Annotated in this window: 53 protein-coding genes (2 of these 53 cut by a window edge); 19 read left to right on the forward strand and 34 right to left on the reverse strand. The window is 62.4% G+C overall.

Annotation, left to right across the window (positions count from 1 at the left end):
* The 3 genes in view from LB556_RS01780 to iolE are tightly spaced (at most 27 nt apart) and all read right to left on the reverse strand, a layout consistent with a single transcriptional unit that may run on beyond the window.
* Positions 1 to 980: the 5' portion of an extracellular solute-binding protein gene (locus tag LB556_RS01780; RefSeq protein WP_224562482.1), read on the reverse strand. Its footprint begins 340 nt before the window's first position; 980 of the gene's 1320 nt are visible here — the first part of the coding sequence; the start codon lies at positions 978 to 980; the stop codon falls past the left edge of the window.
* A 1-nt stretch (position 981) separates the two neighbouring features.
* Positions 982 to 2073 (reverse strand): ABC transporter ATP-binding protein, encoded by a 1092-nt coding sequence (locus LB556_RS01785; protein WP_224562485.1) that lies wholly within the window; start codon positions 2071 to 2073, stop codon positions 982 to 984.
* Positions 2074 to 2100: 27 nt separating this feature from the next.
* Entirely contained in the window at positions 2101 to 3009 is a 909-nt protein-coding gene (gene iolE / locus LB556_RS01790; RefSeq protein ID WP_224563835.1) for a myo-inosose-2 dehydratase, read from the reverse strand.
* 239 nt (positions 3010 to 3248) lie between these two features.
* On the opposite strand from iolE, the gene LB556_RS01795 reads away from it, so the two are divergent.
* Positions 3249 to 4721, forward strand: coding sequence for a PLP-dependent aminotransferase family protein (locus tag LB556_RS01795; protein ID WP_224562489.1), 1473 nt, complete (start codon positions 3249 to 3251; stop codon positions 4719 to 4721).
* 97 nt (positions 4722 to 4818) lie between these two features.
* Here the strand turns inward: LB556_RS01795 and LB556_RS01800 are convergent, their stop codons facing one another.
* Positions 4819 to 5520: a DUF4336 domain-containing protein gene (locus LB556_RS01800; protein WP_224563838.1), complete on the reverse strand. Its 702-nt coding sequence runs from the start codon at positions 5518 to 5520 to the stop codon at positions 4819 to 4821.
* A gap of 189 nt (positions 5521 to 5709) precedes the next feature.
* Positions 5710 to 6012: a DUF982 domain-containing protein gene (locus LB556_RS01805; RefSeq protein WP_224562492.1), complete on the reverse strand. Its 303-nt coding sequence runs from the start codon at positions 6010 to 6012 to the stop codon at positions 5710 to 5712.
* A 442-nt stretch (positions 6013 to 6454) separates the two neighbouring features.
* Here LB556_RS01805 and LB556_RS01810 point away from each other — a divergent pair, with 442 nt between their 5' ends.
* A complete protein-coding gene (locus tag LB556_RS01810) occupies positions 6455 to 7912 on the forward strand; it encodes an NCS1 family nucleobase:cation symporter-1 (protein WP_224562494.1) in 1458 nt (485 codons plus the stop codon).
* 36 nt (positions 7913 to 7948) lie between these two features.
* Here the strand turns inward: LB556_RS01810 and LB556_RS01815 are convergent, their stop codons facing one another.
* The 5 genes from LB556_RS01815 to tpiA all read right to left on the reverse strand — a co-directional run bounded on the left by LB556_RS01815 (position 7949) and on the right by tpiA (position 13177).
* Positions 7949 to 8488 carry a DUF1697 domain-containing protein gene (locus tag LB556_RS01815; RefSeq protein WP_224562506.1) on the reverse strand — a complete coding sequence of 180 codons (540 nt, stop codon included), beginning with the start codon at positions 8486 to 8488 and terminating at the stop codon, positions 7949 to 7951.
* A gap of 8 nt (positions 8489 to 8496) precedes the next feature.
* On the reverse strand, positions 8497 to 10134 hold the full coding sequence (locus LB556_RS01820; RefSeq protein WP_137931184.1) for a CTP synthase: 1638 nt from the start codon (positions 10132 to 10134) through the stop codon (positions 8497 to 8499).
* A gap of 298 nt (positions 10135 to 10432) precedes the next feature.
* A complete protein-coding gene (locus LB556_RS01825) occupies positions 10433 to 11554 on the reverse strand; it encodes a L,D-transpeptidase (protein ID WP_224562509.1) in 1122 nt (373 codons plus the stop codon).
* A 210-nt stretch (positions 11555 to 11764) separates the two neighbouring features.
* Positions 11765 to 12241: a preprotein translocase subunit SecG gene (gene secG / locus LB556_RS01830; RefSeq protein WP_224562525.1), complete on the reverse strand. Its 477-nt coding sequence runs from the start codon at positions 12239 to 12241 to the stop codon at positions 11765 to 11767.
* A 165-nt stretch (positions 12242 to 12406) separates the two neighbouring features.
* Positions 12407 to 13177 (reverse strand): triose-phosphate isomerase, encoded by a 771-nt coding sequence (tpiA, locus tag LB556_RS01835; protein WP_224562527.1) that lies wholly within the window; start codon positions 13175 to 13177, stop codon positions 12407 to 12409.
* Between the two features lie 143 nt (positions 13178 to 13320).
* Between tpiA and LB556_RS01840 the strand changes: the two genes are divergently transcribed.
* From LB556_RS01840 to glp, 5 genes are read left to right on the forward strand one after another with little or no spacing between them, the layout of a single operon-like run.
* The gene (locus LB556_RS01840) at positions 13321 to 15213 is read left to right on the forward strand and encodes a peptidyl-prolyl cis-trans isomerase (protein WP_224562529.1); all 1893 of its coding nucleotides are present in this window, start codon (positions 13321 to 13323) and stop codon (positions 15211 to 15213) included.
* Positions 15210 to 16220, forward strand: coding sequence for an anthranilate phosphoribosyltransferase (gene trpD / locus LB556_RS01845; RefSeq protein WP_224562531.1), 1011 nt, complete (start codon positions 15210 to 15212; stop codon positions 16218 to 16220). Before LB556_RS01840 ends, trpD begins: the two co-directional genes overlap by 4 nt.
* A 3-nt stretch (positions 16221 to 16223) precedes the next feature.
* Positions 16224 to 17036 carry an indole-3-glycerol phosphate synthase TrpC gene (gene trpC / locus LB556_RS01850; protein ID WP_224562533.1) on the forward strand — a complete coding sequence of 271 codons (813 nt, stop codon included), beginning with the start codon at positions 16224 to 16226 and terminating at the stop codon, positions 17034 to 17036.
* A gap of 2 nt (positions 17037 to 17038) precedes the next feature.
* Entirely contained in the window at positions 17039 to 17521 is a 483-nt protein-coding gene (moaC, locus tag LB556_RS01855) for a cyclic pyranopterin monophosphate synthase MoaC (protein WP_224562536.1), read from the forward strand.
* On the forward strand, positions 17521 to 18726 hold the full coding sequence (gene glp, locus LB556_RS01860; protein WP_224562538.1) for a gephyrin-like molybdotransferase Glp: 1206 nt from the start codon (positions 17521 to 17523) through the stop codon (positions 18724 to 18726). Before moaC ends, glp begins: the two co-directional genes overlap by 1 nt.
* Positions 18727 to 18772: 46 nt before the next feature.
* Here the strand turns inward: glp and LB556_RS01865 are convergent, their stop codons facing one another.
* On the reverse strand, positions 18773 to 19603 hold the full coding sequence (locus LB556_RS01865) for an alpha/beta hydrolase (RefSeq protein ID WP_224562541.1): 831 nt from the start codon (positions 19601 to 19603) through the stop codon (positions 18773 to 18775).
* A gap of 310 nt (positions 19604 to 19913) precedes the next feature.
* On the opposite strand from LB556_RS01865, the gene LB556_RS01870 reads away from it, so the two are divergent.
* Positions 19914 to 21539, forward strand: coding sequence for an AMP-binding protein (locus tag LB556_RS01870; protein ID WP_224562544.1), 1626 nt, complete (start codon positions 19914 to 19916; stop codon positions 21537 to 21539).
* Entirely contained in the window at positions 21536 to 22372 is an 837-nt protein-coding gene (gene kynA, locus LB556_RS01875) for a tryptophan 2,3-dioxygenase (protein WP_263485054.1), read from the forward strand. The genes LB556_RS01870 and kynA overlap by 4 nt, the downstream gene beginning before the upstream one ends.
* Before the next feature lie 4 nt (positions 22373 to 22376).
* On the opposite strand, the gene kynU is transcribed toward kynA, so the two are convergent.
* From kynU to LB556_RS01895, 4 genes are read right to left on the reverse strand one after another with little or no spacing between them, the layout of a single operon-like run.
* The gene (gene kynU / locus LB556_RS01880; RefSeq protein WP_224562547.1) at positions 22377 to 23624 is read right to left on the reverse strand and encodes a kynureninase; all 1248 of its coding nucleotides are present in this window, start codon (positions 23622 to 23624) and stop codon (positions 22377 to 22379) included.
* A gap of 18 nt (positions 23625 to 23642) precedes the next feature.
* Positions 23643 to 24566, reverse strand: coding sequence for an ABC transporter permease (locus LB556_RS01885; protein WP_224562550.1), 924 nt, complete (start codon positions 24564 to 24566; stop codon positions 23643 to 23645).
* A 5-nt stretch (positions 24567 to 24571) separates the two neighbouring features.
* Complete coding sequence (locus LB556_RS01890; RefSeq protein WP_224562553.1) at positions 24572 to 25351, reverse strand: ABC transporter ATP-binding protein; 780 nt, start codon at positions 25349 to 25351, stop codon at positions 24572 to 24574.
* 57 nt (positions 25352 to 25408) lie between these two features.
* Positions 25409 to 26392, reverse strand: coding sequence for an ABC transporter substrate-binding protein (locus LB556_RS01895; protein ID WP_224563844.1), 984 nt, complete (start codon positions 26390 to 26392; stop codon positions 25409 to 25411).
* A 151-nt stretch (positions 26393 to 26543) separates the two neighbouring features.
* On the opposite strand from LB556_RS01895, the gene LB556_RS01900 reads away from it, so the two are divergent.
* Positions 26544 to 27314: a GntR family transcriptional regulator gene (locus tag LB556_RS01900; RefSeq protein WP_224562571.1), complete on the forward strand. Its 771-nt coding sequence runs from the start codon at positions 26544 to 26546 to the stop codon at positions 27312 to 27314.
* Between the two features lie 331 nt (positions 27315 to 27645).
* A complete protein-coding gene (lexA, locus tag LB556_RS01905; protein WP_224562574.1) occupies positions 27646 to 28389 on the forward strand; it encodes a transcriptional repressor LexA in 744 nt (247 codons plus the stop codon).
* Here the strand turns inward: lexA and LB556_RS01910 are convergent.
* Entirely contained in the window at positions 28383 to 30827 is a 2445-nt protein-coding gene (locus LB556_RS01910; RefSeq protein WP_224562577.1) for a ComEC/Rec2 family competence protein, read from the reverse strand. The two genes, lexA and LB556_RS01910, sit on opposite strands and share 7 nt — an antisense overlap.
* 102 nt (positions 30828 to 30929) lie before the next feature.
* On the opposite strand from LB556_RS01910, the gene gltX reads away from it, so the two are divergent.
* The gene (gene gltX, locus LB556_RS01915; protein WP_224562580.1) at positions 30930 to 32354 is read left to right on the forward strand and encodes a glutamate--tRNA ligase; all 1425 of its coding nucleotides are present in this window, start codon (positions 30930 to 30932) and stop codon (positions 32352 to 32354) included.
* A 182-nt stretch (positions 32355 to 32536) separates the two neighbouring features.
* Positions 32537 to 33865 carry a citrate synthase gene (gltA, locus tag LB556_RS01920; protein WP_224562584.1) on the forward strand — a complete coding sequence of 443 codons (1329 nt, stop codon included), beginning with the start codon at positions 32537 to 32539 and terminating at the stop codon, positions 33863 to 33865.
* 67 nt (positions 33866 to 33932) lie between these two features.
* Here gltA and lpxB read toward each other — a convergent pair whose 3' ends face one another.
* The 15 genes from lpxB to LB556_RS01995 form a co-directional block, all read right to left on the reverse strand.
* Positions 33933 to 35111, reverse strand: coding sequence for a lipid-A-disaccharide synthase (gene lpxB, locus LB556_RS01925; protein ID WP_224562587.1), 1179 nt, complete (start codon positions 35109 to 35111; stop codon positions 33933 to 33935).
* The gene (locus LB556_RS01930; RefSeq protein WP_411908555.1) at positions 35104 to 36018 is read right to left on the reverse strand and encodes an LpxI family protein; all 915 of its coding nucleotides are present in this window, start codon (positions 36016 to 36018) and stop codon (positions 35104 to 35106) included. The genes lpxB and LB556_RS01930 overlap by 8 nt, the downstream gene beginning before the upstream one ends.
* Complete coding sequence (gene lpxA, locus LB556_RS01935; RefSeq protein ID WP_224562590.1) at positions 35990 to 36823, reverse strand: acyl-ACP--UDP-N-acetylglucosamine O-acyltransferase; 834 nt, start codon at positions 36821 to 36823, stop codon at positions 35990 to 35992. The genes LB556_RS01930 and lpxA overlap by 29 nt, the downstream gene beginning before the upstream one ends.
* A 13-nt stretch (positions 36824 to 36836) precedes the next feature.
* A complete protein-coding gene (gene fabZ, locus LB556_RS01940) occupies positions 36837 to 37304 on the reverse strand; it encodes a 3-hydroxyacyl-ACP dehydratase FabZ (protein WP_224562591.1) in 468 nt (155 codons plus the stop codon).
* On the reverse strand, positions 37297 to 38352 hold the full coding sequence (gene lpxD, locus LB556_RS01945; protein ID WP_224562592.1) for a UDP-3-O-(3-hydroxymyristoyl)glucosamine N-acyltransferase: 1056 nt from the start codon (positions 38350 to 38352) through the stop codon (positions 37297 to 37299). Before lpxD ends, fabZ begins: the two co-directional genes overlap by 8 nt.
* A 75-nt stretch (positions 38353 to 38427) precedes the next feature.
* A complete protein-coding gene (gene bamA / locus LB556_RS01950; RefSeq protein WP_224562593.1) occupies positions 38428 to 40800 on the reverse strand; it encodes an outer membrane protein assembly factor BamA in 2373 nt (790 codons plus the stop codon).
* A 217-nt stretch (positions 40801 to 41017) separates the two neighbouring features.
* The gene (rseP, locus tag LB556_RS01955; protein ID WP_224562594.1) at positions 41018 to 42160 is read right to left on the reverse strand and encodes an RIP metalloprotease RseP; all 1143 of its coding nucleotides are present in this window, start codon (positions 42158 to 42160) and stop codon (positions 41018 to 41020) included.
* Positions 42161 to 42258: 98 nt separating this feature from the next.
* Entirely contained in the window at positions 42259 to 43074 is an 816-nt protein-coding gene (locus LB556_RS01960) for a phosphatidate cytidylyltransferase (protein ID WP_224562595.1), read from the reverse strand.
* Positions 43071 to 43805, reverse strand: coding sequence for an isoprenyl transferase (locus LB556_RS01965; RefSeq protein WP_224562596.1), 735 nt, complete (start codon positions 43803 to 43805; stop codon positions 43071 to 43073). The genes LB556_RS01960 and LB556_RS01965 overlap by 4 nt, the downstream gene beginning before the upstream one ends.
* 32 nt (positions 43806 to 43837) lie before the next feature.
* Positions 43838 to 44392, reverse strand: a complete 555-nt coding sequence (gene frr / locus LB556_RS01970) for a ribosome recycling factor (RefSeq protein ID WP_224562603.1) — start codon at positions 44390 to 44392, stop codon at positions 43838 to 43840.
* Positions 44393 to 44449: 57 nt separating this feature from the next.
* Positions 44450 to 45172, reverse strand: coding sequence for a UMP kinase (pyrH, locus tag LB556_RS01975; protein WP_224562605.1), 723 nt, complete (start codon positions 45170 to 45172; stop codon positions 44450 to 44452).
* Between the two features lie 309 nt (positions 45173 to 45481).
* A complete protein-coding gene (tsf, locus tag LB556_RS01980; RefSeq protein ID WP_224562607.1) occupies positions 45482 to 46402 on the reverse strand; it encodes a translation elongation factor Ts in 921 nt (306 codons plus the stop codon).
* A gap of 110 nt (positions 46403 to 46512) precedes the next feature.
* Entirely contained in the window at positions 46513 to 47295 is a 783-nt protein-coding gene (gene rpsB, locus LB556_RS01985) for a 30S ribosomal protein S2 (RefSeq protein ID WP_023777441.1), read from the reverse strand.
* A 204-nt stretch (positions 47296 to 47499) separates the two neighbouring features.
* Complete coding sequence (locus LB556_RS01990) at positions 47500 to 47778, reverse strand: DUF4031 domain-containing protein (protein WP_224562610.1); 279 nt, start codon at positions 47776 to 47778, stop codon at positions 47500 to 47502.
* 36 nt (positions 47779 to 47814) lie between these two features.
* The gene (locus LB556_RS01995; protein WP_224562613.1) at positions 47815 to 48645 is read right to left on the reverse strand and encodes a cell envelope integrity EipB family protein; all 831 of its coding nucleotides are present in this window, start codon (positions 48643 to 48645) and stop codon (positions 47815 to 47817) included.
* A 137-nt stretch (positions 48646 to 48782) separates the two neighbouring features.
* Here LB556_RS01995 and LB556_RS02000 point away from each other — a divergent pair, with 137 nt between their 5' ends.
* From LB556_RS02000 to LB556_RS02020, 5 genes are all read left to right on the forward strand, one after another.
* The gene (locus LB556_RS02000; protein ID WP_224562616.1) at positions 48783 to 49247 is read left to right on the forward strand and encodes a RidA family protein; all 465 of its coding nucleotides are present in this window, start codon (positions 48783 to 48785) and stop codon (positions 49245 to 49247) included.
* 14 nt (positions 49248 to 49261) lie between these two features.
* Positions 49262 to 49990: a glycerophosphodiester phosphodiesterase gene (locus LB556_RS02005; RefSeq protein ID WP_224562619.1), complete on the forward strand. Its 729-nt coding sequence runs from the start codon at positions 49262 to 49264 to the stop codon at positions 49988 to 49990.
* A gap of 54 nt (positions 49991 to 50044) precedes the next feature.
* Positions 50045 to 51259 carry a GNAT family N-acetyltransferase gene (locus tag LB556_RS02010; protein WP_224562622.1) on the forward strand — a complete coding sequence of 405 codons (1215 nt, stop codon included), beginning with the start codon at positions 50045 to 50047 and terminating at the stop codon, positions 51257 to 51259.
* 151 nt (positions 51260 to 51410) lie between these two features.
* On the forward strand, positions 51411 to 51848 hold the full coding sequence (locus LB556_RS02015) for an HIT family protein (RefSeq protein WP_224562625.1): 438 nt from the start codon (positions 51411 to 51413) through the stop codon (positions 51846 to 51848).
* Positions 51849 to 51957: 109 nt separating this feature from the next.
* Positions 51958 to 53091 (forward strand): phosphatase PAP2 family protein, encoded by a 1134-nt coding sequence (locus LB556_RS02020; RefSeq protein WP_224562628.1) that lies wholly within the window; start codon positions 51958 to 51960, stop codon positions 53089 to 53091.
* Between the two features lie 125 nt (positions 53092 to 53216).
* Here the strand turns inward: LB556_RS02020 and clpA are convergent, their stop codons facing one another.
* The 3 genes from clpA to LB556_RS02035 form a co-directional block, all read right to left on the reverse strand.
* Positions 53217 to 55685 carry an ATP-dependent Clp protease ATP-binding subunit ClpA gene (clpA, locus tag LB556_RS02025; protein WP_224562638.1) on the reverse strand — a complete coding sequence of 823 codons (2469 nt, stop codon included), beginning with the start codon at positions 55683 to 55685 and terminating at the stop codon, positions 53217 to 53219.
* 6 nt (positions 55686 to 55691) lie between these two features.
* Positions 55692 to 56021, reverse strand: a complete 330-nt coding sequence (gene clpS / locus LB556_RS02030) for an ATP-dependent Clp protease adapter ClpS (RefSeq protein ID WP_010909565.1) — start codon at positions 56019 to 56021, stop codon at positions 55692 to 55694.
* Positions 56022 to 56297: 276 nt separating this feature from the next.
* The gene (locus tag LB556_RS02035) at positions 56298 to 56627 is read right to left on the reverse strand and encodes a phasin family protein (RefSeq protein WP_140891046.1); all 330 of its coding nucleotides are present in this window, start codon (positions 56625 to 56627) and stop codon (positions 56298 to 56300) included.
* Between the two features lie 298 nt (positions 56628 to 56925).
* Between LB556_RS02035 and LB556_RS02040 the strand changes: the two genes are divergently transcribed.
* Positions 56926 to 57061, forward strand: the 5' end (the start) of a protein-coding gene (locus LB556_RS02040) for an SPOR domain-containing protein (RefSeq protein ID WP_224562641.1). Its footprint extends 1289 nt past the window's final position; the window shows 136 of its 1425 coding nt (coding positions 1-136); it begins with the start codon at positions 56926 to 56928; its stop codon lies off the right edge, out of view.

Below are 57061 nucleotides of genomic sequence, written 5' to 3' on the forward strand. Positions count from 1 at the left end.
CCGGCGATGAAGATGCCCATCTGGGCGATCGCCGATGTCTGCTTCGGCACGACGCCGAAATCCAACTTGCCCGCCACCTTGGTCTGCGTCGGATCGTCGGCCTTCAGCGCATTGCCCGAATACTGGATGATCGCGCCGGCATCGCCGCCGAGGATCGCCGCACCTTCCTGATCCGAGTCGAACTCGACAACGCCGCTCGGCGCGTTCTGCTTCATGGTGCCGACGAAGAAATCGGCCGAAGCCTTGCCTTCGGCGGAATTGAAGATCGGGTTCCATTTGTCGTCGAAGAAGGAGCCGCCAAACGACAGGAAGACCGGATACCAGCTGGTCACGATCGGATTTCCGGAAACGCCGCGGAACACGACCGGATATTTGATCTTGCCGGCCGCAACGCCTTCCTTGCCCTTGGCGATGACCTCGTCCCAGGTCTTGGGCGCGCCGCTCGTGTAGACATCGTTGCGGTAGGTCAGGGTCTGCAGATCGCCGACGAACGGCACGCAGATCAGCGTCGGCGTGGCGGTTTCGAAGCCTTTCACGCGTGCGCCCTTCTGCGGCGGCCAGTAGCCCATATCGATCATGGAGCCGATCCAGTCCTTGTCGCTGCCGTCAATACCGGCCGCGCCGAGATCCTCGAGCACATTGGCGGCGCCGAACTGCGGCACCCATGGATCGTCGAGAAGGTAGAGGTCGTACTGGCCGGCACTGTTCTTGGCGTCGGCGAACCACTTCTCCAGCGTCACCCCGTATTCATCCTCGAGGAATTCGATATCGAAGCCGGCATCCTTGGCGAGCGGTATGATCTTCTGCTTGAACGGCGTCAGGCCGCCATCGGCGAAAGCGCCGATGATCACCTTCTTGCCGGCCGCCCTGGCCGGGACAGGCAGGCCGATTGCGGTAAGGGCCGTGGTTGCAAGCGCCAGGCCAAGTCCTCCCTTGAGTACGGAGCGGCGAGTAAGTCTGCTTCTGCTGGACTGCGTCATTTCACTCTCCATCACTGTTGACCCTGTGGACGGCCGTCAGGCCGGCCGAATTGAAGAAGCATGCGTTCGACACATCAAAAGTGACCGCGATGTTGGCGCCGACCTCGCCCTTGAAGTCGCGGCCCGCGCGGACCGAGACATTGCCGCCGCCAAGTCGAACGTTGACCAGTGTCTCGTTGCCCATCGGTTCGACCACATAGATCTCGCCAGGCAGCGCGTTGGGCGCGCCCGGCGCTGACACGCTCATGTCTTCCGGCCGCAGGCCGATCTCGACCACTTGCGCCGCGCGGCACGCCGCGAGCCGGACGGCGGGAATCGCAACCGGCGTTCCGCCGATCGCGATGCCTTGTTCGGCCAGTATGGTTGGAAGGATGTTCATCGGCGGATTGCCGACGAAGGTGGCGACGAAACGGTTGGCCGGGCGGTCGTAGATGTCGGCCGGCGGCGCCATCTGCTGCAACTCCCCGCCGTGCATCACCGCGACGAAGTCCGCCATGGTCAAGGCCTCGACTTGGTCGTGGGTGACATAGAGGGTGGTTGCTCCGAGCCGCTGGCAAAGCCGCTTGATCTCGCCGCGCATGGTCAGGCGCAACCTTGCGTCCAGGTTCGACAGCGGCTCGTCCATGAGGAAGGCCGCCGGATCGCGAACGATCGCGCGCGCAAGCGCCACGCGCTGCCTCTGGCCACCGGAGAGCTGGCGCGGACGGCGATCAAGCAGGTGGCCGATCTCGAGAACCGCTGCGACCTCGTCTATCTTGGCGCGACGCTCGGCATCCGGCATACCGCGAATCCACAAGGGATAGCCGATGTTCTCGCCAACCGTCATCTGCGGATAGAGCGCGTAACTCTGAAAGACCATGGCGATGTCGCGGTCGCGCGGCTGCAGCCGGGTGACGTCGCGCTCGCCGATGAAAAGCTTGCCGGCGCTCGGCATGTCGAGGCCTGCCAGGATGCGCAGCGCCGTCGTCTTGCCGCAGCCCGAAGGACCGAGCAGAGCCAGGAACATGTGGTCGGGAACGGCAAGGTCGAGCGACCGCAGGACGTTCAGCGCGCCGTAGTTCTTGACCACACCTTGGTACAGGACAGAACTCATTGCCGCTCCCCAGCGCCCCCAAAGGTATCAGCTCTGCCGCTCCTTGACCTCGAAACCGGCTTTGCGGGCTAGGTCGCGCAGGTTGCGATAGCCCATCGTCGCATAGGTAAGCGGGTGGGCCTTGGCCGGATCCTGTTCGGCCTCGACCACCAGCCAGCCGGCATAGCCATTGTCGGCCAGCACCCGCAAAAGCGTCAGATAGTCGATGGAGCCATCTCCGGGCACGGTGAAGATGCCTTCCATCACCGCCTCCATGAAGCTCATATCCAGGGCGCGAGCGCGTTTAAGCACATCCGGGCGTACATCCTTGCAGTGCACGTGGACGACGCGGCCGACATGCCGCCGCAGCAGCGCCTCGGGATCACCGCCGGAAAACAGGCAATGGCCGGTGTCGTAGAGGAGGCCAACGGCTTCGCCCGAACCGGCCATGAGCCTGCCGATCTCGTCATCCGTCTCGACGATGGTTCCCATGTGATGGTGAAAGGCCATGCCCACGCCGAAATCCGAGAACCGTTCGGCCAGTCGCGTTATCTTGTTGCCGTAGGATTTCCACTCGCCCTCGGCAAGTCTGGGACGCTGCGAGATCGGATCGTGAATGGCGCCATGACGGCCGCGCGACGTATCGGCGTAGACGACGTGCCTGGCGCCAAGGTCGCGTAGCAGCGTCAGATGCGGCAGGATGGCGTCGAATTCCTCCTCGACCTCCTTTTCGCAGATCCGGCCATCGTACCAGCCGGAGACCAGTTCAAGGCCATGCGTCGCGAGGACCGCGGCCAGATCCTTGCTCCTGCGCGGGAACTTGCCGCCGAGTTCGGTGCCCGCGTAGCCGGCCTCGGCCGTTTCGGAAAGACAGACCTCGAGTGGCGTATCGCCGCCCAGCTCGGGCACGTCGTCGTTGCTCCAAGTGATCGGATTTATGCCTATCCGGACCGCCATCATCGCTCCTCACCGAACCAGACCATTGGTCGCGACGCTTCATCCCGACCATCCGGTCGGCGAAGGCGTTTCACTTGCAATCTCTCTGGCCCGTCGTTCCCCTTTTTCTTTTCATCTAAGCGCCAATCTGTCTCCATCGCGAGAGCCAGTTTGCACGGAAGTGAAGGTGCCAGTTTCAATCGGCGCGGCGCTCGGCTAAGCTCTGCCTGTCGTCATGCGGCCGAGGATTTTCGATGCGGATGTCAAGGCGAAGGCGTCAGGCCTTTCCGATGGATGCGCTGGTCATCGACCGGAACATCGACGAACCGATCCATCGCCAGCTTTATCGGCAGATTGCATCGATGATCCGCGACCGCCGCTTGGCGCCAGGCTCGGAACTGCCGTCGACACGCGCGCTCGCGGAGGATCTGGGTCTCGCGCGCAACACGATCGTCGGTGCGTATGACCAGTTGGCGACGGAAGGCTATCTTGCAAGCCGGCAAGGCGCGCGCCCGGTGGTTGTCGACCTGCCCGTGCACTCGACAGATCGAGGCGACAAACCCGCGGCCACGGCACTTCGACGCCCGCTTTCCAGGCGCGGCGAGAGCCTGATGCAGCAGCCCTTCCATCATGGGTCCCCTGGTCGCTTCGCCTTTCATCCGGGCATGCCAGACTGCCAGAACTTCCCCTTCGGGGTCTGGGGCAGGCTGGTCGCGCGCCGGGCTACCTTTGGCGCCAACATGTTGTTCGGCACCTATCATGTGACGGGCCTGCCGGCGCTCAAGGAGGCGATAGCCGGCTACCTGATCTCGGCAAGGGGTGTGCGATGTTCTCCCGAACAGATCGTGGTGACGACGGGAGCGCAGGCGGCGTTCGATCTGCTGGCACGCCTGCTGCTCGATCCGGGCGACGCGGTCTGGCTAGAGGAACCGGGCTATTACGCGGCGAAGGCGGCCTTCACCGTCGCTGGCGCCAATATTCTGCCGCTTGTCGTCGACCGCGACGGATGGCAGATGAGCCAGCCCGAGGTTTCACCGCGCCTGATCTACGTGACGCCGGCCTGCCAGCATCCCCTGGGGATCACGATGCGAATGGACCAGCGGCTGCGCCTGTTTGAAATCGCCGAGCGCAACAATTCGTGGATCATCGAAGATGATTTCGACGGAGAATACAGGTTTCAGGGAAGGCCGGTCCCCGCCATACAGAGCATGGATTATGCCGACCGGGTCATCTATGTCGGCACCTTCGCGAAATTGCTGTTTCCGGCGCTCAGGCTGGGGTTCATGGTCTTGCCCGCCGCTCTGTGCGAGGGCATTCCGCATGCGCTGAGCACCACCGGGCAGTTCGCACCGCTGGTGCTTCAGGCAGCGCTTGCCGATTTCATCAATGAAGGCCACATGAGCCGACACCTCAAGCGCATGCGCCGCATCTATGCCGAGCGACGCAAGTTTTTTTACGAATTGTGCGAGACCGAACTGACCGATCACCTGACCCTTTCAGCGGCGGAAGCCGGAATCCAGGTCGTTGGCTCGCTTCACGAACGTTGCGACGACCGGGCGGTCGTGCATTGCGCCGACAAGCTCGGCGTCAATGCCTCGCCGCTGTCGAAATATTACTGGTCATCCTCCGGCAATGGCCTGGTGCTTGGCTATGCTGCCTGCAACAAGGCCGAGAGCGAAGCGGGAATCCGACGTCTGCGCCAGGCCATCGAGCACGTGCGGACTTTGTCATGAGCCCGTCTCACGGGGGGACTGGAAGACGACCGTCGACTATTGTGTAAGAGCAGCGGATAATTGCCATTCGGCGACCGGCCAATTGCCGACGTTGGAACTACTTGAGCAGCCATGAAAAGGCACGCCTCAAAAAGGCTTCGCCACCCGTCCTGACAACCTCGCCATGCGCCACGACGACGTGCTCGGGATGTTGTTCGATCAACTCACGAATCTTTGGACGCGCGGTAGCGCGTTTGCGGAAACTGATCCGATAGTCGATTGGCGGATACCCCCATCCTTCGACCATTTTCGAAAGTCTTGCGATCGGCCGCATCCACCACGGCCAATGGCGTTTCAAGAACGTCTCGCTGAAGGTCTGTGAGAGGTCGGCGATGATGGCGGTGCGCGATGCTTGGTGAAAGAAGATCAGTTCGTCCATGAATGGTGAATTGGTGAAATAGAACTGCTCGATCTGTCCTTTCCATTCGGCTGGTGGCTCGTCGGTCAGAGCTCCGGAAAAATGAAGTTCCTTGCACTTGGCGATTGTCGCCACCGTCGCCCATAAACTCGCCCCCGGGAATGCGGCTTGCCACTCGCCTAGAAACAGATAGTGCAGCTTATTGGGGCTGACTATATGCCGAACAGGCCCCAGTGCTCGAATCTCAGCCTCGATCGCAGCCGTCCTTTCGACCGGCGACCACAACCACAGCCCGCCATCGGCAAGGCGCACGACGGCCATGCGTGTCGGATAATCGAATCCTTTGAACGAGACGATTCCGCCGTCCGCAATCCACAGGTTCGATCCCAGCGGTTCCAGCATCGTCGCCAAGTCTAATCCGGCAGATGGGCGCTTTCCACCCAATAAGGGCAGTCGCAGCGCGATTGCAGCGATATCGATCGACACAGTGTCGATGGTGATTGATGGGTGAGACGGCCTGCCAGAAGCCAAAACACTGGGTCATCGCGCCCACAACGAGCGCGACCTAGAATCGGCAAAGTGGCGCTGCGTCTATCGCCGCAGCGCGTGTATGCCAGCCATGCTGTTGTCGCCTACCGGCATTGCCATGTCATCGTCGAGAAGCCGTGTGATCCGGGCAAACCCGGTGAACGCCTTTCTGGCTTCCTCCGCCGACATCTGTCCCGACAGGGCGGCCGAACAGCAATTCAGCGCACACTGGTACACAGGCCCGCGCCGTCCAGTCGGCCATTTACGCAAGAAAACCATCGCCTCGGCGACACTATCCACTTCTTCTACAGGGTGCCCCTGCCCGCGCGATATCCGCACGGGCGAAAAGAAATGCAGGTAGTCCATTGTTTCCTCCCGGTCGACCGAAATGCGCTCGATCGAACCTTATGGAACGCGCCGTCCGGTGATTGGTTCCAAGCGAAAAACAGAATCTTCAAAAACCTGGCAGCCGGATGCGATCACCAGTTCCCGCTATATCGTGGGGAAGTGGCAAGCCGCCTTGCGGCCAGGCCGGTACTCTCTCAGTTCCGGCCGCTGCGAGCGCTCAACCGCGGCATCGGGGATGGAACGGCAGCCGGATGGCGGCTTCAGCGGCTCGATACGTCGCCTGCCAGGATGATACGCTTCAAACGCGGCTCACCATAGCGGCCCGTCGATAATCGCGATTCGCATTGAATATCTTTAAGGCCAAAGCCGGCAAATCGGTTGCTTGTCGGTTCCCCTGCGTCAGGCGTAACCTTAGCGGTCAATGCGTGAGGGCGCGTTGCTGCAAGAAGGGGACATTGCAATGACCATACAAGGCGCATCGCCTGATCTGTATAATGAGGATCTCGCTCCGGCCAAGGTTCGAAACTGGGGACCATTTTCGATCTTCAACGTCTGGACGTCGGACGTCCACAGCCTGTGGGGCTACTACCTCGCCGCCAGCCTGTTTCTGTTCTGTGGCGGCTTCGTCAATTTCATCATCGCCATCGGCATCGGTTCGCTGATCATCTACGCGCTGATGAACATGGTTGGCTACGCCGGTGTGAAGACCGGTGTGCCCTACCCCGTGCTTGCCCGCGCCTCCTTCGGTATCTGGGGCGCCAACATTCCCGCACTGGTGCGCGCCGTCGTCGCCTGCTTCTGGTACGGTGCGCAGACCGCCGCCGCTTCGGGCGCCATCGTCGCATTGCTCATTCGCTCGCAATGGTTCGCCGATTTCAACGCCAACACCCATTTCCTCGGCCATTCCGGCCTGGAGGTGATCTGTTTCGTCATCATATGGGCCCTGCAACTGCTGATCATCCAGAAAGGCATGGAAACGGTGCGCCGGTTCCAGGACTGGGCAGGCCCTGCCGTCTGGGTGATGATGCTGCTCCTTGCCATCTATCTCTGCGTCAAATCCGGAACCTTCGCCTTCACCAGCGATATCCCGATGGACGTGCTTCTGGAAAAGACCAAGGATGCCGGCGTGCCTGGAACTCCGGGTTCGTGGACATCGCTGTTCGCGGTCGCCGCGATCTGGGTGACGTACTTCTCGGCGCTCTATCTCAATTTCTGCGATTTCGCCCGCTATGCGCCCGATCAGGCGGCGTTGCGCAAGGGCAACATTTGGGGCCTGCCGGTCAACCTGATCCTCTTCTCCCTGGTCGCCGGCGTTACCACCATCGCCGCCTACGACGTCTACCACGAGGTGCTGCTGCATCCCGACCAGATCTCGGCCAAGTTCGATAGCTGGTTCCTGGCTGCCCTTGCGGCCTTGACCTTCGCGGTGGCGACCTTGGGCATCAACGTGGTGGCCAACTTCGTCTCACCAGCGTTCGACTTCTCCAACGTCTTTCCGCGCCAGATCGACTTCAAGAAGGGTGGCTACATCGCCGCTGTCATCGCACTCGTGCTCTATCCCTTCGCGCCGTGGGAAGGCAGCGCCGCCTCCTTCGTCAACGTCATCGGCGCGACGATGGGACCGATCTTCGGCGTCATGATGGTTGACTACTATCTGATCCGGAAGAGCGAGGTGGACGTCGAGGCGCTGTACCGCGAGGACGGCGAGTTCCGCTTCCAGGGCGGCTGGCATGTCAATGCCTTCATCGCCGCCGGCATCGGCGCCATCTTCTCCTCGATCCTGCCGAACTTCACCAACTGGCTGCCGTCCTGGTGGGGCGTTTATGGCTGGTTCTTCGGTGTGGCGATTGCCGGAGCCATCTACTACGTGCTGCGCACCGCCGCCCTGGGTGCAGGCGCCAAGACAGCAAAAGCCTGACAAGTATCTCCGGGGCGGCGCGACGCCGCCCCGGATTCACGCTCCTGTCATCTCGGCAAGTTTGCGCACCGTGTTCCAGTTGCGCGAGGTGCCGATGCCAAGGCGCTTGTGATTGGCGGCGGCGAGCAGCCGGGAGCTTGGCCTCTCCCGCGAAAAGGCGACCCAGATGTCGCCGCCGACCAGCAGCACCTGCTCGTCCGCGGCGGCACAAGCCCGAAGACCCGATATGGTATCCACGGCCACGGGTTCGCGCATCACACGGACGGCGACCTGGTCGCCGGTTTCCGCCGATTGAGCCGGGAATGGATTGCTCGCTGCGAGTTTGCCCCAATCGCTGGCGCTACGCACAATGATGTCGACGTGGCGGTCGAAGGCCCGTTCGAAGGCTGCCTCCAAGCGCCTTTCAAGGACGGCGATGGAGGTTCTTTCACTCTCCAGGACGAGATTACCGGTCGCCCCCAAGGTGCGGACATTCTTCAGGCCGAGGCCTTCCGCCATCGCCTTGAGGTCGGACATGAGGACCCGACGCCCCCCGCCCAGGATGATGCTGTAGAGGAGCGCCACATAGGTCCGCATGGAAGCGGTCAGACCAGTCGGCTTTGCTCCACCGCCGCCTCGATGAAGCTGGCGAACAGCGGATGCGGATCGAGCGGCCGGCTCTTCAGTTCAGGGTGATATTGCACGCCGATGAACCAGGGATGGTCGGGATATTCGACCGTTTCCGGCAGCACACCGTCGGGCGACATGCCTGCAAACACCAGCCCGCAATCCTCCAGGCGCTGCTTGTAGTCGATATTGACCTCGTAGCGGTGCCGGTGACGTTCGGAAATCTGGGTGTCGCCATAGATATCGGCGATCTTCGAGCCCTTGGCGAGTTCTGCCTGATAGGCGCCGAGCCGCATGGTGCCGCCGAGATCGCCGCTCGCCCTGCGCTTTTCCAGCATGTTGCCCTTCAGCCACTCGGTCATCAGGCCGACAACCGGCTCCTTGGTCGGGCCGAACTCGGTCGAGGAGGCATGTTCGACACCGGCCAGCGAGCGTGCCGCCTCGATGCAGGCCATCTGCATGCCGAAGCAGATGCCGAAATACGGCACCTTGCGCTCGCGCGCGAATTTCGCCGCCAGGATCTTGCCTTCGGAGCCGCGTTCGCCGAAGCCGCCGGGCACCAGGATGCCGTGAACCTTCTCCAGCCACGGCGTCGGATCCTCCTTTTCGAAGATCTCCGATTCGATCCAGTCGAGCTTGACCTTGACGTGGTTGGCCAGCCCGCCATGCGAGAGCGCTTCGATCAGCGATTTGTAGGCGTCCTTGAGGCCGGTATACTTGCCGACGATGGCGATAGTGACCTCGCCCTCGGGATTGTGGATGCGGTTCGAGACAGCCTGCCACGGCTCCATTCGGGGCTTGGGCGCCGGATCGATGCCGAAGGCCGCCAGCACTTCCGAATCGAGACCTTCCTTGTGATAGGCCATCGGCACGTCATAGATGTGCGGCACGTCGAGCGCCTGGATCACGGCGCTTTCCCTGACATTGCAGAACAGCGACAGTTTGCGGCGCTCTTCCTTGGGAATGGCGCGGTCGGCGCGCACCAGAAGAATATCCGGCGCAATACCGATGCCGCGCAATTCCTTGACCGAATGCTGGGTCGGCTTGGTCTTCAGCTCACCCGCCGTCGGGATATAGGGCATCAGCGTCAAATGGACATAGACGGCGTTGTTGCGCGGCAGATCGTTGCCGAGTTGGCGGATCGCCTCGAGGAACGGCATCGCCTCGATGTCGCCGACCGTGCCACCGATCTCGCACAGCACGAAATCATAGTCGTCATTGCCGTCGAGCACGAAATTCTTGATCTCGTCGGTGACGTGCGGGATGACCTGCACCGTCGCGCCGAGGTAGTCGCCGCGCCGCTCGCGCTCGATGATGTTCTTGTAGATACGCCCGGTCGTGATGTTGTCCTGCTGATTGGCGGAACGTCCGGTGAAGCGCTCGTAGTGGCCAAGATCGAGATCGGTCTCGGCACCGTCATCGGTCACGAACACCTCGCCATGCTGGTACGGCGACATCGTGCCGGGATCGACATTAAGGTAGGGGTCGAGCTTTTTGATGCGTGCGCGATAGCCTCGCGCCTGCAGGAGAGCCCCAAGGGCCGCTGCGGCAATGCCTTTTCCGAGTGAGGAAACCACGCCGCCTGTGATGAATACATATCGCGCCATGGGAGTCATCGCTTAACGCGGCCGGATTGATTCCGCCAGAGAAAAAACCGCCGCGAAGGCTTTTTCCCAAGAAGGCGCTCGGACCATGATCCCCAATAATGGAATCCGGTTTTCGAATGGGTCACGACCAAACAGGTTTGACCGGGACCTTAGAAGCAATTCCAGGAAAAGCACGTAGCGGCCTTCCGTCCGGAACCGGTGTAAAAACAGAGGCTTAGAGCGGGTCGGCGATTCCATCAACATTGAGCCGCCCAGGCAAAACAAAAGGGCCGGCTGAGCCGGCCCTTTCGGCATGATCATGGAAACGTCAGATGATGACGACTTTGGTGCCGATCCGGACGCGGCTGTAGAGATCCATGACGTGCTCGTTCATCATACGGAAGCAGCCATTGGAGGCGCTGGTGCCGATCGACTGCGGCGCGATGGTGCCATGGATACGCAGATGCGTGTCCTTCTTGCCGTCATAGAGATAGATGGCGCGCGCTCCGAGCGGGTTCTGGCCGCCGCCGGGCATGCCGTCCTTGTACTGGCCGTAGTGCTTCGGCTCGCGCTTCTGCATGTCGAGCGTCGGAATCCAGCGCGGCCATTCCTGCTTGTCGCCGACCGCGACCGTGCCCTTGTACTGCAGGCCTTCACGGCCGACCGCGATGGCGTAGCGACGCGCGGTCGTGGACGATTCGACGAGATAGAGCCGGCGAGCGCTGGTGTCGATGACGATCGTGCCGGCATCATAGCCGGTGAACTGCACGTCTTGAGGCACGAATTCCGACTTCACCTTGAACGGCTTCCTGGCGTTCTTCTGGGCAAGTGCCGAGTCGAGCGCGCGTGTCTCGGGCAGATAGCTGATCGAGCCGGATGAGGCGCCACCGAACAAACCGGCGAACAGGCCACCACTTGACTGCTTCTGGCCGCCGACGACCTCGCTGCGCAGTTCGCCATTGTTACCGGTCAACGCGACATTCATCGCCTCGGCTGGGATGGGCTCGGCCGACTGGATTGGCATGACTGGTTCAATCGGCTCGATGACCTTGATGGTCTTCTTGGCAGGCTTGGCATCGGCCATTTCGGTTGCCGGCGCCTTCTGGCCCTTGCTGGTCAGGAACGCCTGGCGGTCCGCTTCAGCCCTGGCCTTGGCCGCCTCGCGCATTGCCAGCTTCCTGGCTTCAAGCGCCTTGGCTTTGGCCTCTTCCTTGTCGGCGGCAATCTTGGCCTCGATCTTCTCGATTCGGGCGAGATCGTCCGGCGTCGGACTTTTCTTCTTCTTGAGAAGCCTCAGCTGCGCCGCATCGCTCTTGGCCGCGACAGGAATGGCGTCGGTTCTATCGACCGACTGATTGGCGGCCAGATTGGCCGGCATGCCGGCGAAAGCTGGGGAACTCAGGCCGAGTGCGGCGCAAAGTCCCAGGAAAATGAAGCTGCGAAGCTGCATGGCGAAGATCCGATCGTTCAATGCTTGTTGCCCACGGCGTCGCCCGGCACCCCCAAGGACGCCGAAAATGCCGCGTGCAATCTATAGTCGAATAAGCGCGAATGCCTCAAGCGCGGGATCGCGCCGCGGCCCGTCGAATCTTCGTGATCGCGCAGCATTTGCCGCGACTGTGTTCAAACGATCACAGATCGCGGTTCGGGAAAGCGGCGCTTACTGGTTGGGAACCTGGGGGGCCACTGGCCCCGTGTTGGTGGTTCCATTGGTCGCTGGCGGCGTCGAGCCGGCGGCGGGCGCGGTAGCGGGAGCCGTTGCCGGAGGCTTCGCGGCAGCGTCATTTCCAGACGGCGGCGTCGGTGTGCCGTTGCCTGCGGGAGCTGGGGTTGTGGTGCCAGGCAATTGGTTGAGCACACCCTTGCCGGCGCCGTCCGAGGTCGTGGGAACTCGATCGAGAATGTCGATCGGCTTCTCACCGTAGCGGGCGATGATCGACAAGGTCAGCGACGTCACGAAGAACGCGGCCGCGAGGATGGCCGTCGCCCGGGTCAACGCGTTGGCAGCGCCACGCGCCGTCATGAACCCCGATCCGCCACCAATGCCGAGGCCGCCGCCTTCGGAGCGCTGCAGCAGCACCACGCCGACGAGGGCGAGTACAACCATGAGATGGATGACGATCAGTACGGTTTGCATAATTTATCCTGGCAAGGCCCTGCCGGCCGCGGGCACGACCGGTGAATTGGAGGCGGCTCAATACAATGCTTTCGCGGCATTTCCAAGCCCGTGGCCGGAATATGGGAAGCAACGCGTCCTTTGCAACGAATTTGGACGGGACGAGGCCGCCCATCGCCATGGATCTCAGCCCGCAATGCTGCGATAGGCTTCGGCGATATCCAGGAAATCGGCTGCTTTCAGGCTGGCGCCGCCGACAAGCGCGCCATCGACGTTCCTGACGCCCAGCAGTTCCACCGCGTTGGACGGCTTGACCGAGCCGCCATAGAGAATGCGCATCCTGGCGGCGGCGGTCCCGAGTTTTTCCGACAGCTTTTCGCGGATATGCGCGTGCGCTTCGGCCACATCAGCGACGGTTGGCGTCAGGCCGGTGCCGATCGCCCACACCGGCTCGTAAGCGATAATGGTATTGGACGGCGTGGCGCTTGGCGGCACCGAACCTTCGACCTGGCGCGAGAGCACATCCAGCGTGGCGCCGGCTTCGCGCTGCTGCTGCGTTTCGCCGACGCAAACGATGGCTACCAGCCCGGCACGCCACGCCGCGGTGGCCTTGGCCTGCACCGTCGCATCGTCGTCGCCGCCTTGTTCGCGGCGTTCGGAGTGACCGACAATGACATGGCTCGCACCCGCGTCCTTGAGCATCTCCGCGGAGATGCAGCCGGTATAGGCACCGCTTTCCTTGGTGTGGCAGTCCTCGCCGCCCGCATGAACCGGCGTGCGCGACAGAATCTCCGCGGCATGGGAAAGCAGCGTCGCGGGAACGCAGACCAGTGCTTCGGTCTCGGCGTCGAGCCCGCTCATGAAGCCGTTGCCGATCATCCTGAGCTCGTTCAGCGAGGCGCTGGTGCCGTTCATTTTCCAGTTGCCGGCGACAAGCGGGCGAATTCCTGGCGTCATGGTGTGCTTCTCCGGGCGATATCGGGCTCTGGTCCTCACTACCAAAATCAGGCCACAAAGCAATCGACAGTGGACCGGAAGGGCGCTATTGCGCTTGTTTCAGACTCGGCGCATCCGAAAATGCGCATAAATCGGAAGTAACCATGCTTGGTACATTGAGAAGCGCGGCGGGTACCTGGGTCGCCAAGTCACTGCTTTCGCTGCTGGTGGTGAGTTTCGCCGCTTGGGGCATCTCCGGACGGCTGATGGGCGGCTTCGCAGGCCACGATTCGGTGATAACGGCGGGTGGCACCAAGGTATCGATCAACGAATATCGCCTCGCCTATGATCGCCAGCTCGCCGTCATGTCGCAGCAGTTTGGCCAGCGCCTTACTCATGAACAGGCAAAGGCGCTCGGCATCGACAATCAAGTGCTGGCGCAACTCGTCTCCGGTGCCGTTCTCGACGAACAGGCGCGCAAGCTCGGCCTTGGCCTCTCCAAGGACCGGCTGGCCGAACTCACCCGCGAAGATCCCGCTTTCAAGGGCCCTGGCGGTCAGTTCGACCGAAGGACATTCGACTACATGCTGCGCGAGGTCGGCATGCGGCCCGAGGATTACCTGAAGAACCGCGCCCAGGTGGCGGTGCGCCAGCAGATCGTCGAAGCGGTTTCGGATGGCCTCAAGGCGCCGGACACGTTCTTCAAGGCCGTCGCGCTCTACCGGGGTGAAGACCGCACCGTGGACTATTTGACATTGCCAAAGACGCTGGTCGAGCCGATCGAGGCGCCGAGCGACAGCGTGCTTCAGGCTTATTTCGAGGCCAACAAGAAAACCTATGCCGCCCCTGAATACCGCAAATTCTCCTATGTCCGCCTCGAGCCGGCGGATATCATGGATCCGAGCGCGGTTACCGACCAACAGGTCAGCGACGACTACAACAAGCACAAAGCACGCTACACCACGCCCGAAATGCGTACGATCGAGCAGCTTGTGTTCAAGACGCCGGATGCCGCCAAGGCGGCGCTCGATTCGCTCAAGGCCGGCGCCACCTTCGACAAGCTGATGACCGCCGAAGGCAAGACCCCGGCAGACACGCTGCTTGGCACCCTCGCCAAGGACAAGATCGCCGACAAGGCGGTTGCCGATGCCGCCTTCGCGCTCAACGTTAATGAAGTCAGCCAAGTTGTCCAGGGCGCCTTCGGTCCGGTGCTGCTGCGCGTTACCGACATCAAGCCCGAGGTGGTGAAGCCGCTCGCCGAAGTATCCGACCAGATCCGCAAGGACCTGGCATTGGGTGAGGCAAGCCGCGTCCTGTTGGACGTGCACGACAACTATGAGGACACCCGTGCATCGGGCAGTTCGCTGTCCGAAGCGGCCGCCAAATTGAAGCTTAAGGACATCACCGTCGACGCAATCGATCGCAATGGCCTGCGGCCCGATGGCTCGATCGTCAAGGACCTGCCGGAATCGCCGGCACTGATCAAGGCGGTCTTCGATGCGGAACCCAACACCGAAAACGAAGCGCTGACCACGGCGGACAACGGCTTCGTCTTCTATGAGGTTGGTTCGGTCACACCGGCTCGCGACCGCACTCTTGACGAGGTGCGCCAGAAAGTGATCGCCGATTGGACGGCGGCGGAGACCACCAAGCGGCTCGCCGCCAAGGCGGACGAACTCGAGAAGCGCCTCAAGGCGGGCGTTACGCTCGACGTCATCGCCGGTGAGCTCAAGCTGGAAAAGCAGACCAAGCGCGGCTTGAAGCGCGAAGCCGATGATGCCGATTTCGGCAAGGAGGGCGCCGCCGTGATGTTCGGGGTAGGCGAAGGCGGCACCGGCTTGATCCCCTCGCCCACCGGCGACGGCCAGATATTGTTCAAGGTCGCCGAAGTGTTCGAACCCGCGGGGGCCGACGCCAGCTCGGTGCCGGACGACGCGCAGAAATCCTTCACCTCCGGCATGTCCGACGATCTGCTCGACCAATTGGTGGCGCAGTTGCAGACACAGTACGACGTCCGTGTCGATCAGGCCGCCGTTGCCCAAGCCTCGACAAGATGAGCGCGCTGAAAACCCATATCGCCAAGGTCGCGACCGGCACCGCCCTGTCCTTCGAGGAGGCGTGCGAGGCTTTCGACATCATCATGTCCGGCGATGCGACCCCGGGGCAGATCGGCGGCTTCCTGATGGCGCTGCGGGTGCGTGGCGAGACTGTGAGCGAAATTTCAGGCGCTGTCGCCACGATGCGTGCCAAGATGCTTCGCGTCGATGCCCCTGAAGGCGCCATCGACATCGTCGGCACCGGCGGCGACAATTCGCACTCGGTCAACATCTCGACCGCTTCCGCCTTCGTCATTGCCGGCAGCGGCGTACCGGTCGCCAAGCACGGCAATCGCGGCCTGTCCTCGCTGACCGGCGCGGCCGACGTCCTGATTGCCCTCGGCGTCAAGATCGACATCGCCCCGGAGACTATTGGCAAGTGCATCCATGAAGCCGGCGTCGGCTTCATGTTCGCGCCGGCGCACCATCCGGCGATGAAGCATGTCGGTCCGACTCGCGTGGAACTCGGCACCCGCACCATCTTCAACCTGCTCGGCCCGCTCTCCAATCCGGCCGGGGTGAAACGGCAGATGGTCGGCGTGTTCATGCCGGAATGGATCATGCCGGTGGCGGAAACGCTGAAGGCGCTCGGCGCCGAGCACGCCTGGGTCGCCCATGGCGATGGCTATGACGAGATCACCACCACCGGCGAAACGCAGGTTGCGGAACTGGTTGGCGGCGAGATCCGCAGCTTTACGCTGACCCCGGAAGAGGTTGGACTGAAGCGCCACACCAAGGACGAGTTGCGTGGCGGTGACGCCGCCTACAACGCCAAGGCCTTGCGCGACATGCTGGGCGGCGCCGCTGGCGCCTACCGCGACACGGTGTTGATGAATGCCGGCGCCGGACTGGTGATTGCGGGCAAGGCGACGACGCTCGGCGACGGCATCGCCATTGCCGAGCAGGCCATCGACAGCGGCCGGGCGCTGCAGGTGCTCGACCGGCTGGTCGAAATTTCGAACGGGTGAACCGTGTCCGACATTCTGCGCAAGATCGAAGCCTATAAGCGCGACGAAATCGCCGCGGCCAAGGCACTCGTGCCGCTGGCGGAGATCAAGGCGCGCGCGAAGGACGCCGACGCGCCGCGCGGCTTTCTCAAGGCGCTCGAAGCGAAACGCAATTCAGGTGAGTTCGCCCTGATCGCCGAGATCAAGAAGGCAAGCCCCTCCAAAGGGCTGATCCGTGCGGACTTCGATCCGCCGGCATTGGCGAAGGCCTATCAGCAAGGCGGCGCCGCCTGTCTTTCCGTGCTGACGGACGCGCCATCCTTTCAGGGCGCGCCGGAATTCCTCACCCAGGCGCGAGCCGCCGTGACGCTGCCCGCCCTGCGCAAGGATTTCCTGTTCGACCCCTACCAAGTCCATGAGGCGCGGGCTTGGGGCGCGGACGCCATTTTGATCATCATGGCCAGCGTCGATGATGCCATGGCCAGCCAACTCGAATCGACCGCGTTCGATCTCGGCATGGATGCCCTGATCGAGGTGCATGACGAAGCCGAGACGGAGCGCGGGCTGAAGCTGTCATCGCGATTGATCGGCATCAACAACCGCAATCTGCGGACATTCGAGACCAGCCTCGAAACCTCGGAGCGGCTGGCCGCGATGGTACCTGTCGATCGCCTGCTGGTCAGCGAAAGCGGGATCTTCATCCATGACGATTGCCTCAGGATGCAGAAGAGCGGCATCGGCACCTTCCTTGTCGGTGAGAGCCTGATGCGCCAACAGGACGTCGCCATGGCGACGCGCCTGCTGCTGACGGGCAAGGCGCCGGCCGAGGCCGTCTGACGATGACATCAGCCCTCACCCATCTTGGCGCGCAAGGCGAGGCCAATATGGTCGACGTCGGCGATAAGGACGAGACGACGCGCACCGCGATCGCCGAGGGTTTCGTCTCGATGCAGCCAGAGACGCTGAAGACCATCCTCGCCGGCAATGCAAAAAAAGGCGATGTACTCGGCACCGCGCGCATCGCCGGCATCATGGCGGCAAAGAAGACGCATGAGTTGATCCCGCTCTGTCATCCTCTGCTGCTGACCAAGGTGTCCGTCGACATCGAGCCTGACCACGCGCTGCCGGGCCTGAAGGTCACTGCCCTGGCGCGAGTCACCGGCAAGACCGGGGTCGAAATGGAGGCCCTGACCGCCGCCTCCGTGGCCTGCCTGACCATCTACGACATGGCAAAAGCGGTTGACCGCGCCATGCTCATCTCCGGCATCCGGCTGGTCGAAAAGACCGGCGGCAAGTCTGGCGACTACAAGGCAAGTGCCTGATGGCGCTGGTTCCGGTCGCCGACGCGCTCGAGCGCGTGCTTGAAAGCGCTCTGCCGCTGGCCGGCGAAAGCGTCCCTCTCGTCGAAGCCGCCGAGCGTGTGCTCGCGGAACCCGTCGTGGCACTTCGCACCCAGCCACCTTTCAACGCTTCGGCCATGGACGGCTACGCGGTGCGAGCCGCCGACGTGGCATCGGTGCCGTCGAAACTCTCGGTGATCGGCATGGCGCCGGCCGGACGCGGGTTTGACGGCACGGTCGGCCCGGCACAGGCCGTGCGCATCTTCACCGGCGCACCGCTGCCAGACGGCGCCGAAACCATCGTCATCCAGGAGAATGTCCGGGATGTCGGCGGTGGCGATATCGAGGTGATCGAGCCCACCGCCGCGTGGCGTAACATCCGCCGCGTCGGCCTCGATTTTTCCAAGGGCGACGTCCTGCTGGAAAAAGGGCGAGTGCTGGATCCGGCGGCTCTTTCGTTGGCGGCATCGGCCAATCATCCTCGTGTAAGCGTGGTCAAACGGCCGCTGGTCGCCATCATCGCCACCGGTGACGAGTTGTTGCCGCCCGGCAGCGCACTCGGGCCGGACCAGATCATCTCGTCCAACGCCTATGGCGTCGCTGCCGCGGCACAATCGGTCGGCGCCCGCGCGCTGGATCTCGGCATTGCCGCCGACCGCAAGGACGCGATCGCCGCGCTGGTCAGGCAAGCGGTCGCGGCCGGCGCGGATGTCATCGTCACCCTTGGCGGCGCCTCGGTCGGCGACCATGACCTGATCCACGACGTCTTGACGAGCGAAGGCATGACGCTCGGCTTCTGGAAGATCGCCATGCGTCCCGGCAAGCCGCTGATGTTCGGGCGCCTAGGCGGAATCAGGTGCATCGGCCTGCCCGGCAACCCGGTGGCCAGCCTGGTCTGCACGCAATTGTTCCTGAAGCCGCTTCTGGCGAAACTGGGCGGTCGCGACCACCGCCAGGACATTCGCCAGGCTCGGCTGGGCACGGCAATGCCGGCCAACGATCAGCGCCAGGATTACGTGCGGGCGGTGGTCAGGGAGGACGACGGCGGGCTGGTGGCGACGCCGTTTGGCATCCAGGATTCCTCGATGCTTAGATTGCTTGCCGACGCCAACGGGTTGGTCGTTCGCGCGCCTTTTGCTCCTGCATCCGTTGCCGGAGACGCTTGCAGCATCCTGATGTTGCGCTGAAGGATACTCCCATAAATAGCTGATGACAGTTCAAGGATGATCCCGGCTATTCCGAGATCAAAGTCCGCGTCAACGCATGCGCCGGATCGGCAAGGCCATCGACAATGTCGAAATGATGCCGGTCGGGCTCGACCACGGCACTCGTGGCGGCACCCAACCCGGTCCAGATGTTGGCCAGCAAGGCATTCTGGCGCAGGAACTCGGCACGCTCCCCACCGCCGGCCCAGCAGGTTATGCGGACACCATCCGTTGGCCGCAGCAGCGCCGGGCTTTCCGTCAGCGCCTCATGCTCGTCGATCTTCAGCGCCGCGTTCATGTCCGTTCGCATCAGCGGACGCAAATCATGCAAACCTGAAATCGAAACGACACGGCGTATGCGCCGCGCGACATCGGCCGCCAAAGGCGTTGATGTCGTCACCATGCGGCTGGCGAGATGCCCGCCGGCCGAATGTCCGGACAGCATCAGAGGCCCCTCGACCATTGCCGCAGCCTTGCCGATCGCCGCGCCGATTTCGCGCACGATACCGGCGATCCGTATGTCCGGGCACAGCGTGTAGGACGGCATCGCCACGGCGAAACCGCTGCCGACCGCGCCCTTGGCGAGATGCGACCAGGTGCTCTTGTCGGACTCCAGCCAGTAACCGCCATGGATGAACACGACGAGCCCCTTGGGAGCGTCCTCGGGAAGAAAAAGATCGAACCGATTGCGCGGTCGGTCGCCATAGGTGATGTCGAACCTTGCGCGGCCTTGCGCCGACATCGCGTCACGAAACGCTTGCGCGGGTACCGCCCAGGCGGACGGCCAGCGATCGCTGCCGGCAATATTCGCGCCATTGGCGTAGGCATTGTCCCAATCGGCAATGCGGTTTTCCAGCATCGTCACCCTCCCCCAAAGCGCATCTCTCACTGCCAGCAATGGCCGCCACCATGTTTGGCGTCAATGCCTGAGGGTAAAACATTTTAGGCTTGAAACAAATTTCGACTGGTGCGATCCTGTCGACCTAACAGCCGACAATGGGAGGTCCGCTGTGCTGTCCAACCTGTGGATGCCCATTCTTCCTGGAGGCGTCTCGACCAGATCTGGTTGGCTGCACGAAGCCTCTCGCGAAGACGGGAACCTTCAGATCCACCACCTCGGCCAGGTGCCTCGCGCATCGACCAGGCCAGCAAATGGGATAGGCGGCGACATGCTTGGGCCTTCAGCGCACACCGACACGTTCACCCGCGATCATCTGCCGCCGCCCGAGCAATGGCCAGACTTCCTGCTCGACGGCTTCGCCTATCCTGAATATCTCAACGCGGGTGTCGAATTGACCGACAGGCTGGTGGAGAAAGGCCTCGGCGACCACACCGCGCTGATCGGCAATGGCCGTCGCCGCACCTACAAGGAACTGTCTGACTGGACGAACCGGCTCGCCCATGCGCTGGTCGAGAATTACGGCGTCAAGCCGGGCAACCGGGTGCTAATCCGCTCCGCCAATAACCCCGCGATGGTCGCCTGCTGGCTGGCCGCCACCAAGGTGGGCGCCGTGGTCGTCAACACCATGCCGATGCTGCGCGCCGGCGAACTCACCAAGATCGTCGACAAGGCGGAGATCGCCATCGCGCTTTGCGACACCAGGCTGATGGACGAGATGACCGCCTGCGCCAAGGACAGCACGTTCCTGAAACAGGTCATCGGCTTCGACGGCACCGCCAACCATGATGCCGAACTCGATCGCGCTGCCCTCGACAAGCCTGTCACCTTCACTGCTGTCAATACCGGCCGCGACGACGTCGCCCTGCTTGGCTTCACGTCGGGCACGACGGGCGTACCGAAGGCGACGATGCATTTCCACCGCGATCTGCTGATCATCGCCGATGCCTATGCCCGTGAAGTCCTGCAGGTGACGCCCGACGACATCTTCGTCGGCTCGCCGCCCCTCGCCTTCACCTTCGGCCTTGGCGGGCTGGCCATCTTTCCCCTGCGTTTCGGTGCGGCGGCGACCTTGTTGGAACAGGCAACGCCGCCCAACATGATCCACATCATCGAGACATACAAAGCGACAATTTCCTTCACCGCGCCGACCGCCTATCGCGCCATGCTGAAGGCCATGGATGAGGGCGCCGATCTGTCATCGCTGCGCGTTGCCGTCTCGGCCGGCGAGACCTTGCCGGCTCCGGTCTTCGAAGAATGGACGAGAAAGACCGGCAAGCCGATCCTCGACGGCATCGGCGCCACCGAAATGCTGCACATCTTCATCTCCAACCGCTTTGACGACAGGAAGCCCGCCTCGACCGGCAAGCCGGTGGGTGGCTATGAAGCGCGCATCGTCGACGACGGCATGCACGAAGTTCCGCGCGGCGAGACTGGACGGCTGGCGGTGCGCGGACCGACCGGCTGCCGCTACATGGCCGATGACAGGCAGAAGGACTATGTTCGCGACGGCTGGAACCTCACCGGCGACACCTTCACGCAGGACGAGGACGGCTTCTTCCACTTCGCCGCGCGTTCCGACGACATGATCGTCAGCGCCGGCTACAACATCGCCGGGCCCGAGGTCGAGGCGGCGCTGCTTTCGCATCCGGACGTCGCCGAATGCGCCGTCATCGGCGCAGAGGACGGCGAGCGCGGCCAGATCGTCGAGGCGCACGTCGTGCTGGCGCAAGGCGTGGCGCCCGATGCGTTGACCGTCAAGCGCCTGCAGGACCATGTCAAGGCAACCATCGCGCCCTATAAATACCCGCGCTCGGTCAGGTTCATCGCCGCCTTGCCGAAGACCCAGACCGGCAAGATCCAGCGCTTCCGGCTGCGCACGGAGAAAATCAATTGAGCGAACCCTACGATCCGGCGGACGAAGGCGCTGAGATGTCGTTCAAGGAACGCATGTCCTACAGCGATTATCTGCACCTGGAGAAAGTGCTCGACGCGCAGGCACCACTGTCGTCGGCACATGACGAGATGCTGTTCATCATCCAGCACCAGACATCGGAACTCTGGATGAAGCTTGCCCTGCACGAGATCGGCGCGGCGATGCGTTCGATCCGTGCTGACCGCCTGGAGCCGAGCTTCAAGATGCTGTCGCGCGTCGCCCGCATTTTCGAGCAGCTGAACAACGCCTGGGACGTGCTGCGCACGATGACCCCCAGCGAATACACCGAGTTCCGCGACGCGCTCGGCCAATCCTCGGGCTTCCAGTCCTGGCAATACCGCGCCATCGAGTTCATGGCCGGCAACCGCAACCTCGCCATGCTCGGACCGCACAAGCACCGGCAGGACCTCACAGGCAGGCTGGAAGCAATCCTGGCCGAGCCGTCGCTCTATGACGAAGCGCTGTTGCTCCTGGCGCGCAACGGCTTCGATATCGGCGCCGATGCCCGACGTACGGACTGGCGTGGAACCCGCACCGAGAACGAAGAGGTCCTGGCCGCATGGCAGACCGTCTACGGTGATCCCCAGCGCTACTGGATGTTGTACGAACTGGCCGAGAAGCTGGTCGACTTCGAGGACTATTTCCGCCGCTGGCGCTTCAACCACGTCACCACCGTCGAGCGCATCATCGGCCTGAAGCGCGGCACCGGCGGCACGTCGGGCGCCTCCTATCTCAAGAAGATGCTCGAGGTGGTCCTGTTTCCGGAACTTTGGAACGTCCGCACCCGGCTCTGATTTCTCAAGTGACGGCAGTCTTGACCGCGAAGCGCCCATCCTGCCAAGCGCCGGTGCGCAAGATGTCTTCCAGCACCTCGACCGCTTCCCAGACGTCCCTGTACCCGACATAGAGCGGGGTGAAGCCGAAGCGGATCGTCGACGGCGCACGGAAGTCGCCGATCACGCCGCGTTCGATCAAGGCCCGCATCACCTGGTAGCCATGCGGGTGGATGAACGACACCTGGCTGCCGCGCGCACAGCCATCTCGCGGGCTTTCGAGCTCGAGGCCGTAGGCGCCGCATCTGCTCTCGACGAGTTGGATGAACAGATCTGTGAGCGCGATGCTCTTCTTGCGCACCGCCGCCATGTCGACATCGTCCCAGATGTCCAGTGCTCCCTTGAGCGCCCGCATTGAAAGCACCGGCTGCGTGCCGCACAGGAACCGGCGGATCCCGGCGCCGGCCGCATAGCCCTGTTCGAAGGCAAAGGGCCGCGCATGGCCCCACCAGCCGCTGAGCGGCTGCTGGACATCGCCGTGATGGCGCGTCGCGGCATAGATGAAGGCGGGCGCGCCCGGGCCGCCGTTGAGATATTTGTAAGTGCAGCCGACGGCGAAGTCAGCATTCGCGGCATCGAGCTCGACCGGCAAGGCACCCGCCGTGTGGCAGAGATCCCAGACGATCAGGGCGTCGGCCTGGTGTGCCTTGCGCGTCAGTGCGGCCATGTCGCGCAGTTGCCCGGATTTGTAGTTTACGTGGTTGACCAGGATGACCGCGACACGCTCGTCGATCAGCTCTTCAATGGTTGGCGCATCCACGCCTTCCAGCCGCAGCACCGTGCCCGGCCGCGTCGAGGCAACGCCTTCGGCCACATAGAGGTCGGTTGGGAAGCTGTCGCCTTCGGCCACCATCACCGACCGGCCCGGCCGCATGGCGAGCGCGGCATGCAGCACCTTGTAGATGTTGATCGAGGTGGTATCGCAGACCACCGTCTGGCCCGCCGCCGCACCAATGAGCCGTCCGAGTTGATCGCCAAGTTCGACCGGCATTTCGAACCAGCCGGCGGTATTCCAGGCGCGGATCAAATCCTGCGCCCACTCCTGCGTCGCCGCCTTCTGCAACTCGTCGAAAACCGCGGGTGCCGCAGCACCCAGTGAATTGCCGTCGAGATAGATGACGCCCTCAGGCAGGATGAAACGGTCGCGCATGGCACGCAGCGGGTCCGCCGCATCCATGGCTTCGACGGCTGCGAGATCGAGCGTTGCACGCATGATTGTGACATTCCCTGGTTATTCACGGATGGCTTCGCGGGCAGGCGCCGGTCCCCGGCTACGCTTGAGGCTGGGCAAGGCAAGCATGGCCAGCACGAACAGGCCCGTGGCAAGCTTCAGGTCAGGCGGCGGCATGCCGGCGGCAAGGCAGAACGACACCAACTGGTAGTAGATGATCGCACCGGCGAAAGGCGCCAGCAGCTGACGCCAGACTGTCTGCTTGCCGACGACAGCCTCGCCGATCATCAATGCGGCAAGGCCGTTGATGAGAATCCCCAACCCCATATTGACGTCGGCAAATCCCTGCGACTGCACCATCAGTGCGCCGCTTGACGCCGAAAACGCGCTCGCCAGTCCGACATCGCCTATGGTCGCCGCCCAGACATTGATGCCTTGCGCCTCGGCCATATCAGGATTGGCGCCCACGGCGCGCACCGCGGTCCCCTTCTCGGTCCTGAAGAACATGTAGAGCGCCGCAAAGACGAGGAGTGCGAGAAGGCCGGCGACGACAATCTTGCTGGCCGGGAACCCAGGCCGTGCGAATGGCACCCAGTCGAACACGGTAGGCGAACCGAAGACGGAGAGGTTGGATTTGCCCATGATGCGAAGGTTGATGCTGTAAAGCATCGTCATCATCAGGATACCCGCGAGAAGCGTGTGGATGCGGAAGCGCAGATGGATGAAGGCGGTGCAGCAGCCCGCCGCGAAGCCGGCGACAAGGGCGGCGGCAATGCCCATCAGCGGCGATGCGCCGGCGGCAAGGAGGACGCCGCAGACGCAACCACCCAGCGGAAAGGCGCCTTCGCTGGTGAGATCGGGAAAATTCAGCATCCGAAACGGGATCATGATCCCGAGCACGACAAAGGCCAGGATCAGGCTTTGCGCCAGGGTGACCGGGATGATCGCGACGAAGCTGGTCAGAACGTCCGCAATAAAGCCCATGATGATCAGCCCGCCAGCAACATGCGATCCGTCTTGACGGAGAAATGGCCGATCAGATCGATAACCGTGACCCTCGCCTTCTCTTCGCCAGCGACCTCCAGAAGGACGCGGCCCGCGTCGAGCATGATCACCCGGCTGCCATAGTCGACGGCATGCTGCATGTTGTGTGTCACCATCAGGGTGGTCAGTTTCAGCGCGTCGACGGCTCGTACCGTTGCCTGCATGACGATCTCGGCCGTGCGCGGGTCGAGCGCCGCGGTATGCTCGTCGAGCAGCAGCAAATCCGGCGATCCGCCGACCGCCATGATCAGAGACAGGGATTGCCTCTGTCCACCCGAGAGCAGGTCGACGCGCGTGTCGAGGCGATTTTCAAGGCCGAGGCCCAATATCGACAGCCGCTCCTTGTAAGACGCAAGCCGAGCCGCGTTCAGCCCCTGGCGCAAGGTGCGCTTTGTGCTGCGCAAATCGGCCAGCAGCATATTTTCCGCGACCGTCATGCTGGCGGCTGTGCCGCGCATCGGATCCTGAAAGACGCGGGCCAGTTTCGCGGCGCGCTTGTGCACCGGCATTCCTGTCACGTCGGCGCCGTTGATCAGGATTTGGCCGGAATCAAGGATCAGAGCTCCGGAAACGGCATTGAGCATGCTGCTCTTGCCGGCCCCGTTGGAGCCGATGACGATTCCGAACTCGCCTGTGGCCAGGGACAGGCTAAGGTCATCCAGCGCGACCTTCTCGTCGGCCTGGCCCCTGTAGAACACTTTACGCGCGGATCTGATCTCGAGCATCGTTCCTCCCTGACCTGATGGTGACGGCTTTCCCGCCGTCACCCTCGCGGCCAGATGTCAGTCGACGATGCAGCCGCAATCGGCCAACGAGGCCGGTATCTCGATGCCGAAGGCGGCCATCGCCTTGCGCGAGATCGTTGCCATGTGGTCCTTGTAAGCCGGGCGCGACGGCGCGATCGTCTTGGGATCCTTGCCCTTGAGGATTTCGGCCGCGATGTTGCCGGCGTTGATGCCGACCTGCGTGTAATTGACCGCGAAGCTTGCCGGTACGGTGCCGTTGCGGACCGCGCTGTCATCGGAGTTGACGACCGGGATACCGGCCTGGCGAGCGGCTGCGGAGACAGCGGCGATCGCCGGCTGGATCAGGTTCGAAGCCGGGCCGTAGATCACGTCGGCCTTGCCGGCGAGCGAAGCGATGCGTTGCTGGATGTCATTGACGTTGTCGATGCCGACCTCCACGACCTCGAAGCCGGCCGCGGGTGCCGCCGCCTTGATCTTTTCGATCAGGGCAACATCGTTGGCCTCGCCTGGATTGTAAGGCACGCCAAAGCGCTTGGCGTTCGGCAGCAGCTTCTTGGTGAAGGCCATCACCGCGGCGACATCCTGCAGATCGCTGGCGCCGGTCATGCCTTCGTCTCCGGAGTCCCATGACGGCACCAGCTTGGCCGCGACCGGATCGGTGACCGCGGCAAAGACGATCGGAATGCCGGAGCCCGCGAGCGCTTTCTTGGCGATCTGCGAGACCGGCGTGGTGATGGTGTAGATCAGCTTGGGCTGCTCCGCCTGCAGCTTGGCGATCATCTGCGGCACCAGCGATGCATCGAAATTGGTATGACTCTCCGAATAGATGACGTCCTTGCCCTCGACGAAGCCGTTGTCCGTCAGCGCCTTCTTGAAGCCGGCTATGGCAGCGTTGAGCTGGGGGTGCTCGCCGAAATTGGCGATGCCGATGCGTATCTGGTCGGCGGCGGCATTGCCGGCGCTCATCAACGCGCCAGCCAGGAACAAGCCCGACAACCAAGCGGATTTCGACTTCAACATCATTTCCTCCCAGATTTGATCAGCGCCGCCGCTTGCAGCGCGGCTACTGCGGCGATCATGGTCAGTGCGTCCGCTTGTGTCAAACATTATATATAATTCTTGCTATGACCACACATCATATATAATTTCTGCGAGCGACGGACGGACCGCGATGCAGGATCAAACGAGTTCCACAAAGACGGAGGCAGCCTATCAGCTGTTGCGGCGCGACATCCTGACCACGCGCCTCATGCCCGGGGCTCCGCTGAAGCTGAGCGCGCTGCGCGGCACCTATGGCGTCGGCTGGACACCGTTGCGCGAAGCCTTGTCGCGGCTCGAGGCCGAACGCCTGGTCACCACCATCAGCAATCGCGGTTTTGCCGTGGCACCCGTGTCGCGGGCCGAACTTGAGGACCTGGCACGCGCCAGGATGGTGGTCGAGATCCCCCTGTTCCTCGAAGCGATGGAGAAAGGCGGCAAGGAGTGGGAGGATGCCGTTGTCACCGCCCATTACCGGCTCTCCCGTTGCAAGACCGCCGTCGACGATCCCTCGGATGCGGCCGTCGACAAATGGGACGAGAACCACGATGCTTTCCATGCGGCGCTGCTGAGCGCCGCCACATGCAACTGGCTGCTGCGGTTCCGCTCGACAATCTCGGATCAGCTGCGCCGGCATCATCGCTTTCTTGGTCTGGCGCCGACACTGCGGGCCGCGGCTGGCCTCAAGGAAGGCTATGAAGAGGCAATGGAGGCACTGCGCGAGGCGATCGCGATCGAACACCACACAGCGATCATGGAAGCGGCACTCGATCGTGATGTCGAGCGAGCCAAGGCGCTGATGACGGCGCATATCGGCTATACCCTGCACGTCTATGTTCACAGTGAAGACAGCGGCGCGACCAAATACGCCGCCCGCGCCGGCCGAAGTGCGCCAAACGCCTGATCCATCCCCGTCCCGAAGTTGGCAACAGTTGGCGTTTTGGTTTCGTTTCGTTCCACGATTAGTGGCCCCCGGGGAAAGCTTTCCAAAGCCTGACGCCAAAGCTCGTCAACGGATAGACCACAGGCCGTTAACCAAGCGATTTCAATGCGCCTGTCGATGCCGCCGAGGATCGGTTTCTGCCCGCTGTCGCCAGCAAAAAACTACGGACGCCTTAACAAATTCATTAAACTTTAAACGGTTGCGGAACACAACTGGAACAGATAGTGTTTGTTCTGGGTTTGTTTTTTCGATTCTGGTTTCAGACCTCTCGTTCAATGCCTTGGGGGCCGCCATGCTGACACGCAAGCAACATGAACTGCTGATGTTCATCCACGAACGGCTCAAGGAAAGCGGGATACCCCCCTCCTTCGACGAGATGAAGGAAGCGCTCGATCTTGCCTCCAAGTCGGGGATCCATCGTTTGATCACGGCGCTGGAGGAACGCGGCTTCATTCGCCGGCTACCCAATCGGGCGCGCGCGCTGGAAGTGCTGCGGTTGCCGGACTCGATCGCGCCGGGTCTCAATGCGGCAAAGAAATTCTCGCCAAGCGTCATCCAGGGTAGCCTTGGCCAAGGCAATCTCGGCCGTCAGGTCAGGCCGGCTGCTGCGCCTTCGCGTCTGCCAGCGGCCGGTAACGACGACGATGCGGTTTCGGCCGTGTCCATCCCGGTCATGGGCCGTATCGCCGCCGGTGTGCCGATCGATGCCATCCAGCATCAGACACATTCGATCTCGGTGCCGCCGGACATGATCATGGGCGGCGAACATTATGCGCTGGAGGTCAAGGGCGACTCGATGATCGAGGCCGGTATTTTCGATGGCGACACGGTCATCATCCGCAATGCCGATACGGCAAGTCCGGGCGAAATCATCGTGGCGCTGGTCGACGAGGAGGAAGCGACGCTAAAACGGTTCCGCCGCAAAGGCGCTTCGATCGCGCTCGAAGCCGCCAACCCGGCCTATGAAACCCGCATCTTCGGACCGGACAGGGTCAAGGTACAAGGCAAGCTGGTCGGGTTGATCAGGCGCTACTGAGCGGGTTTGCTGTTGGGTCTTTTATAGGGCGGCAGCCCCCTCGCCTCGCGTGAGAATTTTCGCTGCTCGTGCCAGGGCCGGTATGGTCCGTCGACAGCGAATTCGATCGCAGCCGGGGTCGTGGCGGACCGGGGATCGAAGAAGACAGCGGCACTCCCCTTGCGGGCGAGTTGCCGTTTCGTGACGACGAGAACCAGCGGGTTGTGGCAGGCGTCATATGCGGTCACGTCGTTGACGACGATCAGGTCCGCGAAAGCGCAGGCCTTCCAGGTGTTCTTGCGATCCTCGACATAGGCGATGATGGCGCCGGAAGGGTGCCTGGCAAGGCACAGGCCTTCACGGCAATAGAAAGGCGATCCTTGCGGCAGGTCGGTGGGACTGGCGATGTCGAATTGCCTGTCTGTCTTGTCGAACATTTCCGGTTTGACGATCGTTTCGGAGACCAGGGCGCGTTTCCAGTTGTCGGTTGCGAATTGGTTCGGACGTTCCCGATTGACGGCCAGTTCGCCATTGCCGATCGGCAGCGCGACAAGCCGCGCATCTTCCGAGATCAGCACATCGGGCGGGCGTGTGTGCGACACGGTCAACAAGCCGGCAAGCGCGAATGGAAGCGCCGCGAGGCGCAGCCACGTCGTCGCCATCGTCGCGATGACCAGAGCGACGGTGACCAGCAGCACGGATTGCTGCGAAATCAGCCCGACCCCATCGATCGGAGAGCGCTCGGATATCCATGCCGATACCGCGATCATTGCCGTCAGGCCCTTGCCCATGAGGTAGAGAGCCGGCCAATCCAACCCGAACGGCATCAGCACGGCGCTGGCGACAGCCAGGAACATCACCACCGACACAATCGGCATGACGGCGAGGTTGGCGAACAGGCTGAGCGGCGACACCCGCTGGAAATGCCAGATGGCAAACAACGCCGTGGCGCTGCCGGCGATGATGGACGTCATGGCCAATCCACCTGTCGCCAGCAGGAATTTTCGCGTCAGCAACCCCGGCAGGGTTCGTTTCGGTGGCGGTGGCCTTGTCTTTCCCGCGCGGTGGTCGGCCAAGCCGGCATAGGCGCCGATCAGGGCCGCGGTTGCCGCGAACGACATCTGGAAGCTCGGGCCGACAACCTCGTGCGGCGAAACCAGGATGACGGCGATCGCCGAGATCGCCAGGTTGCGCATGGTCAGCGCAGCGCGATCGAACAGGACGGCGAACAGCATCACCGCCAGCATGATGAAGCTGCGTTCGGCGGCGACGACGACGCCGGAGATGACGAGATAGGCAGCGATCGAGAAAAGCGCGGCGGCGGCCGCGTATTTCTTTACCGGCCGGCGCGCGGAAAGGCCTGGAAACAGTGCGAAGGTACCGCGCAGCAGACCCATGATGGTGCCGGCCACCAGTGCCATGTGCAGTCCCGAAATGGAGATGATGTGATAGATGCCGGTACGCCGCATTGCTTCGTTGATTTCATTGGGGATGCCGGCGCGCACGCCCACGATCAGCGCCGCCGCGATCTCGCCTTCGGCGCCGCCAATGCTGCCCCTGATATGGTCGGCGATCGCTTCGCGGGCATTTTCGATGCTGGAAAAAAGGCGTGACGACAGCGGCATCTCGCCGTCATCGGCGGAGACAACGGTCGGATTGCCGAGAAAGAAGCCGCTGCCGCCGATGCCGGCGAAATAGCTCTCGAAGGAGAAGTCGTAACTGTCCGGCCGCACCGGACCGGTCGGCGGCAGCAGCTTGGCGTAGCCGGTGATGAGCGAGCCTGCGGTCATCTCCGGCGGTATCCTGCGTGCCGAGAGCCGGACCCTTTCCGGCGCGTAGCGCAGTTTCGGCCGGGCCGTCGAAATCACGTCGATGGTCATCCGGACGCGACCGGTCTCCATCCCCTCGAGCGAGACCACGCGGCCGGTCAGTTGCGTCGAGATTTCGGAGCCCAGCATCCGGGTTCCGGCTCGCCATGTTTCGACCTTCGCCGCGAGCAGGCCCAGCGCGCACAACAGCACTGCCATGAAACACAGATGGGTTTTCGGCCAGGAGCGCGACACGAAGGCAAAGGCCGTCGCCAGCATCACGACTGCGATGGGCTGTGCAAAATCTGGCTCGGACGCCAGCGAAAAGTAGCCGACCACCCCAACGGCCAGACAGACCGGCACCAGCAGGAAGGCGACACCCCGGTCGAGTTCCAGTTCCGCCGCCTCGGCCACGCCGTGGTGCAGGCGAGGCATTGATATCAGGCCGATTTGCCGGCGCACGCGCACAATCCCGCGTACGACAGAAGATGGAGCGGGCGACGGCAAGTCCGTCTGTAGCGGCTGGGTCGCGGGCGCGGCCACGAGCGGCGGCGGCAGTGGGATCGCCGGAGGCGTCGCAAACAGGGACCTCTCGCTGACGCCGACAATGGCGCCCTCGCCCCCATCCGAGCCCCGGCCTCGTCCAGTCATCGGGTCTGCCCCTTGCGCCCTCGACCCCCTATGCTACATGAACGCGCGAAGCGCGAAAGTCCGCGCACCCGCATCCAGCCTCAGACGTTTTCCGAGAGTTCCATGCCCGACAAGGTCATCACCCGCTTTGCCCCCTCGCCGACCGGCTATCTGCATATCGGCGGCGCGCGCACCGCGCTGTTCAACTGGCTCTACGCAAAACACACCGGCGGCACGATGCTGTTACGCATCGAGGACACCGATCGCGAGCGTTCGACCGATGCGGCCACGTCAGCCATCCTCGACGGCCTGACCTGGCTAGGCCTGTCATGGGACGGCGATGCGGTCTCCCAGTTCGAGCGTGCGCCGCGCCATCGCGAGGTGGCCGAGGAACTGGTGCGTCTGGGCAAGGCCTATTACAGCTACGAGACTTCAGCCGAGCTCGAGGCGATGCGCGTGGCGGCACGCGCCAAGAGCCTGCCGCCACGCTACAACGGCCACTGGCGCGACCGCGCCCCTTCGGAGGCGCCCGCCGGCGTCAAGGGCGCCATCCGCATCAAGGCACCGACTGAGGGCGAGACCGTGGTGCAGGACCGGGTCCAGGGCGAGGTGCGCTTCCCCAACAAGGATCTCGACGACTTCATCATCCTGCGCTCGGACGGCAACCCGACTTACATGCATGCCGTCGTCGTCGACGATCACGACATGGGCGTCACCCACATCATCCGTGGTGACGATCACCTAACCAACGCCGCACGCCAGACCGTGATCTACAACGCCATGGGCTGGGAAGTGCCTTCCATGGCGCATATCCCACTGATCCATGGCGCTGACGGCGCCAAGCTGTCGAAGCGCCATGGCGCGCTTGGCGTCGAGGCCTATCGCGCCATGGGCTATCTGCCGGAGGCGCTGCTCAACTATCTGGCGCGGCTGGGATGGAGCCACGGCGACGACGAGATCATGTCAATCAAGGACATGATCTCCTGGTTCGACATCGGCGACGTCAACAAGGGCGCGGCGCGCTTCGACTTCGCCAAGCTGGAAGCGATCAACGGCGCGCATATGCGCCGCATGGCCGACACTGAGCTGTTCGATATCTTCATCGCCACCTTGCCCTACCTGGAGGGCGGCCCGGCGATGGCGGCGCGCCTCGACGAGAAGAACAAGGCACAGTTGCTGGCGGCACTCCCCGGCCTCAAGGAGCGCGCCAAGACGCTGGTCGAGCTTGTCGACGGCGCCGGCTTCCTGTTTGCCGAGCGGCCGCTGCCGATCGACGACAAGGCAGCACTCCTGCTCAATGACGATGCCCGCGAGATCCTGCGCGGCGCTCACAAAGCTTTGAACGCGCTTTCGGGCGACTGGACAGCCGCCACGGCCGAAACCGCGATCCGCGGCTATGCGCTGGCTGGCGGCCACAAGCTTGGCGCCGTGGCCCAGCCGCTGCGGGCTGCCCTGACCGGCAAAAGCACTTCGCCGGGCGTGTTCGACGTGCTGGCCGTGCTGGGGCGTGAGGAAAGCCTCGCGCGTATAGCGGATCAAATCGATTAGGAGCAAACTGGCCCAAGAAGATTGGCATTGAAAGGCGCGTTTCGCAGTGCAACATTAGGCTCTGGCCCAATCTGGCACGCACCTCCTGGAATGCGGTGGCGAATACGCGCATTGCGATCATTTCGACGTGTCGCTCTGCGGAATTGCCTTTGCCGGCATGAGGAAACAAGAAGGAGTTTGCAATGACCGAAGCTGCGAAAAAACTGGATGTGGGCGCCAAGAGCCAGGAAGCCACGGCAACGCTGGAATTGGCCGGCAAGACCCATGAATTCAAGGTGCGAAGCGGCTCGGTCGGACCTGACGTCATCGACATCGCCTCGCTCTACAGCACCACCGGCGCCTTCACCTATGACCCCGGCTTCACCTCGACGGCAAGCTGCGAGTCGGAGATCACCTTCATCGATGGTGATGCCGGCATCCTCCTGCATCGCGGCTACCCGATCGACCAGCTGGCCGAACACGGCGATTTCCTCGAAGTCTGTTACCTCCTGCTTTACGGCGAGCTGCCCACCAAGGCGCAGAAGGACGATTTCGACTACCGGGTGACGCGCCACACCATGGTGCACGAGCAGATGTCGCGCTTCTTCACCGGCTTCCGCCGCGACGCGCACCCGATGGCGGTGATGTGCGGCGTGGTCGGCGCGCTGTCGGCCTTCTATCACGACTCGACAGACATCTCCGACCCGTACCAGCGCATGGTTGCGTCCATGCGCCTGATCGCCAAAATGCCGACGATCGCGGCCATGGCCTACAAGTACCACATCGGCCAGCCCTTTATTTACCCGAAGAACGATCTCGGTTTCGCGGCAAACTTCCTGCATATGTGCTTCGCCGTGCCGTGCGAGGAATACAAGATCAACCCGGTCCTGGCGCGCGCCATGGAGCGCATCTTCATCCTGCACGCCGACCATGAGCAGAACGCGTCGACCTCGACCGTTCGCCTCGCCGGCTCCTCGGGCGCCAACCCGTTCGCCTGCATTGCCGCCGGCATCGCTTGCCTGTGGGGCCCGGCCCATGGTGGCGCCAATGAAGCAGCGCTCAACATGCTGGGCGAGATCGGTCATGTCGATCATATCCCGGAATTCATCGCCCGCGCCAAGGACAAGAACGACCCGTTCCGCCTGATGGGCTTTGGCCACCGCGTCTACAAGAACTACGATCCGCGCGCCAAGATCATGCAGAAGACGGCGCACGAGGTTCTCGGCGAACTCGGCATCAAGGACGATCCGCTGCTCGACATCGCGATGGAACTGGAAAAGATCGCGCTGACCGATCCCTATTTCATCGAGAAGAAGCTCTATCCGAATGTCGACTTCTATTCCGGCATCACGCTGAAGGCGCTTGGCTTCCCCACCACCATGTTCACCGTGCTGTTCGCGGTCGCCCGCACCGTCGGCTGGATCGCGCAGTGGAAGGAAATGATCGAGGATCCGCGCCAGAAGATCGGCCGCCCGCGCCAGCTCTACACCGGCGCGCCGGAGCGCGATTACGTGCCGATCGCCAAGAGGTGAAGTTTAGTGGTGGGTAGTGAAGGATCGGCATTCCACTCACTACTCACTACTCACTACTCACTACTCGCTACTGACTGCCCGCTCTCTTCACGTACCGCATCACGACAGCCGCTGCGATCTCACCGGATGGCTTGTCCGTCGCCATGCGCCGTGAGATCTCGGCAAACCCGTCCTTCTGCGAGGCGCGCATGCCGGTGTCGGCCAACAGCGCTTCCAGCTGACGCGCCAGATTGTTGGGTTTGACGTACTCGTTGTAGAACTCCGGGATCAACGCGCGATCCGAGATCAGGTTGGGCAGCAGGGCCGACCAGACGGAAACGAGATACGGCGCGACGACGCGTGCGACCGGGTCGAGCCGATAGCAGGAGATCATCGGCACCCCGGACAATGCCAGTTCCAGCGAGACCGTGCCCGACGCGATCAACGCCGCGTCGGCCTTGCCGAAGGCCTGCCATTTGCGCTCAGGCTCAAGGATAATCTCGGGTTTCTCGTCCCAGCGCGTGACCGCGGACCGCACGGTATCGGCGACATGCGGCACCGTCGGCAGCATCAGCCGGAGCCGATGGCCGCGTGTCCGCAACATCGACACTGTCTCGCCAAACGGCTCGAGCAGCCGCCGCACCTCGCCGCCCCGCGAGCCGGGCAGGACAAGCAGCGTCTTCACGCGATCCGGTGAAAGATCACGCGTCTGGGCCTGCGCCTTGGCCGCCGACATCACCCCCGGATCATGCGTCAGGCGATGCCCGACATAGGTGCCCGGCGGCCCGCCCAGCCGATCGAGTTCCTTCACTTCGAACGGCAGGATGCACAGTATGTGGTCGACATAAGGCTTCATCGCCACCGCCCTGCCCGGCCGCCATGCCCAGACGCTCGGGCAGACATAGTGGACGATCGGGATCGACGGGTTGGCCGCGCGCACCTTTTTGGCGACGCGCAGCGAAAAATCGGGACTGTCGATGGTGACTAGGCAGTCCGGCCTGGCGTCCGCAACCATGCCTGCCATCTGGCCGATCCGCCGCATCAGGCGCGGCAGGTCGCGCAGGACGGCACTGAACCCCATCAGCGCAACCTCGCCTGCGTCGAACGGAGGAACCAGCCCGAGCGCCTGCAGGTGGCGGCCGCCAAGGCCGACGAGTTGCACCTCGCGCCCTGTTGTCTGGCGAAGCGCCCGGACGATGTCGGCGCCAAGCAGGTCGCCTGATTCCTCGCCCGCGACGATCGCGATCTTCAGTGCTCTGTCAGCCATGCCCGGGCTCCGTTGCGGCCAGGCCGACGATGAACAGCCCGAGGTCATTGGCCCGCGAGAGGGTTGCGGGACCTTCGAGGATCAGGGAGCGTCCCGCCTCGACGGCAATCCCGGCAAGCCCCGCGGCATGCGCCGCTTCCACCGTCTGTGGCCCCATGGAAGGAAGATCCGCGCGCAACTCCTGGCCGGGCTTGGCGCATTTGACCAGAACGCCGCGCGTCTTGCCGGCGATACGGCCGTGGCCGCGCAGCAGCCTGGCGCGATCCAGCAATCCGGCCGTGCCCTCGATGCCTTCAAGCGCAATGGTCCGGCCGCCGACCGCGATCGCCGCCTGGCCGATATCCAGCGCCCCGATGGCCTTCGCCGCGGCGAAGCCCGCCTCGATGTCGCGCCAGTCCGACTTTCGAGGCGCGGCGTTGGTCAACACCCCTTCGGCGGCGACAAGGTTCGGCACGATCTCGTGGGCGCCCACGACCTTGATCCCCCGGGCCTCGAGCCCGCGCGCCACCACCTTGAGCAGCCCATCATCGCCACGCGCCAACGCCATGACAACGACGGGTATCACGGCGAGCAGGCTGAGGCTTGGACGCAATTGTGTCAGTCTGGGCCTGCGCTTTATCTCGCCCGCAAGCACCAGATGGGTGATCCGGTTGCGCTTGAGCAGCGGAACGAGCGATCCTATCGCCTCCAGGGCAAGCGTCTCATGCTCATACTGGCGCAACGCGGCCAGGCGGTCGGCCTCACCGTCCATGAGCACGACGAACGGCGCATGGCCCTGTTCGGCCAGACCGGCAGCGACTTCGACCGGAAGGCTGCCGCCGCCGGCGATGATGCCGACCCTGGCATCAGGCGGGAGATCAAGACCAGCCGCGGCTGTTTCAGCCTTCGTCATCGGTATCGTCGCCATCGCCGCTCTTGAGCGATGGCACCGCATAATGCCGTTTGCCGCGACTGGTGATGAAGTCGATGATCTTCATCGCCGTCGGCGACGAGGCGAACTCGGCTTTGGCGAACTCGATGTTCTCGCCGACCGTGCGGGAGCGGTCGAAAATCGTCTTATAGGCCTTGCGCAGCAGATAGATTTCGGAACGCGGTAGACCGGCGCGCTTGAGGCCGATGATGTTCAAGCCGCGCAGGCTGGCGCGGTTGCCGACCGCGATGGCATAGGGAATGACATCGCCAACAAAAGCCGAGCATCCGCCAAGAAAGGCGTTGTCGCCGACACGCACGAATTGATGAACCGCGCTGAGGCCGCCAATATAGACGTTGTCGCCGATTTCGCAGTGTCCGCCCAACGTTGCGCCATTGGCGAAGGTCGCGTTCTTGCCGACAACGCAATCATGGGCGATGTGCGCATAGGCGAGGAAGTTGCCATTGTCGCCGACCGTCGTTTCGCCGCGGCTGGTGTCGGTGCCGACATGCATGGTCACGCCTTCGCGGATCGTGCAGTTGGCGCCGATGACGAGCGTGGTGCGGCCGCCCTTGTGCTTGGTATTCTGCGGCGGTCCGCCCAGGATCGCCATCGGATAGACCTTGGTCGATGTTCCGATAGTGGTCGCGCCCATCACCGAGACATGGCTGACCAGTTCGACACCGTCGCCGATCATAGCCTCGGCGCTGACATGGCAGAACGGCCCAATGCGCACACCCTGGCCGATTTGGGCGCCTTCTTCCACGACGGAGGAAGGATGGATTGACGTCTTGATTTTCATGGGCACTCGATTGTCAGTCGCCGGTGACCATCATGGCTGAAATCTCGGCCTCGGCCGCCTTGGTGCCTTCGACCAGGGCTTCGCAGGCGAATTTGAGCAGGTTGCCGCGCTTCTTGATTTTCTTGACATGGATCTTCAACTGGTCGCCGGGAACGACCGGTTTGCGGAATTTGGCGTTGTCGATGGTCAGGAAATAGACCAGCGACGGCTTCGACGCCCCGAGGCTGCGGATGCAGATGGCGCCGGCCGTCTGCGCCATGGCCTCGACGATCAGCACGCCCGGCATCACCGGCTGTTCCGGGAAATGCCCCTGGAAATGCGGCTCGTTTATGGTCACGTTCTTGATACCGATGGCGGAATCGTCACCATCGATGTCCACGATGCGGTCGATCATGAGGAAGGGGTAACGATGCGGCAGGAGCTTCATCAGCCCCAATATGTCGACCGCTTCCAGCGTTGTCCCCGCCACCATGTCAGCCATTGTCCTTGCCCTGTTTGCGTGCCCTGGCCATCGTGCGCAACATGGCTATCTCTCGCATGGCTTCCGCCATCGGCTGTGCCGGATAGCCACCCCATATCTCGCCGGCGGGCACATTGCTCATAAACCCACTTCTGGCGGCAAGCTTGGCACCTGTACCGATCGTCAGATGATCCGCAAGCCCGACGCCGCCGCCCATGGTGACATTGTCACCCACCACCACGGAACCGGAAATACCCGAAAGCCCGGCCACTATGCAATTGCGGCCGATGCGGACGTTATGGGCGATCTGCACGAGATTGTCGATCTTGGTGCCTTGCCCGATGATCGTATCGGACATGGCGCCACGATCGACGGTGGAGTTGGAGCCGATCTCGACATCGTCCTGGATCACGACGCGACCGATCTGTGGAACACGCTCCGGCCCCTTGGCGCCACCGACGAAGCCAAACCCGTCCTGGCCAATCCTGGCGCCACCATGGATGATGACCCGATTGCCGATCAGTGCGTATTGGATGCTGGCGCCTGGGCCGATATAGCCGTCACGGCCAATCTGGCAGGACTGTCCGATGACGGCATTGGGCGCAATGACGGTGCGGCTGCCGATCGAGACGCCTGGCCCCACGACTGCCCCGGCCTCGATGATAGCACCGGTTTCGACATGCGCGGTTGGGTCGACATGGGCATGCGGCGAAACACCGGTTTCGCCGGTCATAGGCCCCGGCGTGGCGGCTGTCGGGAACAGCAGGCGCCCAACCAGCGCGAAAGCCTGTTGTGGCCGCGGATGAATGAGGACGGCAACGCTGGAGGGCGCCTTGTTTGCGAACTCCGCCGGACACAGCACCGCCGCTGCCCGCAGCGACGGCATCAGCGCGGAATTGCGCCTGCCGTCGACGAAGACCAGCGCATTGGTGCCGCCTTCATTGGCTGGCGCCAAGGCTTCGATCGCAACGTCGGATTGGCCGGAATCGACAAGCACCGAGCCGGTCAGATTCGCGACTTCGGCCGCCGTATACCGGCGTGATGGCGCGAAGAACACCGGATCGGTCATTCCAGAAGCTATATCCAGCTAGGTCGGAACATTTCTCCCGGATTCAAAACACCCGGGAGCATCGTTGGCCGCCGATCAGAAGCGGGTCGATATGCCGAAGTTGAATTCCTGCACGTCGTCGGTGGCTTCCTTCTTGACCGGGATCGCATAGTCGATACGGATCGGGCCGAACGGCGAGGCCCACATCAGGCCGACGCCCACCGAGGCGCGCAGCTTCATATCGAGAGAACTCTGATCGACCGACGTGCTGATCTTGCTGCCGTAGAGCGTCGCTGCGTCGGCAAACACCGCACCGCGCAGTCCGAAGCTCTCGGGAACGACCGGCAATGGGAACTGCGCTTCGGCCGAGGCATTGAAATAGGTCACCCCCCCCAGATGGTCACCCGTATTCGGGTCCACCGGGCCGATGCCATTATACGCAAAGCCACGGATCATGCGGTCGGTGCTCTGGAACTGATCGAAGATGCGCAGAGTACCGTTATTGCCGTAACTCTCGACATGACCGGCGCCGCCTGAAATCAGCCCAACCAGATCAAGCTGCTCGGACAGCGTCTGGTAGATGCTGCCGCGCCCGGTAAGCTTCACGAACTTGGCGTCACCACCAAGTCCGGCCACTTCGACCGTCGTATTGGCATAGATGCCTTCATGCGGGTTCTTCATGTCATCGATCGTGTTGTAGACCAGCCCCAGGCTGATAGACGACTTGATCCAAGGACTTTGATCGATGCCATCCAAGATGGCGGGCGAAATTGTACAACCGGCGTCAGGAATCCCGTCGCCATTGGCATCGCAATTGCTGTCCAGCTTGTACTTCTCTTGCGAGATGTTGTAGGCTAGCTGCGTCGAAATGCTGTTGGTGATCGGCAGACCGAAGCGCACCGTCGCACCCGTGGTATCGCTGTCGTAGTTGTTTTTGTATTGCCTCGTCGACTTGTAGATGTCGAAGCCGGCGGCGATGCGCCGCCCGAGGAAATACGGCTCGGTGAACGACAGGCTGTAGTCGCGCGAATTCTTGCCGCCACCCGCCGACAGCTTGATGTACTGGCCACGGCCGAGGAAGTTGCGCTCGGTGATCGATCCTTCGACGGACGGACCGGCCGTGTCGCCGCCGGTCGAGTAGCCGGCGCCAACCGAGAATTCACCCGTCGACTTCTCGACCACGTCGACCACCAGCACGACCTGGTCGGGCGCGGAGCCGGGTACCGTCGAGATATCGACTTTGTCAAAGTAATTCAGGTTTTCCAGTCGCTTCTTCGCGCGCTGGATGAGCACCTGGTTGAAAGCATCGCCTTCGCTGACGTCGAATTCGCGGCGAATGACATAGTCACGCGTACGGTCGTTGCCGCGAATTTCGATGCGCTCGACATAGGCCTTGGTGCCTTGGTCGACCGTATAGACCACCGAAATGGTGTGGTTCTCGAAATTGCGGTCGCCGCGCGGCGTCACCTGCGCGAAGGCGTAGCCCGAACCGGCCACCTTCTCGGTCAGCGCGACGATCGTGTCTTCGACTTTCTTGGCGTTGTAGACATCGCCCTTGCGGGTCTCGACCACCGATTCAAGCGACTTCGAGTCCACTTCCGGGATCGTGCTCTCGACACTGACGTCGCCGAAATTATAGCGGTCGCCTTCCTGGACGGTGATGGTGACCGTGTATTTGTTGGTCGCGTTGTCGAGCTCGCCGACAGCGGACACGACCTGGAAATCGGCATAGCCGTGATTGTAGTAGAAGCGGCGTAGCAGCTCCTGGTCGGCGCGCAGCTTGTCCTCGTCATAGACGTCGTCGCGCAGGATGAACGAGACCCAGGAAGAGCGCTTGGTGTTGATCACGTCCGACAGGCGGCGGCTGGAATAGGCGCTGTTGCCGACGAAATTGATTGCCGCGATCTGCGTGCGGTCACCTTCGGTGATGTGGAACACCACATTCACGCGGTTGTCGCCGAGCTCCATGATCTGCGTGGTGACGCCGGCATCGTCACGGCCGATGCGCCGGTAAGCGGCCTTGACCGCCTCGACGTCCGAATCGAGCGTGGCCTGAGAGAACGTGCCGCGCGGCTTCAGCTGAACCGCCGCCTGAAGCGCGTTGTCCTTGAGCTTCTTGTTGCCCTGGAACAGAACCTGATTGACGACCTTGTACTCCGAAACCTTGACCACCAGGGTCGAGCCGACCTGGTTGATCTGGACATCCGAGAACAGGCCGGTGCCGAACAGCGCCTTGACCGCGCTGTCGACGTCGGAACTGGAGAAGGCCTTGCCGGGCTTGATGGTGATGTAGTTGCGAATGGTATCGGCGTCGACACGCTGGTTGCCGCTCACCTCCACCCTGCTTACGACAGCGGCTTGGGCCGCCGATGTGGCAACGAACTGCACTGCGAGCGCACCCGGTACAACCAGAGCGGCGGACAGTGCCGCCGCTGACGCGGCGTTTAGAAACTTGGATGCTGCCTTCATCGGGCTTGATAACCTTTTCTCGTAGTCCCCACGGCGAGAAAACCGGACGTGCGGTCATTTCCCCTACCGTATTAACCGGATTTTCCCTACACGCAAGGCTTCTGGTTAATTTGTATTTACTTAACCGTGTTGCGTGGCTTTCGCGTCACTCATATCCCCGTGCATGGTAAACGGCGTCTCAACATCGACCATGCGCAGGCCGAATTCCTTCATGATTTCAGCACCCAAAGAGATCGTTCCAGAACACGAACCCCATGAAGCACAGCACCAGAAGCAGACCGGCCCGATAGGCCATTTCCATCATCCGTTCCGACACCGGCCGGCGCATGACGGCCTCCACCCCGTAGAACAACAGATGGCCGCCGTCGAGGGGGGGAATCGGCAAAAGGTTTAGAATGCCTATCCCGACAGACAGCAGCGCGACCAGTTGCACCAGCCACTCGAAACCGAGTTTGGCGGCCTTGCCGGCCATGTCGGCGATCTTGACTGGGCCACCCAACTGGCACTTGTCCTCGCGCCCGACGACGAAGCGCTGCAGAAACTGGCCCGTGCGCTCGATGACATGCCCTGTTTCCTCGACCGCCGCCGCGACCGCTCCCACCGGGGTGTATGTGATGAGACGAGGCTGGCCGAGTTCCTTGTTGTTGACGACGCCGATCACCGCGACCTTGACCTTGTTGCCGAGCGCGTCCTCCTGCTCCATCAGCCGCGGCGTCGCGGTCACCGTGACCTCCTTGCCGTTGCGCAACATGACGAAGGTGATCGTGTCGCCGGCCCGGCCCGAGACCAGCCGCTGCACGTCGCCGAAGGTTTGGACCTTGCTGCCGTCGACGCTGACGAATCGGTCGCCAGGCAAAATGCCGGCCTTGGCCGCGGGACTGTCGGCGGTAACCTCCGCCACCATGGGCTCCGCGACATAACGTCCATAGGATGCAAACAGCACGGAAAAGACCACGATCGTCAGCAAGAAATTGAACAGCGGCCCGGCCACCACCGTTGCCGCGCGCTTCCAGATCGCCTGGGTGTGGAAGGCAACCTTGCGCTCCTCGTCGGTCAGCGTTTCCAGCTCTTCGGATGTGGGCTGGCTGGAGGTGGCGCTCATGTCGCCGACAAACTTGACATAACCGCCAAGCGGTATGGCGCAAAGCTTCCAGCGCGTGCCATGCCTGTCGTTGAAGCCGATGAGCTCGGGACCGAAGCCGATCGAGAAAGCCCTGACCCCGATGCCGCACCAGCGGCCGACGAGGTAGTGGCCCATCTCGTGAACGAAAACCACCACGGTCAGCACGAAAAGAAACGGCACGAGCGTACCGATAAAGAGGCCATCGGTGCTGAAAATCGCGTGAAGAATCTCGTTCAACTCAGGCCCCTCGAATTCTTCCGCGGTCGCGCCGTGACTGTGACATCAATCCAGGCGAATCCAAGGCACGTCCGCGCCAGATCGTGGAACGACACCATTCAAATAGGAAACAGCCCCTGTGCCGGATGATCGGCGCCCGCCGAAATCCATCCAATGACGTACAAGGCGAGAGCCGCCGCGACAAGCCCGTCGACGCGGTCCATAACGCCGCCATGGCCTGGGATGAGTACGCCCGAATCCTTGCGGTTGTGCCGCCGCTTGACCCAGGATTCGAAGAGGTCGCCGGCTTGCGCTACAACCGAAAGCACGAACGCTACCAGGCCGAGCAACGGCAGGTTGCTGGCGCCGGCAACGGCCGCCAGCAGAAGCCCGGCGACGACGCCACCGACCGTCCCGCCGAACGCGCCGCTACGCGTCTTGCCTGGCGAAATCGACGGCGCCAGTTTGGGGCCGCCGACGGCGCGCCCGACGAAATAGGCGAAAATGTCGGTCGCCCAGACGACCGCGAACAGGAACAGGATGGCGACGAGACCCGAATGGTCGCCGTCTCGCAGCAGAGCGAGCGACAAGCCCGACACGCAGGCATAGGCAACGCCGCCGGCGTCCCACTGGCCGGTCTTGCGAACCCCCGCGGTGGTCGCCGTCAGCGCAACCAGGACCACGACGAGCGGCAGCAGCCACAATGCGGGCAGGCCAACAATCAAGGCGCCGACAAAAATGACCATCAGCGCTTCAGGCAGCAAACCAAGCCCGTCGGCGGGGGCGGGCCGTGACATGCGTGTCCACTCATAGAAGATCATTGCCGACATGGCGGCGCACAGCAGCCGGAAAGGCAGGCCGCCAAGCCAGGTCAGGCCAAGGGCGGCAATGGCGAGCACCACCGCCGAAATCACGCGCAGCTGGAGGTTGCTCATCCCGCGGCAGGCCGCGAAGCGACGTCTTGCGGACCCAGTCCGCCGAAGCGGCGCTCACGGCTGGCAAATTCGCGCAAGGCCTCGGCGAGGTGCTCGCGGTTGAAATCCGGCCAGTAGCACGGCAGGAAGACGAGTTCGCTGTAGGCAGCCTGCCACAAGAGGAAGTTGGACAGGCGAAGCTCGCCGCTGGTGCGGATGACCAGCTCTGGATCTGGGATGCCTTGCGTGTCGAGAGAGCCGGCAAAGCTTTCGGCAGTGATCGCCTCGCTGTCGATGTCACCGCGAGCCACCGCCTCGGCCAGCTTGCGTGCCGTCCGGACGATCTCGTCGCGCCCGCCGTAGTTGAAGGCGATCACCAGCGTCAGCGCGGTGTTGTGGATGGTCAGCGATTCGGCTTCCTCGAGCAGTCCCCTGATGTCCGTCTGCAGTCCTGCCCGGTCGCCGATGATCCTGACGCGAACGCCGCTCTGGTGCAACTCGGCAAGGTCGCGGCGGATGAACAGCTTCAACAGGCCCATAAGGTCGCTGACCTCGGATTTCGGCCGCGACCAGTTCTCCGACGAAAAAGCATAGACGGTCAGGAAGGAGATGCCGAGATCGGGGGCGGCCCGCACCGCCTTGCGCAGTGCCTCGACGCCGGCGCGATGACCCGCGAGCCTCGGCATGCCGCGCGCCTTGGCCCAGCGTCCATTTCCATCCATGATGATCGCGACATGCGCGGGCGTTGTCATGATCTCGCTTTCGGGTCAGCCAGGGGCCAACCCTAAACCTGCATGATTTCAGCTTCCTTGTCGGAAAGCAGATGATCAATGGTGCTGATGGTTTCGTCGGTAAGTTTCTGGACCTGATCGGAACGCTTGCGCTGATCGTCCTCGCTGATCGTGCCGTCCTTCTCCGCCTTCTTCAGGAAATCCATGCCGTCGCGGCGCACGTGGCGGGCGGCGACGCGGGCGTTCTCGGCGTAGCCATGCGAAATCTTGACGAGTTCCTTGCGGCGCTGTTCGTTGAGCTCCGGCAGCGGAATTCTCAGATTGGTGCCGTCGACGATCGGATTGAAGCCCAGATTGGATTCCCGGATCGCGCGATCGACCGCGCCAACCATCGACTTGTCCCAGACCGAGACCGAAATCATGCGCGGCTCAGGCACGGTGACGTTGGCCACCTGATTGATCGGCATGGTTGTGCCATAGGCCTGCACCTGGATCGCGTCGAGCAGGTTGCTGGAGGCGCGACCGGTCCGCAGCGAGGCCAGATCATGCTTGAACGCGGCGATTGCCCCATCCATGCGCCGCTTGAGGTCGTCATACTCACCACTCATTTCCAGTCTCCTCGACCCGTCTGCCGCGGGTTCACTGCTTCGGGGCAAGGCCCCGGATCACTCGTCCGCGACCACCGTACAACGGCCGCCGCCTCTCAGAATATCGCCGAAACCGCCCTTTTCATGGATCGAATAGACGATTATCGGAATGTTGTTTTCGCGCGCAAGTGCAATCGCGGCCGTATCCATGATCGAAAGGCCGCGTTTTATGACTTCGGCGTGGCTGATGCGCTCGAAACGCGTCGCATTGTGGTCCTTTTTCGGGTCGGCCGAATAGACGCCATCGACCTGGGTGCCCTTGAACAGCGCGTCGGCACCGATTTCAGCCGCGCGGAGCGCGGCGGCCGAATCGGTGGTGAAGAACGGATTGCCGGTGCCGCCGGCGAAGATCACCACCTTGCCCTGGTTCATGTAAGCGGTCGCCTGGCGTTGCGAGAAGCTCTCGCAAAGCTCGGGCATGGCGATCGCGGACAGCACGACGGCATCGACACCGATCTTGTTCAGCGAGGTTCGCAGCGCCAGCGAATTGATGACCGTGGCAAGCATGCCCATATGGTCGCCGGTGACGCGGTCCCCACCTTTTGAGGCGACCGCCACACCGCGAAAGATATTACCGCCACCGATGACGACACCCACCTCGATGCCCAGCGCGCGCGCCTCGGCGATGTCGGCGGCGATGCGGTCCACGACCGAGACATCGATGCCGAAATGCTGTTCGCCCATCAACGCTTCGCCAGAAGCTTTCAGCAGAACACGTCGGTAGAGGGGCTTCACCGTCATCTGGTTCCTCGAAAAATCCCGGCGCGGCAAGCTCCGAAGGCGAAAAAGACCTCCTGCGTCACCCGGCGGTGCTGTCATGACGGGTTGACCGGATACACGAAGGGCGCAGCGATGTCACGCAGCGCCCTTGTGCAAAATTCCAGGCTTTTTAGATCAGTTGCCGCGATCGAGGAGCCGGGCCGCTTCCACGCATCCGCGCCGGGCGCGATGACGTCGAAATTGAATGCTCTTTCGACATCGCAAACGAAATCGGCCAGACATCCCTGCGGACATCCGGCCGAAAAAGGCTTTCATAATAAAGCGATAGGCTTACTTCTTCACCGCCGCCGCGACTTCCGCCGCGAAATCGGTCTCTTCCTTCTCGATGCCTTCGCCGAGCGCGAAACGCAGATAGGCGGTGATCTTGGCGGGAGCGCCGATTTCCTTCTCGGCATCCTTCAGCGCCTGCTCGACGGTGATGTCGGGATTGAGCACGAAAGCCTGCTTCAAGAGCACGACTTCCTCATAGAACTTGCGCAGCCGGCCCTCGACCATCTTTTCGATGATGGCTTCCGGCTTGCCGGACTGGCGCGCCTGGTCGGAGAAGATCGCCTTTTCACGTTCCACCGCGGCCGGGTCGATCTGCTCCGCCGTCAGCGCCATCGGGTTGGTGGCGGCGACATGCATGGCGACCTGGCGGCCAAAGGCGTTGGCCGCATGCTCGTTGCCGGTGGTCTCGATCGCGACCAGCACGCCGAGCTTGCCGAGGCCGTCGGCAACCGAATTGTGGACGTAGCTCGCAACCGCGCCATGCGGAACGGTGAGCTTGGCCGAACGGCGGAAGCCCAGATTCTCGCCGATCGTGCCGACCGCATCCTTGATGGTGTCGGTGACCGATTTGTCGGATCCCGGATATTTGGCGGCGGCAACAGCCTCGGTCGCGCCGTAGGCAAGCGCCACCTTGGCGACGTGGGCGACGATTTCCTGGAAGGCGGCATTGCGGGCGACGAAGTCGGTCTCCGAATTCACCTCGACCACGGCGGCTTCGCGCACGCCGTTATCGACACCGATCAGACCTTCGGCGGCGGTGCGGCCGGCCTTCTTGTCGGCCTTGGAGATGCCCTTCTTGCGCAGCCAGTCAACGGCCTCTTCCATGTTGCCGTTGGTTTCGTTCAACGCCGCCTTGCAGTCCATCATGCCCGCGCCGGTCAAGTCGCGGAGTTCTTTGACCTGTGCAGCCGAAATGCTCATTGTCGCCTCTTTGTCTAGAATGCACCGACGCACCATCGGTATTCGATGGTGCGTCTGTTTAGCGTGCCAAAATATGAGAAAGATGAAGGCCGTTGACCGGCCTTCGATTATCAAGCCTCGGGGGCTTCCGACGCCGGAGCCGGATCGAGCGCCGGCTCGACCGGAGCTTCGACCGAAGCGCCGATGTCGACGCCGAGCGCGCCCTGCTGACGGGCGATGCCGTCGATCGCGGCCTTGGCGATCAGATCGCAATAGAGCTGGATGGCGCGGGCCGCGTCGTCATTGCCGGGGATCGGGAAGTCGATCTTGTCCGGATCGCAGTTCGAATCGATGATGGCCACGACCGGGATGCCCAGGCGCTTCGCCTCGAGGATGGCGATCGCCTCCTTGTTGGTGTCGATCACGAACATCAGGTCGGGCGTCGAGCCCATGTCCTTGATGCCGCCGAGCGCCTTGTCGAGCTTCTCGCGCTCGCGGTCGAGGTTCAGGCGTTCCTTCTTGGTCAGGCCTTGCGCCTCGCCGGCCAGCATCTCGTCGAGCTTGCGCAGGCGCTGGATCGAGTTCGAGATCGTCTTCCAGTTGGTCAGCATGCCGCCGAGCCAACGCGAGTTGACGTAGTACTGAGCCGAACGCTGCGCGGCATCGGCGACGATGTCCGACGCCTGGCGCTTGGTGCCGACGAACAGCACGCGGCCGCCCTTGGCAACGGTATCAGACACCTGCTTCAGCGCCTGGTGCAGCAAAGGCACCGTCTGCGAAAGGTCGATGATGTGGATGTTGTTGCGGGCGCCGTAGATGTAGGGCGCCATCTTCGGGTTCCAGCGGTGGGTCTGGTGGCCGAAGTGAATGCCAGCTTCCAAAAGCTGGCGCATGCTGAAATCAGGCAGTGCCATTCTTATTTCCTTTCCGGTTAGCCTCCACGGACACAGGCATTTTTGGACCGAGGTCCTCTAACGCCACCGGAGGTTTCAGCCAGATTTCTCCCGGGCAGACACCAAAGTCCGTGTGTGGAATGAGCGCGCATATAGAGGGGAAGCGCGATAAACGCAAGCGCCGCGGCATCCGTGGCGTCACATGCGACGATCCGCGCCCTGCCCTTAGCGCTTTACCTTTCCGTTGGGTACCCGAACGCGCCGGAAGATTGCGACGATCTCCTCGCGGCTGCATTCGATGGCGCCGAGCCGTACCGCGCGGTCGCGCTCGAAGCCGGTTATGTCATAGTGGGGAGCCGATGTCCTGGGCGGCCCCTGATAGGACGAGCGCTTCACGCCGAGCTGGGATGCAAACCGGTGCAGTTCGTCGGTGTCGTCGGCCATCAGATGGCACCAGCGGTGGCCGGCCCACTTCCAGATCGCCGCATCGACATAGACCGCCATCAAGTCCGCCGCGGCCGGTTCACTCGCGCATCGCTGCTATTTCGACACCGGGCAAGGCTTTGTCTGGTCGAACAGCGACAGGTTGACCAGCTTGCCGGTCATGGAGAAGTCGCCATAGTCCATGACGAGATCGCGGGTAATGCCGTTCTCGTGCAGCTTGAAGCTGATCCGGTATTCAGGCACTTCCTCGCCGCCCTGGGCGCTGTCGTCGAAATAGGCGATGTCGACCGGCCAATATTTGTCGGTGGCGAGCTTGGCCAGCGCCGGAGCTTCCGGATCGGCCTTGTCGGCTTCGGTCTTCTTGCCGACGACAACCGTGGTCGTCATCACCTTGTTGGCGTCCTCCGAGCCGTCGAACAAGTTGGTCTGGTAGAAGTTTTCGCCCTTTTCGGCCTTTCCGATCAGTTCGACCAGATGCTGGGTCGGAAACTGGGTGGCCGCGAGCTCCAGGCTGTTCTTCTCCGGCTTCTCGATCTCGACCTTCAGCCCCTTGGCATTCTTTGTCGCGACGCCCTTGACCTCCTTGTCGAGGTTCTGGTCGACGTAGGACTTCGTCACGAAAGAAAACGTCTTGCCTTCCGCGTCCTCGAAGGTGGTGGTCTGCTGGTCGGTCAGCTTCGTGTTGTCGCTGGTGGCGATCTGGGTGACGAAACGAAATTTCACCGTATAGCCTTCGCAGGCCGAGCCATTGAACTCGTAGACCATGCGGCCGCTGATGCCGGTGATGCCGGACCGATCGTCCGCCTTCTTGAGGGTGAGATCGTAGACGGCGCGATGTGCCTGCAGCGCCGGTACGGCGAAAGCGGAGCCCACGGGAAAGAGCGCGGACAACAGAACGGCGTGGAATGCAAGGCGCGTTGCGCGCATGAGGTACTCCGATCGTCGCGGCTGATGCAGGCCGCAGGGAAAGATGGTCCAGCTTAAAAAAAGTCGTGGCGGAAGCGAGGCAAAAATAGCAATTTCGGCCCCGCCAGCCCGGCAGCTTCCAGCAATAGGGAAAAGCAATGAGTGAAACAATCGAAAAGCGGCTAACGGATCTCGGCGTGACACTTCCTGTTGCCGCCGCGCCCGCCGCCAACTACGTACCCTTTTGCAGAACCGGAAACCTGCTGTTCACGGCAGGACAATTGCCGCTGAAGGACGGCAAGCTGCAGGCGACCGGCCTGCTCGGCCGCGACGTCGATACGGCAACCGGCAAGGATGCGGCAAAATACTGCGCCATCAATATCCTGGCGCAAGCCAAGGCGGCACTTGGCGACCTCGACAAGATCCGCCGTCTGGTGAAGATCACCGTCTTCGTGGCGTCGGCCCCCGGCTTCATCGAGCAGCATCTGGTCGCCAATGGCGCCTCCGATTTCCTGGTTGCCGCGCTTGGCGAAGGCGGCAAGCATGCACGCTCCGCTGTCGGCACCGCCTCCCTGCCGCTTGATGCCGCGGTGGAGATCGAAGCGATCTTCGAAGTCGAATGAGGGAAGGTGCGGATATGACCGACCTCTCCTGGCTGACGGCGCGGCCGATTGCCCATCGCGGCCTTCACGACATGAACAAGACGCGCTGGGAAAACACGCTTTCCGCCTTCGCCGCCGCTGCCGAACGAGGCTACGCGATCGAATGCGACGTGCACCTGTCGTCGGATGGCGTTCCCGTCGTCATACATGATGACGATCTGCAACGGCTGACCGGGCAGGACGGTTTCGTCTGGCAACGCAGCGCGGCCGAACTGGCCGCGCTCAAGGTTGGCGGCACGACGGATCACGTGCCGACGCTGCAGGAAGCACTCGACCTCGTCGATGGCCGGGTGCCCATGGTTGTCGAACTGAAGGGGATTCCCGGCCGTGACGAAGGCCTCGTGGCGCGCGTCGGCAAGGTGCTCAACCGCTACAGGGGCAAGGCGGCGATCATGTCGTTCGATCACTGGCTGATCCGCGATTTCCCCAAACATGCGCCCGGCATTCCGGCCGGATTGACCGCATATGGCAAGGACACCAAGCTGATCGAAGCGCATTTTTCCATGCTGGCGCACGAACTCGCCTTTATCTCCTATGCCGCTGGCGACCTGCCGAACCGGTTTGTCAGATTCGTGCGCGAAAAGCTCAAAATGCCTGTCATCACCTGGACGGTGCATGACCAGCCGGCGGTCGACCTGACCTTTAGATATGCCGACCAGATGACGTTCGAAGGCTTCGAACCCGACCTGGTCGAAGTCGCCTGAGCAGGTGCCCGAAACGTGACTTGTAGCGGCTCGAATGGAGCTTAAATAAGCCTCATGAATCAGGGCGGCGATGGCGATGAGCAAACGGCAAATGCGGACTATGCGATCCGCATAGCCGCCGGCATCGGCGCTTTCACCCGTGATGAATGGAACGGCTTTGCCGGCACTACGCGAGAGGACGTGGAAGCCGGGTATAACCCGCTCGTTTCATTCGCTTTTTTGAGCGCTCTGGAGGATTCCGGTTGCGCCGTGCGGCGCACTGGCTGGCAAGGCCATCATCTGCGGCTGGAGACCGCGCAAGGCAGGTTGCTCGGCGCTGTTCCCTGTTATCTCAAGTCGCACAGCCAGGGCGAATACGTGTTCGATCACGGCTGGTCGGATGCTTTCGAGCGCGCCGGCGGCCGTTACTATCCCAAATTGCAAAGTGCCGTGCCATTCACGCCCGTCACCGGCCCTCGCCTGCTGGTCGGCATGGGCGAGGATCAGGATGCGGTGAAGGCCGGGCTTGCCGCGGGTCTCAAAATGGTGACCGACAAGCTCGGCGTGTCCTCGGCGCATGTCACCTTCGCGCAGGAAAGCGACGTCGCGACTCTCGAGGCGGCAGGCTTCCTGCACCGCACCGACCAGCAATTCCATTTCTTCAACGAAGGTTTCTCGACCTATGACGACTTCCTCGCCACGCTTGCCTCGCGCAAGCGCAAGGCGATGAAGAAGGAACGACGCGAAGCCCTTGCCGATGGCATCACGATCGACTGGCTGACCGGCAAGGACCTGACCGAAAAGGCCTGGGACGACTTCTTCGCGTTCTATATGGACACCGGCAGCCGCAAATGGGGCCGCCCCTATCTGAACCGCCAGTTCTTCTCGCTGATCGGCGAACGCATGGCGGACGACATCCTGCTGGTGATGGCCCGGCGCAACGGGCGCTACATTGCCGGCGCCATCAATTTCATCGGCTCCGACGCGCTCTATGGCCGCAACTGGGGGTGTATCGAGGATCACCCCTACCTGCATTTCGAGGTCTGCTACCACCAGGCCATCGACTTCGCCATCGAACGCAAGCTGAAGGTGGTCGAGGCGGGTGCGCAGGGCGAGCACAAGCTGGCGCGCGGCTACCGGCCGGTGATCATGCACTCGGCGCACTACATTGCGCACCCGGGCCTGCGCAAAGCGGTCGCCGACTATCTTCGACGCGAGCGGCTTGAGGTGGAGCGGATGGGCGAATATCTGGAAGATCACACGCCGTTTCGCAAGGATCTCGAGGAATAGCAGCATTTCGGCATGCGTGCGATCCGGTGGCCACCGCAGGTGCCGCTCGTCGAGGTCGGCATGGGCGATAAGCTGATCCCCATGGCTCGTCTTGCCGCTCGGAAGTGGCTTCGCTACACAGGACGACAAGGCACCCTCCGGAGCGCTCGCCATGGCCGAAACCACTTATGACACCGACAACATCTTCGCAAAAATCCTGCGCGGCGAGATACCCTCGCAGCGCGTCTACGAAGACGAGGCTGTCGTGGCTTTCATGGATGTGATGCCGCAAGGACCGGGCCATACGCTGGTGGTGCCGAAAGCGCCGTCGCGTAATCTGCTCGACGCCGACCCGTCGACATTCGGCTCCCTTTTCACGGTTGTTCAGAAAGTCGCACGTGCGGTCAGGAAGGCTCTCAATGCCGACGGCGTCACCATAATGCAGTTCAACGAGCCTGCATCCGGACAAACCGTCTACCACCTGCATATCCACGTCATCCCGCGTTTCGACGGCATCCCTCTGAAGCCGCATGCGGGCGCGATGGAGAATCCGCAAGTGCTGGCGCGGAACGCGGACAAGATCCGCAGCGCCCTCCAGAGCGGAGTTTAATACTTTATAAACCGGCCGATCATCTTGTCGCGTGTATTACCGCCCGCGATTACTTTGTTCATATCTTTGCAAGCCTTCCCCGGGCATCTCTATCGCAGGGGGACAGGCGATGCGGGATGTTTCGGAAACCTTCGGCAGACAGTTCGGCGCCAGCGTGAGCGGCGCCTTTCTGCATCTCTTGGCCGAATCCTTTTTTCGCCACCGCGCTATTCATGCGATTGCCTGGTTTACCCTCGGCTTGGGTTTCGTGGTTGGCGCCCACGTCGGCAACCTGCCGGATTTCGGACTGCTTGCCGACTACGGCTTCTATCTGGGGGTGTATTTATGGGTCGCCGGATGTATTTACGCCGCGTTCCGGTTGCTATGGCTGGCGTTTGTAGACGGCGCCGCATCGCCGCTCCGCCTTTTCCTTGGCTCGTTCTGGCAGTTGGTGTCTGATCGAAGGCGCATCGCCAACGGCGTGAACGGCCTGGCAGCGATCATGGCTTTTGTATCCGGCTTCGCGGTGTTGAAAGGGGCGATCGCATTGCTGGCGCCTTTCTCCTGGGACCAGGCCTTTGCACGATTCAGCGTCGGCCTGCATTTCGGCCGCCCCACTTACCAATGGGTCTGGTGGATTGTCGAACGCCCCCTGGCCGTTCATTTTTTCAATCTTTGTTACAATCTCTGGTTTTTGGTGCTGCTCTCGGCGATCTTTTCAAGCCTCGCCGCCGCCCGCGATTCGCTTCTGCGCCATCAGTTTCTGCTCAGCTTCATGTTGGTCTGGCTGATAGGCGGCTTCGGCATTGCCCTGATGTTCTCGTCGGCCGGCCCTTGCTACTACGCCAGGCTCGGCCTTGGCGATCTCTACCAACCGTTGATGGACGCACTTCAATCGGCAAGCCAGCAATATCCGATCTGGGCCCTGTCCCTGCAGGACAGGCTGTGGGACGGCTATCAGGGCGTGCCTTCGGGCAGCATGGGCATATCGGCATTTCCCTCCATGCATGTCGCCTCGGCCGTGCTCATTGCCCTCTATGCGACAAGGCTATCCATCCGCCTTGGCGTCTTGATGTGGATATTCGCGGCGCTCATCATGCTCGGTTCAATTGTCCTTGCCTGGCACTATGCCATAGACGGCTACGCTGGCGCGCTCATTGCCATTGCGATCTGGAAAATTACTGGGGCGGCATTGCACCGGGCGCACGCCGGAACAGTCATGGTTCCGCTGGCGGATCGCATCCGTGCATTGCCCGAGGCGTGATACACCGATAGCCTCGGCGATGCTCGACTTTCCCGAACGCGGCGCGCCGTGATTTGCCCGGCCATGCGCCTCATTTGCTCCATGAAAAAAGCCCCGTTTCCGGGGCTTTTTCAACTTTCGCGGGCTCAGCCCTTTCTGGGCAGTTGCGGTACGAGGCTTCGCTTACCGCCGTCCTTGCCCTTGGGCTCGGGCTTCTGCGCCACGACCTTCTTTGCCGCGGGCTTCCTGGCTGCGGCCTTGGGTGGCTTCGGCGCGTCTTCCGGCTCTTCCTTCTTGGGCTTCACCGGCGCCTCGTCGGCAAGCGATTCGAGCTTGAGGCCGGTCTCGCCGGTTTCCTTCTTCTCGACGGTGACGCGCACCGTGCCGCCCTTCTTCAGCTTGCCGAACAGCACCTCATCGGCCAACGGCTTCTTGATGTGCTCCTGGATGACGCGGCCGAGCGGACGAGCGCCCATGCGTTCGTCATAGCCCTTGTCGGCGAGCCAGGCGATCGCGTCCGGCGACAGGTCGAAGGTGACGCCACGCTCGGAAAGCTGGGCTTCCAGCTGCATGACGAACTTCTGCACCACCTGGTGGATCACCGGCACCGGCAACGAGCCGAACGGAATGATCGCATCGAGCCGGTTGCGGAATTCCGGCGTGAACAGCCGGTTGATCGCCTCGACATCGTCGCCTTCGCGCTTGGTCGAGCCGAAACCGATCGCCGCGCGCTGCGCATCGGATGCGCCCGCATTGGTGGTCATGATCAGGATGACATTGCGGAAGTCGATCTGCTTGCCGTTGTGGTCGGTCAGCTTGCCGTGGTCCATCACCTGCAACAGGATGTTGAACAGGTCCGGATGGGCCTTTTCGACCTCGTCCAGCAGCAGCACGCAGTGCGGATGCTGGTCGACACCGTCGGTCAAAAGGCCGCCCTGGTCGAAACCGACATAGCCGGGAGGCGCGCCGATCAGCCGCGAGACGGTGTGGCGCTCCATATATTCCGACATGTCGAAGCGGATCAGCTCGACACCGAGCGAGGCCGCCAGCTGCTTGGCGACTTCGGTCTTGCCGACACCGGTCGGGCCCGAGAACAGGTAGGAGCCGATCGGCTTTTCCGGTTCGCGCAGGCCGGCCCGCGCCAGCTTGATCGCCGAGGTCAGCGCGGTGATGGCGGTGTCCTGGCCGTAGACGACGCGCTTGAGCTCGATGTCCAGGCCCTGCAGCACCTTCTCGTCATCGGCCGAAACCGTCTTCGGAGGAATGCGCGCCATGGTGGCGATCGTCGCTTCGATCTCCTTGATGCCGATCGTCTTCTTGCGCTTGGCTTCCGGCACCAGCATCTGCGAGGCACCCGTCTCGTCGATGACGTCGATCGCCTTGTCCGGCAGCTTGCGGTCGTTGATGTAGCGCGCCGACAACTCCACCGAGGCCTTGATCGCCTCGGTGGTGAACTTCACCTTGTGGAATTCCTCATAATAGGGCTTCAGGCCCTTCATGATCTCGATGGCATCCTCGATCGTCGGCTCGTTGACGTCGATCTTCTGGAAGCGCCGCACCAGCGCGCGGTCCTTCTCGAAGAACTGGCGGAACTCCTTGTAGGTGGTCGAACCGATACAGCGGATCGCGCCCGACGACAGCGCCGGCTTCAACAGGTTCGACGCATCCATCGCGCCGCCCGAAGTCGCGCCGGCGCCGATCACGGTATGGATCTCGTCGATGAACAGGACGGCGCCCGGATAATCCTCAAGCTCCTTGACGACCTGCTTCAGCCGTTCCTCGAAGTCGCCGCGATAGCGCGTGCCGGCCAAAAGCGTGCCCATGTCGAGCGCGAAGATGGTGGCATTGTGCAACACTTCCGGCACGTCGCCCTCGACGATGCGCTTGGCCAGACCTTCGGCGATCGCCGTCTTGCCGACGCCGGGGTCGCCGACATAGAGCGGGTTGTTCTTGGAACGGCGGCAAAGCACCTGGATGGTCCGGTTGATCTCGCTCTCGCGGCCGATCAGCGGATCGATCTTGCCGGCCTTGGCCTTGTTGTTGAGGTTGACGCAATAGGCGGTCAGCGCGTCCTGCTGCTGCTTCTTCTTGCCGCCTTCTTCCTGCGGCTCGGCGCCGTTATGGCCGCCCTGCTCGTCATCGGCGCCGCGCGGAGTGCGGTTCTCCGATGCGCCCGGACGTTTGGCGATGCCATGCGAGATGTAGTTGACCGCGTCGTAACGGGTCATCTGCTGTTCCTGCAGGAAATAGGCGGCGTGGCTCTCGCGCTCGGCGAAGATCGCGACGAGCACGTTGGCGCCGGACACTTCCTCGCGACCGGACGACTGCACGTGGATCACCGCGCGCTGGATCACGCGCTGGAAACCGGCCGTCGGTTTGGAATCCTCATCGTAGCCGGTGACCAGATTGTCGAGCTCGGTATCGATGTAGGTCAGAACGGTATGCTTCAGCTCGTCGAGGTCGACGTTGCAGGCGCGCATGACGGCGGCCGCCTCGGTGTCGTCGATGAGCGCGAGCAACAGGTGTTCAAGGGTTGCATATTCATGGTGCCGCTCGTTGGCGAGCGTCAGCGCTTGATGAAGCGCCTTTTCCAGGCCTTGGGAGAAAGCCGGCATGTTACCTCACTTCTTCTCCATCACGCATTGCAGCGGATGCTGATTCTGTCGGGCGAAATCCATGACCTGGGACACTTTGGTCTCGGCCACCTCGAATGTATAGACCCCGCACTCGCCCACTCCATGATTGTGAACATGAAGCATGATGCGTGTGGCAGCTTCGCGGTCCTTCTGGAAAAAACGCTCCAGCACGTGAACCACGAACTCCATCGGAGTGTAGTCGTCGTTGAGGATGAGGACCCGGTAAAGGCTGGGCTTCTTGGTCTTGGTTTTGGTGCGCGTGATAACCGCCGTCCCACGGCCGGCCTCATTGCCGTCGCCGCCGCCGTTCTGCATCCGCGCCACTCGTCTCGTGGCAGTCAAACCGATCGTCACGTAATCCTGCCTCTTCGAATCCTCATGCGAGTTCGACATGTAGGTGTTCGATGGACGATTTTAAGCCCTTCTGGTTAGCTGACAATATGGCTAGGTGACCAACGTGGCGGATTTTCGCAATCGTGAAGCGATACGCTGTCGCGGCGCGGGAATTGGCATGAAAAAACCCGGCCGCGTTTCCACGACCGGGTTTTTTCCCGCACCCAAAGGGCGGGATCTGCAATTCTCGGGCGAAAATTACTTCGCCTTGGCAACGATCGATTCGAACGGCTTGTAAGCCTCCTTGGCGAGTTCGGCATAGAGGTCACCGATCTTGGTGGCCTCGGCCACGAACGCCTCGTAGGACTGCTTGGCGTATTCGGACTGGATCTCGATCGCCTTGTCGAGCGACTTGGCCGAGAACAGCTTCTCGAAAGCGGCGCTGCCGGCCTCGAAGCTCTTCTTGGTATATTCGCCGGCCTCGGTGGCGATCGCCTGAGCGCCCTTCGACAGCGAAGCGAAGCTCTTCAATCCGGTGTCGGCAAACTCTTTGCCGTATTTGCTGAAATCTTCGTAGGTCTGGGTCATTTCCTGATTCCCTTGACGGTTGCCTGTTCATAAGACGGCGCCCTGCCCGGGCGGCGTTTGTGCAATGCACGTAAATATATTGTGCACTGCACAAAAAGTCAACATTTTGTCCGCGTCGATGCACAGCCCGAAGGCCGATGGCTAAGATTCGAATAAAGAGAGCTTCAAGCCCGAAGAAAATGGTGAACGCGGCGGTTACCATAAACGGATTGGTAACGCTGCCCCGCTAGCTTGGCCGGAAGTGAGGCAGGATCCCTTTGCCGCCTCCAGCGCAACAAGAAATTCAAAGGAACTACCAGTGCGTCAGGCGTTGTCGGGCATCGTTTTCAAATCCGCGTCCCCTCTCAAAACGATCATGATCCTCGCCATGGCGATGACATTCGTCGTCGCGGGTGCGGCATCGTCGCTGGCGGCGAAGTCGGCCGCCATCGTCG

The sequence above is a fragment of the Mesorhizobium sp. ES1-4 genome (assembly GCF_020164745.1).
GTDB lineage: Bacteria > Pseudomonadota > Alphaproteobacteria > Rhizobiales > Rhizobiaceae > Mesorhizobium.

What these genes read in the sequence shown, in the direction of transcription:
- LB556_RS01785 (WP_224562485.1), bottom strand. Translation starts at nt 2,073, where the DNA reads ATGAGTTCTGTCCTGTACCAAGGTGTGGTCAAGAACTACGGCGCGCTG.
- iolE (WP_224563835.1), bottom strand. Translation starts at nt 3,009, where the DNA reads ATGGCGGTCCGGATAGGCATAAATCCGATCACTTGGAGCAACGACGAC.
- LB556_RS01795 (WP_224562489.1), top strand. Translation starts at nt 3,249, where the DNA reads ATGTCAAGGCGAAGGCGTCAGGCCTTTCCGATGGATGCGCTGGTCATC.
- LB556_RS01800 (WP_224563838.1), bottom strand. Translation starts at nt 5,520, where the DNA reads ATGCTGGAACCGCTGGGATCGAACCTGTGGATTGCGGACGGCGGAATC.
- LB556_RS01805 (WP_224562492.1), bottom strand. Translation starts at nt 6,012, where the DNA reads ATGGACTACCTGCATTTCTTTTCGCCCGTGCGGATATCGCGCGGGCAG.
- LB556_RS01810 (WP_224562494.1), top strand. Translation starts at nt 6,455, where the DNA reads ATGACCATACAAGGCGCATCGCCTGATCTGTATAATGAGGATCTCGCT.
- LB556_RS01815 (WP_224562506.1), bottom strand. Translation starts at nt 8,488, where the DNA reads ATGCGGACCTATGTGGCGCTCCTCTACAGCATCATCCTGGGCGGGGGG.
- LB556_RS01820 (WP_137931184.1), bottom strand. Translation starts at nt 10,134, where the DNA reads ATGACTCCCATGGCGCGATATGTATTCATCACAGGCGGCGTGGTTTCC.
- LB556_RS01825 (WP_224562509.1), bottom strand. Translation starts at nt 11,554, where the DNA reads ATGCAGCTTCGCAGCTTCATTTTCCTGGGACTTTGCGCCGCACTCGGC.
- secG (WP_224562525.1), bottom strand. Translation starts at nt 12,241, where the DNA reads ATGCAAACCGTACTGATCGTCATCCATCTCATGGTTGTACTCGCCCTC.
- tpiA (WP_224562527.1), bottom strand. Translation starts at nt 13,177, where the DNA reads ATGACGCCAGGAATTCGCCCGCTTGTCGCCGGCAACTGGAAAATGAAC.
- LB556_RS01840 (WP_224562529.1), top strand. Translation starts at nt 13,321, where the DNA reads ATGCTTGGTACATTGAGAAGCGCGGCGGGTACCTGGGTCGCCAAGTCA.
- trpD (WP_224562531.1), top strand. Translation starts at nt 15,210, where the DNA reads ATGAGCGCGCTGAAAACCCATATCGCCAAGGTCGCGACCGGCACCGCC.
- moaC (WP_224562536.1), top strand. Translation starts at nt 17,039, where the DNA reads ATGACATCAGCCCTCACCCATCTTGGCGCGCAAGGCGAGGCCAATATG.
- glp (WP_224562538.1), top strand. Translation starts at nt 17,521, where the DNA reads ATGGCGCTGGTTCCGGTCGCCGACGCGCTCGAGCGCGTGCTTGAAAGC.
- LB556_RS01865 (WP_224562541.1), bottom strand. Translation starts at nt 19,603, where the DNA reads ATGCTGGAAAACCGCATTGCCGATTGGGACAATGCCTACGCCAATGGC.
- LB556_RS01870 (WP_224562544.1), top strand. Translation starts at nt 19,914, where the DNA reads ATGCTTGGGCCTTCAGCGCACACCGACACGTTCACCCGCGATCATCTG.
- kynU (WP_224562547.1), bottom strand. Translation starts at nt 23,624, where the DNA reads ATGCGTGCAACGCTCGATCTCGCAGCCGTCGAAGCCATGGATGCGGCG.
- LB556_RS01885 (WP_224562550.1), bottom strand. Translation starts at nt 24,566, where the DNA reads ATGGGCTTTATTGCGGACGTTCTGACCAGCTTCGTCGCGATCATCCCG.
- LB556_RS01890 (WP_224562553.1), bottom strand. Translation starts at nt 25,351, where the DNA reads ATGCTCGAGATCAGATCCGCGCGTAAAGTGTTCTACAGGGGCCAGGCC.
- LB556_RS01895 (WP_224563844.1), bottom strand. Translation starts at nt 26,392, where the DNA reads ATGTTGAAGTCGAAATCCGCTTGGTTGTCGGGCTTGTTCCTGGCTGGC.
- LB556_RS01900 (WP_224562571.1), top strand. Translation starts at nt 26,544, where the DNA reads ATGCAGGATCAAACGAGTTCCACAAAGACGGAGGCAGCCTATCAGCTG.
- lexA (WP_224562574.1), top strand. Translation starts at nt 27,646, where the DNA reads ATGCTGACACGCAAGCAACATGAACTGCTGATGTTCATCCACGAACGG.
- LB556_RS01910 (WP_224562577.1), bottom strand. Translation starts at nt 30,827, where the DNA reads ATGACTGGACGAGGCCGGGGCTCGGATGGGGGCGAGGGCGCCATTGTC.
- gltX (WP_224562580.1), top strand. Translation starts at nt 30,930, where the DNA reads ATGCCCGACAAGGTCATCACCCGCTTTGCCCCCTCGCCGACCGGCTAT.
- gltA (WP_224562584.1), top strand. Translation starts at nt 32,537, where the DNA reads ATGACCGAAGCTGCGAAAAAACTGGATGTGGGCGCCAAGAGCCAGGAA.
- lpxB (WP_224562587.1), bottom strand. Translation starts at nt 35,111, where the DNA reads ATGGCTGACAGAGCACTGAAGATCGCGATCGTCGCGGGCGAGGAATCA.
- LB556_RS01930 (WP_411908555.1), bottom strand. Translation starts at nt 36,018, where the DNA reads ATGGCGACGATACCGATGACGAAGGCTGAAACAGCCGCGGCTGGTCTT.
- lpxA (WP_224562590.1), bottom strand. Translation starts at nt 36,823, where the DNA reads ATGAAAATCAAGACGTCAATCCATCCTTCCTCCGTCGTGGAAGAAGGC.
- fabZ (WP_224562591.1), bottom strand. Translation starts at nt 37,304, where the DNA reads ATGGCTGACATGGTGGCGGGGACAACGCTGGAAGCGGTCGACATATTG.
- lpxD (WP_224562592.1), bottom strand. Translation starts at nt 38,352, where the DNA reads ATGACCGATCCGGTGTTCTTCGCGCCATCACGCCGGTATACGGCGGCC.
- bamA (WP_224562593.1), bottom strand. Translation starts at nt 40,800, where the DNA reads ATGAAGGCAGCATCCAAGTTTCTAAACGCCGCGTCAGCGGCGGCACTG.
- LB556_RS01960 (WP_224562595.1), bottom strand. Translation starts at nt 43,074, where the DNA reads ATGAGCAACCTCCAGCTGCGCGTGATTTCGGCGGTGGTGCTCGCCATT.
- LB556_RS01965 (WP_224562596.1), bottom strand. Translation starts at nt 43,805, where the DNA reads ATGACAACGCCCGCGCATGTCGCGATCATCATGGATGGAAATGGACGC.
- frr (WP_224562603.1), bottom strand. Translation starts at nt 44,392, where the DNA reads ATGAGTGGTGAGTATGACGACCTCAAGCGGCGCATGGATGGGGCAATC.
- pyrH (WP_224562605.1), bottom strand. Translation starts at nt 45,172, where the DNA reads ATGACGGTGAAGCCCCTCTACCGACGTGTTCTGCTGAAAGCTTCTGGC.
- tsf (WP_224562607.1), bottom strand. Translation starts at nt 46,402, where the DNA reads ATGAGCATTTCGGCTGCACAGGTCAAAGAACTCCGCGACTTGACCGGC.
- rpsB (WP_023777441.1), bottom strand. Translation starts at nt 47,295, where the DNA reads ATGGCACTGCCTGATTTCAGCATGCGCCAGCTTTTGGAAGCTGGCATT.
- LB556_RS01990 (WP_224562610.1), bottom strand. Translation starts at nt 47,778, where the DNA reads ATGGCGGTCTATGTCGATGCGGCGATCTGGAAGTGGGCCGGCCACCGC.
- LB556_RS01995 (WP_224562613.1), bottom strand. Translation starts at nt 48,645, where the DNA reads ATGCGCGCAACGCGCCTTGCATTCCACGCCGTTCTGTTGTCCGCGCTC.
- LB556_RS02000 (WP_224562616.1), top strand. Translation starts at nt 48,783, where the DNA reads ATGAGTGAAACAATCGAAAAGCGGCTAACGGATCTCGGCGTGACACTT.
- LB556_RS02005 (WP_224562619.1), top strand. Translation starts at nt 49,262, where the DNA reads ATGACCGACCTCTCCTGGCTGACGGCGCGGCCGATTGCCCATCGCGGC.
- LB556_RS02010 (WP_224562622.1), top strand. Translation starts at nt 50,045, where the DNA reads ATGAATCAGGGCGGCGATGGCGATGAGCAAACGGCAAATGCGGACTAT.
- LB556_RS02015 (WP_224562625.1), top strand. Translation starts at nt 51,411, where the DNA reads ATGGCCGAAACCACTTATGACACCGACAACATCTTCGCAAAAATCCTG.
- LB556_RS02020 (WP_224562628.1), top strand. Translation starts at nt 51,958, where the DNA reads ATGCGGGATGTTTCGGAAACCTTCGGCAGACAGTTCGGCGCCAGCGTG.
- clpA (WP_224562638.1), bottom strand. Translation starts at nt 55,685, where the DNA reads ATGCCGGCTTTCTCCCAAGGCCTGGAAAAGGCGCTTCATCAAGCGCTG.
- clpS (WP_010909565.1), bottom strand. Translation starts at nt 56,021, where the DNA reads ATGCAGAACGGCGGCGGCGACGGCAATGAGGCCGGCCGTGGGACGGCG.
- LB556_RS02035 (WP_140891046.1), bottom strand. Translation starts at nt 56,627, where the DNA reads ATGACCCAGACCTACGAAGATTTCAGCAAATACGGCAAAGAGTTTGCC.